Origin of the sequence: Achromobacter sp. Marseille-Q0513, assembly GCF_018195695.1 — a bacterium.
Taxonomy (GTDB): domain Bacteria; phylum Pseudomonadota; class Gammaproteobacteria; order Burkholderiales; family Burkholderiaceae_B; genus Achromobacter.
On record NZ_JAGTJY010000013.1, the window covers coordinates 1 to 55,119 of the forward strand.

Consider the following 55,119-nt stretch of genomic DNA (forward strand, 5'->3'; position numbering starts at 1 on the left):
ACCTAGTCCGGCGTGGCGCACCAGCGCGCGGCGGCTGGGTTCGTCCAGCGCGCCGTCCGAAGGCGCGCGCTGGTGCGCCACGCCGGAATAGGTGATGTCGCGCGGGTCGTTGCCGTCGGGCAGGATCCAGCCGATGCGCGCCGCCACCGTCGACAGGCGGCCTTCGGTCACGGCCGAATAGGCGCGGCACAGGCGCTCTCCCATCACCTTGGAGGTGCCGTAGGCCAGCGAATGCACGTCGCGCTGGCCGTCGAACCAGCGCGTGCCGGGCGCCGGCTCGGTTTGCGCGGTGAGCTTGCCAGGGCCCATGCGCGCGGCCAGCGGCTGGGCCTTGTAGCCGCCCATGGCATGGTTCGACGAGGAGAACACCAGCCGGCGCGCGCCATGCGTGGCCGCGGCCGTCAGCACGTTCAGCGTCATGTTGTAAGAGCCCAGCGCCTCTTCCCAGCTGGCGTCTGGCGTGGAATGCCGGGCGGCCAGGTGCAGCACGGCGTCGACGCCCTCGAAATGGCGGGTCCATGCGCCGTCGGGATCCTCGAGATCGGCGGCGACCAGCGTCAGGCGTTCGCGCAGCTCGGGCCCGAACGGGGTGTCGTCCGCGTGCAGGTCGATGCCGATCAGGTGTTCGCACCAGGCCTGGCGCGCCAGGATGGCCAGGGCCTTGCGGCCGACCTGGCCGGTGGCGCCGGTGACAATGATGCGGGCGGGAGGAAGGAATGCAGTCACGTTGAGGGTTTCCGGTTCAGGGCAGCAGGGGGCACAGGCAGACGGGCGAGCGCAGCGCGAAGGATGCGCCGGCGCGTTCGGGCATGCCCGTGATGGGGTCGATGCGCAATGCGCGGATGAGATGGTCGTCCTGCGAGGCGATCAGCAGGAAGGCGCCGTCGGGCGTGAAGGCGATGTCGCGCGGCGTGCGCCCGCCGGCGGGGAAGTGGCCCAGCGGCTCCAGCCAGGGCGCGTCGCGTCGCAGGCGGAAGGCGGCGATGCTGTCGTGGCCGCGGTTGGAGACCATCAGCAGCCTGCCGTTCGGGTGCAGCCGGAGCGCCGCGGCCCAACTGGCGCCGGTCCAGCCGGGCGGGAGCGTGCTGGCGTGCGCCAGTTCGCGGGGCGGGGTTCGCGCATCCTCGGCCTGCCCGTAGACGCTGAGCGTATTGGACAGCTCATTGACCGCGACGATCAGCGCGCCGGACAGGACCAGATGGCGCGGTCCCGAGCCGGGCCGCGCATGCAGCGTCCAGTCGGGCTCCGGCGCCAGGCCGTCGGCCAGGACGCGATGGCGGACGATCGCGTCCGTGCCCAGGTCGCACAGGTACACATGCGCGCCGGAGGCATCGGGCATCGCGAAGTGCGCGTGCGGGCCGTCCTGGCGGTCGGCGCGCGGCCCCGAGCCCTGGCGCCTGACGGCCTGCGGCTCGCCGGCGGGCAGGCCCTTGTCGTCCAGCGCGTAGCACAGCAGTTCGCCCGAGCTGTAGTTCGAGACGTACAGCTGGCGCGCCACCGGATTCACGCTGACGTGGCAGGGGTCGGCGCCGGGCGCGGCGGCGCGGCCGATGGGGCGCAGGCGCGCGCCGCCGTCCTCGATGGCGCAGATGTCCAGCGCCGCGTCGCGGCTGCGTTCGCTGACGCTGTAGAGCCGGTCGCCCCATGCGCACAGATATGAGGGATTGACCGGGCCGGCCAGGGCCTGGCGTTCGCGGAACGTGGCGGATTCGCCGTCGAATTCCAGCAGGTGTATGCCCAGGCCTCGTCCCTGCACATGGGGCAGGATCTCGGTATAGGTGCCTACCGCCAGCAGGCAGCTGCCCGGCGCGGAGGAGGGTTGGGATTTATGCACGTTCGGACCTCGTCGCTACGTCTATCCAGACCGCCAGCACCAGCACGGCGCCCTTGACGATCATTTGCCAGGAAGTATCCACGTTCATCTGCTGCATGCCGTTGTCCAGGCTGGCCATGACCAGCGCGCCGATCAGCGCGCCGTACACGGTGCCCGAGCCGCCGCGCATGGACGTGCCGCCGATGAAGCAGGCGGCGATGGCGTCCAGCTCGCCGCCCACGCCGGCCGACGGCGAGCCCGCCGCCGCGCGCGCCGTGGTGACGATGCCGGCGAAGGCGCACATCAGGCCCATCAGCATGAACACCATCAGTTTCACGCGCTTGACGTTCACGCCGGATAGCCGGCTGGCCTCGACGTTGCCGCCCACCGCGTAGACGGGGCGGCCGAACACCGTCTGGCTGGTGATCGGGGAGAATCCGCCACGCGGCGCCAACAGGATGAGCACCGGCAGCGGCCCGCCGTGGGCCTGGTTCAGCACCAGCACGAAGCCCGCCGCCGTGGCGGCGATCGCGCCGACCTTGAGTCCGTCGGCCCAGGCCGGCGCCAGCGCCAGCCCCAGCCTGCGGCGCTGGCGCCGGCGCGACAGGGCCAGGCCGCAGGCCAGCGCGATGATCAGCGCCACCATCAGCCAGGACAGCGCCGGCGGCACGAAGGCCTGGGCGATGGCGCCCAGGTCGTCGGGCACGGGGGCGATGGTGATGCTGTCCGTGCTCAGCTGCAGCAGCCCGCGATAGGCCAGCATGCCGCCCAGGCCGACGATGAAGGACGGCACGCGCAGCCGCGTCGTGAGGCAGCCGTTGACCAGGCCCAGCGCGGCGCCGGCGGCCAGCACGGCGGCCACCGCCAGCCAGGTGTTCCAGCCCAGGTTCACAGTCAGGATGGCGGCCAGGCCGCCCAGCAGGCCCAGCAGCGATCCCACCGACAGGTCGATCTCGCCGGCGATGATGACCAGCACCATGCCGCAGGCCAGCATGCCGGTGACGGACATCTGCAGGAACAGGTTGGAGATGCTGTTGGGGCGCAGGAAGGTGCCGCCGGTCTGGTGCCAGAAGAACAGCCAGATCAGCGCCAGGGCCAGCACCATCGCCAGCAGCTTGTGGCGGGCGAAGAGCTGGCGCAGGGGCTGGTGCGCGGCCTTGGGGCGGGGTTCGGAATAGGAAGAGGCGAGGGTCTGCTTCATGGCGTTCAGGCGGCGTGCCGTAGCGGTTCGGTGTTCAGGGCGGCGGCCAGCACGCGTTCCTGCGTCAGGCCCTGGATGGGGAATTCGGCGGCGACGCGGCCGGCGTTCATGACCAGAACGCGGTCGCTCATGCCCAGGATCTCGGGCAGCTCGGAGGACACCATGATGATGGCCACGCCACGGTCGGCCAGGTCGAAGATCATCTTGTAAATGTCGTACTTGGCGCCGATGTCCACGCCGCGCGTCGGCTCGTCCAGGATCAGCACCCTGGGGTTTTTCAGCGCCATCTTCGCCAGCACCACCTTCTGCTGGTTGCCGCCGGACAGGCTGGCCACTGGCAGGCCGGGGCTGGCGGTCTTGATGCGCAGGCGCGCGATCTCGCGCTCGACCGCGGCCAGTTCCGACTGCGCGTCGACGCGGGTCGCGCGCGCGTGGTCGGCCAGGGTGGCCAGCGTGATGTTCTCGGCCACGCTCATCTGCGGCACGATGCCATGGCGCTTGCGGTCCTCCGGCACCAGGCAGATGCCCTGCGCGATGGCGTCGGCCGGCGACCCGATGCGCACGGGGCGGCCCAGCACACACACCTGCGCCTCGCTGCGGCCGGCATAGGCGCCGTAGATCGCGGACACGAGTTCGGTGCGGCCCGCGCCCACCAGGCCGGCGATGCCCAGGATCTCGCCGGCGCGCACCTGCAGGCCGGCATCGTCCACCCGCTTGCGGCGCGGGTTGGTGACGTCCCAGCAGGTCACGCCGCGCGCTTCCAGCACTACCTCGCCGGGCTGGCGCTCGGTGCGGGGAAAGCGCGAGGTCAGCTCACGGCCCACCATCAGGCCGATGATGCCGTCCTCGTCCAGCGCCGCGGCCGGCCGGGTGGCGACATGCTCGCCGTCGCGGATCACGGTGATGGTGTCGCAGACCCGCTTGACCTCGTCGAGCTTGTGCGAGATGTAGATGCAGGCCACGCCGGCGCGCTTCAGGTCTTCGATGATCGCCAGCAGCACCTCGATCTCCTTGGCGCTGAGCGAGGACGTGGGCTCGTCGAAGATCAGCAGGCGCGCCTGCTTGGCCAGGGCGCGGGCGATCTCGAACAGCTGCTGGTGGCCGTTGCCGTAGTGCATCACCGGCGCGCCCACGTTGACGTCGTCCAGCTTGAGCTGCGCCAGCAGCTCGGCCGCGCGGCGGTGCATGGCGGGGTAGTCCATGCGCCCGCCGGGCAGCTTCAGCTCGTTGCCGAGGAAGATGTTCTCGGTCACGCTCAGCTGCTGCACCAGCATCAGCTCCTGGTGCAGGATGACGATGCCGGCGCGCTCGCTGTCGCGCGTGGAACGCGAGCGCAGCTCGCGGCCTTCCCAGAGGATCTGGCCTTCGTAGCTGCCGTGCGGATAGACGCCCGACAGTACCTTCATCAGCGTGGACTTGCCGGCGCCGTTCTCGCCGCACAGGCCCAGGCATTCGCCGGGACGCACGGCCAGGCTGACGCCGGACAGCGCGCGCACGCCCGAGAATTCCTTGACGATGCCGCGCATTTCAAACAGGGGCTGCTGTTCCATCACCCGTCTCCCGTCGCGGCTACTTGCCCGCGATCTGTTCCGCCGTATAGAACCCGTCCTTGACCAGGATGTCCAGGTTGTCGCGCGTCAGCAGCGTGGGCTTGAGCAGGATGCTGTTCACCTGGCCCTTGCCGTTGTCGAGCTTGGCGTTGAACGCAGGTTGCTTGCCCTGCACCAGCTCCACGGCCACCTGCGCGGCGGTGCTGGCGATGCTCTTGAGCGGTTTGTAGATGGTCATGGTCTGCGTGCCCGCCGCGACGCGGCGCACGCCGGCCAGGTCGGCGTCCTGGCCCGACACCGCGACCTTGCCGGCCAGCTTCTGGCTGGTCAGCGCCTGGATCGCGCCGCCGGCCGTGCCGTCGTTCGAGGCGACGATGGCCTGGATGTTGTTGTCGTTGGCGTTCAGCGCGTTCTCGATGATGGCCTGGGCCTTGGACGGATCCCATTCCGGCGTCCATTGCTCGCCCACGATCTTGATGTCGCCCTTGTCGGCCAGCGGCTTGAGCACGTTCATCTGTCCTTCGCGGAACAGGCGCGCGTTGTTGTCGGTGGAGGCGCCGCCCAGCAGGTAGTAATTGCCCTTGGGCACCACGTCGACCACGCCCTGCGCCTGCATCTCGCCGACCTTGACGTTGTCGAACGAGACATAGGCGTCCAGCGGCGCGCCCAGGATCAGGCGGTCGTAGGCGATGACCTTGATGCCGCTCTTGCGTGCCTTGGCGATCACGTTGCTCAGCACCTTGGAATTGAAGGGCACGATCACCAGCGCGTCCACGCCCTCGGCGATCAGGTTCTCCAGCTGCGCGATCTGGCGCGCCTCGTTGGCGTTGGCGGATTGCACGCTGACCTTGGCGCCCAGGGCGGTCGCGGCCTGCACGAAGTAGTCGCGGTCGCGCGTCCAGCGCTCGACGCGCAGGTCGTCGATGGAAAAGCCGATCACGGGCGCTTCCTTGCTGGCGTGGGCGGCGGCGCCGGCGGAAAGGGCGGCGGGCAGCGCCAGGGCGCAGGCCAGCAGGCGGCGGAAAGATAGGGTCATGTCTGTCTCCTCGTTGCGCTCAGAAGGTGATGCCGGTCTTCAGTCCGATGATGAAGGCGTCGTGGTTGCTGGACGTGCCGCCTGGATGCCGGATGTACTGCAGGTTGGGCCGCAGGTAGATCGACGGAACCGGCGACCAGCTGTAGTAGGCCTCGGCCACGTACTCATAGCCGTCGCCCACCGTGGTTCGCGTGTCCAGCCGCTGGTCCTGCTGCCTCACGTAGCGCGCGTAGCGGCCGTTGTTGTGGGTGGCGCCGATGGCCACGCCGACCACGTCGCGCGCCTGCCCGAAAGGCCCTTTGTACTGCAGGCCCAGCGCGAGCTGGTGATCCTGCGCCGCGGTGGCGCGATCGGCCTGCGAGAAGTTCAGGAACACCGAGGCGCCGCGCGCGCCGGCGGTGCCGCTGACCTGCTGCTCGAAGTTCAGGTAGAAGCCGTACTGGCCGTTGCGTTCGCGCGGCGCCAGCCCGGTGAGGCCGCGCGCGTCGCCGTTCACGTCCTGGTACAGGTCCTTGCCCTGCGAGGTGTTGTACCAGGCGCCGAACTTGTAGGAGCCGGGCAGTCCGTTCCAGGACGGCAGCACGCCGAATTCCAGCGGGATCAGGGCGCCGGTGGTGCCGCCGGGATTGTCCAGCGACAAGCCGTGGCGGCGGGCGTAGCCGTCATCCACGTATTTCGGGTTGACCTGGTAGACGCCGGCCTGCAGATAGGTCTGTTCCGACGTGCTGACCTTCAGGCGCGTGGCCCACTGGCTGGTCGGCCAGTTGACCCAGTAGCTGCCCACCAGGTTGCCGGGCTGCGAGCCGCAGAAGGTCAGGTTCTGGAAGTCGCAGGAGAAACTGGCGAAATCCTCGCCCACCGTCATGCGGCCGAATTTCCACTGCACCCGGTTGTCCAGGAAGGACTGGTTGAGCCAGAACTGCGTCATGTGCCAGGTCTGGCCGCGGCCGTAGACCTCCTGGATCAGCATGTTGTTGCCGATGCCGGCATCGGCGCCCAGGTTGCGGCCGTTGCGGTCGGTGATGGTCATCTGGAAGGTGCCGCCGCGCCAGCCCCAGAGCTTGTCCAGGTTCAGCGTGGCGCCGAAGACCCACTGGTCGGTGTAGCGGGTCAGCTTGTCCTTGCCGCCGCTGAAGTTGTGCGCGGCCTCGCCGGTATAGCCGAGGTTGAGGTCGATGCCGCGCTCGGACAGGCTGGTGCGCAGGCCGCCCCAGTCGCCGAACAGGTGCGGGCTGGTGGTGATGTCATAAGCCTGGGCCGCGCCGGCGCCGGTCAACAGGCCGGCCATGAGCAGCGGTCGCAGGAAGGGCAGGCGCATGAGTGAGCGATGCCGGAGGCGCGCGCCAGCGCCGTCCGCTGCCGGGGGGCAGGGAGGTGTTGCCATGACTTGTCTCCTGTCGCCGCGCGCCGCTGGTGGGCGGGTCGGCTTGTATGTCGTTGGCCGACGGCTTGTCGGCGAAGCTAGTTTCAGTGCAATTGACAGCGCTGTCAATTCACTTGGTACCTAGGGATTTCGCTAGGAGCCGGGCAGGGGGGGCATCGGCGCCGCGAGTTCTGGATGCGGGCGTATCGCAGGCGCGCCGTGGCTTGCGGGCAAGAAAAAAGCCCGCTTGCGCGGGCTTTTCCTGCGGATCGTCAGCGCCCTCGCGGGCGCCGGAATCAGGCCGGACGGGCTTGCTGCAGCGCCGCGATGCGGGCCGGGATCGGCGGGTGCGAGGCGAACATCGCGGCCAGGCCGCCCTTGCCGGTGATGCCCGAGGCCTCGAAGGACTTGGGCAGTTCGCCGGCTTCGATGCCGCCCAGGCGGGCCAGGGCGCGGATCATGGGTTCGCGGGCGCCCATCAGGTGGGCCGAGCCGGCATCGGCACGGTACTCGCGCTGGCGCGAGAACCAGGCGACGATGATCGACGCCAGGATGCCGAAAATGATCTCACAGACCAGCACGGTCACGTAGTAGCCGATGCCCATGCCGCGCTCGTTCTTGAGCACGACGCGGTCGATGAAGTAGCCGACCACGCGCGCCAGGAACACCACGAAGGTGTTGACCACGCCCTGGATCAGGGTCAGCGTGACCATGTCGCCGTTGGCGATGTGGGCCACTTCGTGGGCCAGCACGGCGGCGACTTCCTCTTCGGTCATGCTTTCCAGCAGGCCGGTGGACACGGCGACCAGCGAGTCGTTCTTGAAGGCGCCGGTGGCGAAGGCGTTCGGCGCGCCTTCGTAGATGGCGACTTCGGGACGGCCGATGCCGGCGCGGTCGGCCAATTGGTGCACGGTATCGAGCAGCCAGGCCTCGCGCTGGTTGCGCGGGGCGTTCGGATCCAGCACTTGCGCGCCGGTGCTCCACTTGGCCATGGGCTTGCTGATGAGCAGCGAGATGATCGCGCCGGTGAAGCCGACGACGACCGAGAACACCAGCAGCGCCTGCAGGTTCAGGCCCTGCGCGGTGATGTATCTGTCCACCCCGAGGATGCGCAGCGTGGCCGACAGGACCAGCATCACAGCCAGGTTGGTGATGACGAACAGGACGATGCGTTTCATGCTTTTTATGTTCCTCTGCGAGCAGGATAGTCCGGCTTGGACTGCAAGGCGGGCCGCCAGTTCCCCGACCGCCGGCGCCGCCTCCGGTGACGGGGAGTATAGTATCGCTTTCCCTCGTTTCCCTTCACTTTTTACCTAGCGCAGGTCCCCATGCAGGCACTCTGGATGTTGGTGGCGTCAGCCATGTTCGCCATCATGGGGTCGTTCGTGAAGCTCGGCACCGAGCACGGCGCGTCGCTGCCGCTGGTGGTGCTGTTCCGCGGCCTGCCCTCGGTCATCCTGCTGCTGATCTGGGCCCGCGCCGGACGCCAGTCCATCGTGCCCACCAGCTGGAAGCTGCACCTGTGGCGCAACCTGTCCGGCGTCACCTCGATGTGGCTGGGCTTCTATGCCATCGCCCACCTGCCGCTGGCCACCGCCACCAGCCTGAACTACACCGCGCCGCTGTTCATCGCCTGCTGGATGCTGGGCTGGGGCGGCGCGCAGCGCGACGCCGTGCGCATCACCGCCGTGGCGCTGGGCTTCCTGGGCGTGATCGCGGTGCTGCGCCCCAGCATCAACGACGACCAGTGGCTGGCCGCGCTGCTGGGACTGACGGCCGGCGCCATGTCGGCCATCGCCATGATGCAGATCCGCCAGCTCGGCCGCATCGGCGAACCCGAATGGCGCACGGTGCTGTTCTTTTCCGTGGCGGTCTGTCTGTCCAGCGCCGCCGGCCTGGGCTTCGACGGCTGGGGCCAGGCCGACTGGCCCGGCTATGCCGCGCTGGTGGGCGTGGGCGTGGCCGGCCTGTTCGGACAGCTGGCGATGACGCGGGCCTTCGGCCTGGGCTCGGCGCTGCTGACCGCCGCCCTGCAATACTCCACCATCATTTTCGCGGCCCTGCTGGGCATGGGCCTGTGGGGCGACCGTCTGGACGGCCTGGCCTGGGCCGGCATGGCGCTGATCATCTTCGCCGGACTGCTGTCGGTCTGGCGCACCATGCGCGATCCCAAGCCGGCCTGAGTCCCGGCCGTCCATCCGAATTCAGCTAGAGGAGTCCGACCGATGACGATGACCCTGATTTCCGCCGCCGAACTGGCCGAGCGCCTGAGCGGCGCCGACCTGCGCGTGTTCGACGTGCGCCACGACCTGATGAACCACGCCGCCGGCCGCCAGGCCTATGGGGCCGGCCATATCGCCGGCGCCCGCTACCTGGACCACGAGACCGAGCTGGCCGCCCCGCGCACGGGCAGGAACGGCCGCCACCCGCTGCCGTCGCGCGCGGAATTCGGCGCGCTGATGGCCGCCCACGGCGTCACGCCGCAAACCCTGGTGGTGGCGTATGACGCCAGCGGCGGCATGTACGCCGCCCATCTGTGGTGGATGCTGCGCTGGCTGGGCCATGAGCGCGTTGCGGTGCTCGACGGCGGCTGGCAGGCCTGGACCGCGGCCGGCCTGCCCGTTTCGACCGAGCCGGGCGCGGCGGTGCGAGCGGGCCAGCCCGTCGAGCCGGGCGCTGCGCTGGCCGCGACGGTGGACGCCGCCACGGTGCTGGCCAACATCGCCCAGACCGCCTTCACCGTGGTCGACGCGCGCGCCGCCAACCGCTATCGCGGCGAGGTCGAGCCCATGGATCCGGTGGCCGGCCACATCCCGGGCGCGCTGAACCGTCCCAACGGCGAGAACCTGCAGACCGATGGCCGCTTCAAGGCGCCGGAGCAGCTGCGCGCCGAGTTCACGGCGCTGCTGGCGGGCCGCGATCCGGCCGCCATCGTGCACCAGTGCGGCTCGGGCATCACCGCCTGCCACAACCTGCTGTCCATGGAAATCGCCGGCCTGTCCGGTTCCCGCCTGTATCCGGGGTCGTGGAGCGAGTGGTGCAGCGACGCGTCGCGTCCGGTGGCCACGGGCGCGGCCGCCTGAACACAGGGCGCCGGCCCTTGCCGGCCATGAAAGGGAAAAGCCAGGGCGATGCCCTGGCTTTTTTTTGTGGCGTCCGGCCGATCTTGGAAAGCGCCGACCCCAATCGGGGCGCAAGAGTGGCCCTAGTGGATCGCCGCCAGCTTCGCCCGCGTCGACACGCTCTCGGCGAGCTCCAGGTAGTGCTCCAGCGAGGGCGTGATCATCCCGGGCACCTTGGCCATGTCGTCCCAGCGCCTCAGCCGAATCGCATCCGGCGCGCCCGGCAGGCTGGCGAAATCCAGCGCCTGGCCCGCATCGAAGCTGCCCCCCTGCAACGCCAGGCTGCGCTTCGAGTCCTCCGAGAGCGACGCTTCATAGTGGGGTTCCAGATAGCAGAGGTAGCGCTTGGCCTCGACGTGCAGCCGGATCGGCTCCAGCACGCCCGGGCCGAACAGGCCGCGCAGGAAGGGCAGCACGAAATACTGGTGCTTGTCGTCCAGGCCGCGCAGCGTGGGCGTGCCGGGCCGGTCTGCGATCAGATGGCCCAGGTCGTGCAGCAGGCAGGCGGTGATCAGTTCGGGGCCGGCATGGTGGCGCTCGGCCAGCGCGGCGGTCTGCAGCGCGTGGCGCAGGTGGCTGACGGACTCGCCGTCGTAGGAGCGGTGTCCGCGTTCAAGGAACAGCTGCTCGATGTCTTGCAAGGTCAAGGCCATGGTTGTCTCCTGAGTGGCCGCAAGGGGGAAGCGCTCGGCGGCCGGGCTCAGCCGGCGGCAGGCGCCATCTCCAGAAAGCGCGCGATCAGCTGCACCGGTTGGCGCTCGCGCAGGCAGTACAGGTATTCGTGCATCACGATCTCGGCGCCCTCGATGTCGAGCGCGGCCAGGTCCGGATGGGAAGGGATTTCGCGCGAAGGGATCAGGCTGATCCCCAGGTCGCACAGGATGGCTTGCCGGATCGACTCACGGCTGCCGATCTCCAGCGTGCGGCGCACGCTGACGCCGGCCTGTTGCAGCGCTTGCTCGGTGAGCTGACGCGTCATCGAGCCGGGCTCGCGCAGCAGCAGCGCGTGTTCGGACAGGTCGGACAGCGACACGCGGCCGCGCCGCGCCAGCGGGTGGTCGCGATGCGTGACCACGCGGATGGGGTCGGCGGCGATCAGACGCCGATACAAATGCTTGTCATCCATCAGAAACGAGGATGTGGCAATCTCGATCTGATAGTCGTGCAGCGCCTGCAGCATGCTCTGCGAGTTGCCGATGACCAGCGTCAGGTCGATGCCCGGATAGCGCTGGTTGTATCGGCGCACCGTGTCCATGATGTAGAACGGCCCGGTGGCGCCGACCCGCAGGTTGCCTTCGCGCAGGTCGCTGGCGTCGCGCAGCCGGAAATCGATCTCGGTTTCCTGCTGCACCAGCTTCTCGACCATCGGCATCAGGCTGTGGCCGGCGTCCGACAGCCGCATGCCGCGCCCTTGCCGATGGAACAGCTCGACGCCGTAGCGCGATTCGAGCTGGCGCAGTTGGCCCGTCACCGTGGGCTGGCTGACGCCCAGCTGAGCGGCGGCCTTGGTGACGGTTCCGCAGCGGGCCACGGCATAGAAGGATTTGAGTTCGGCGACGAGCACGGTACAGGCGAGGGGGGAGTGACGCGGATTTCGCAGGATCGCCAGTACACCAAAATAATTTGATGTTTTTATTACTGCATTTGCGCGAAGTGTCATAAACGCACAATACGCCGCTCCCATACTGCCGCTGTTCCCATACCGGAGGCGTCATGCCCCAACACGACAGCGACTCTATTTCGGCGGCAGCGTCCCCGGAAACGCCGCCCTCGGCGCGCAGCGGCCAGCCCGGCGCGCGTGGCGGCTTCCTGACGGTACGCAACCTGGTCAAGCGCTTCGGCGCCCACACCGCATTGGCCGATGTGTCGCTGGATATCCGCGCCGGCGAGCTGGTCTGCCTGCTGGGCCCCTCGGGCTGCGGCAAGACCACGCTGCTGCGCGCCATCGCCGGGCTGGAGCGCCAGGACAGCGGCGTCATCACGCTGTCCGGCCGCGACATCTCCCATGCCGAGCCGCAGGAGCGCGACTACGGCATCCTGTTCCAGTCCTACGCCCTGTTTCCGAACCTGACCGTGGCGCAGAACGTCGCCTACGGACTGAGCGGCAAGCGCGCGCACCGCAAGCACGTGGCGGGCCGGGTCGAGGAAATGCTGACGCTGGTGGGCCTGGCCGGCGCCGCCAACAAATATCCGGGACAGATTTCCGGCGGCCAGCAGCAGCGGGTGGCCCTGGCGCGCGCGCTGGCGCCGTCGCCGTCCCTGCTGCTGCTGGACGAACCCATGTCGGCGCTGGACGCGCGGGTGCGCGAACACCTGCGCATCGAGCTGCGCGCGCTGCAAAAACGCCTGTCCATCACCACGCTGATGGTCACGCACGATCAGGAAGAGGCCATGGTCATGGCCGACCGCATCGCCGTCATGAACGGCGGCGTCATCGAACAGTTCGGCACGCCGCGCGAACTCTACCGCCAGCCCGGCTCGGCCTTCATCGCCGACTTCGTGGGCGAGGCCAACTGGCTGCCGTTCGAGCGCATCGACGCGCACCGCGCCCGCGTGGGCCGCCAGGAACTGGCCGTGGACGAGGCGCTGGACGCCGCGTCCGGCCGCCTGTTCGTGCGCCCCGAGGCCGTGCGCGTCAGCGCCGTGCGGCCGGAACAGCCCAACGCCATGCTGGCCGACGTGCTCGACGGCGTGTTCCTGGGCCGTGGCTACCGCCTGGCCTTGCGCCTGGAAGGCGTGCCCGGCGCCACCGTGCATTCCATCGTGTCCCCCGAAACCGGAGACGCCCTGCTGGGCCCTCACGCTGCCAGCCGCTGCTGGGTGGAGCTGCCGCGCCATGCGATTCGCGCCTACGCTTGACGCGGGTTCCGCGCCCGACGCCGACGCCGCGCCCGCCGCCGTGAGCCAGCCGCCCGTGACGCCCGTCGCCTCGTTTCCCGCGCTGGGCCGCCGCCCGCTGCCGCGCTGGGTCGGCTCAGCCGGCCTGGGCCTGGGGCAGGGCGCGCTGGTGCTGGGGCTGGCGCTGTTCCTGGCGCTGCCGCTGCTGGCCATCCTGATCAAGTCCGTGACCGACGGCGACGGCGCCTGGGTCGGGCTGTCCGTGATGACCGGCATCATCGCCGGCGACGGCTTTCTCGCCATGGTCGGGCGCAGCCTGGCCGTGGGCCTGGTCACCACGCTGCTGGTGGTGCCCGCCGCCTATGCCTTCGCCTACGGCCTGACGCGCACGCGCCTGCCCGGCAAGGGCCTCTTGCGCATCACGGCGCTGCTGCCGCTGCTGGCGCCGTCGCTGCTGCCCGGCATCGCGCTGGTGTACCTGCTGGGCAACCAGGGCCTGCTCAAGGGCCTGACCGGCGGCGCCACCATCTATGGCTTCTGGGGCATCGTGGTCGGCGAGGCTTTCTATACCTTCCCGCACGCGCTGATGATCCTCCTGACCGGCCTGGCCCTGGCCGACGGCCGGCTCTACGACGCCGCCCGCGCCATGGGCGCCGGACACTGGCGCACCTTCATGACCGTGACCCTGCCCGGCACGCGCTATGCCGTGTTCTCGGCCTGCTGCGTGGTGTTCACGCTGACCGTCACCGACTTCGGCGTGCCCAAGGTGGTGGGCGGCGATTACAACGTGCTGGCCATGGAGGCTTACAAGGCGGTGGTCGGCCAGCAGAACTTCTCCAAGGGCGCGGCCATCGGTCTGATGCTGCTGCTGCCCGCCGTGCTGACCTTCGTGCTGGACCGCCGCCTGCGCGCCCGCCAGGGCGCTCAGATGAGCGGCCGCGCCCAGCCCTACGCGGCGGGCCCGAACCGCCGGCGCGACGCGGCCTTCCTGGCGCTGGCCTGCGTCATGGCGGCGCTGATCCTGCTGATCGTGGGCGTGGCCGTGTGGGCCTCGTTCGTGAAGATGTGGCCGTACAACCTGTCCATGTCGCTGCGTTCCTACGACTTCGACAACATGGACGGCGGCGGCTGGCTGGCCTGGCGCAACAGCCTGGAGCTGGCGTTCTGCACGGCCCTGCTGGGCACGGCGGCGGTGTTCAGCGGCGCCTGGATGATGGAAAAGGTGCCGGCGCGCGGCGCCGCCGCCCGCGGCTTGCGCGGCCTGGCCGGCATGCTGGCGCTGATGCCCATGGCGGTGCCGGGGCTGGTGCTGGGCCTGGGCTACATCTTCTTCTTCAACAGCCCGTCCAATCCGCTGAACCTGCTGTACGGCACCATGCCGCTGCTGATCCTGTGCACCATCGTGCACTTCTACACCAGCGCCCACCTGACCGCGACCACGGCGCTCAACGCGCTGGATCCGGAGTTCGAGGCCGCCTCGGCCTCGCTCAAGGTGCCGCGCCTGACCACGTTCCTGCGCGTCACGCTGCCGATGTGCCTGCCCGCGGCGCTGGACGTGGCCCGCTACCTGTTCGTGTCCGCCATGACGACGGTGTCCGCCGTGGTGTTCCTGTACAGCCCCAAGACCGTGCTGGCCGCGGTGGCGGTGCTGAACATGGACGACGCCGGCTTCATCGGCCCGGCCGCCGCCATGTGCGCCGTGATCATGGCCAGTTCGGCGGTCGCCTCGCTGGTGCTGCACCTGGCCAGTCGCGCCATGCTGGCGCGCACCCAGGCCTGGCGCCGCCCGGCCTCCGCCTGACCGCAACGATTCAAGACAAGGATGACTACATGACTGCCAAAACCCTGCCTGTCCGCCTGGAGGCGGTGATCTTCGACTGGGCCGGCACGCTGGTCGACTTCGGCTCCTTCGCGCCCACCAAGGTGTTCGTCGATGCCTTCGCGCAGTTCGGCGTGGAGATGTCGCTGGAAGTGGCCCGCGGCCCCATGGGCATGGGCAAGTGGGACCACATCCGCACGCTGTGCGACCTGCCCGCCATCGCGTCCCAGTACGAGGCGCGCTTCGGCCGCCTGCCGACCGATGACGACGTCACCGCCATCTACGAACGCTTCCTGCCCATGCAGCTGGAAAAAGTGGCGCAGTACTCGGCCGCGATTCCCGGCGCCGCCGAACAGCTGCGCGCGCTGCGCCAGCGCGGCCTGAAGATCGGCTCTTGCTCGGGCTACCCGGCCAGCGTGATGCGCCGCGTGATCGAGCGCGCCGCCACCGAGGGGCTGGAACCCGAATGCATCGTCGCCAGCGACGAGGTGCCGCGCGCGCGCCCCGCGCCGGCCATGGCGCTGAAGAACGTGATCGAACTGGGCCTGTCCGACGTGGCCGCCTGCGTCAAGGTCGACGACACCGCCCCCGGCATCGAGGAAGGCCGCCGCGCCGGCATGTGGACGGTGGGCCTGCTGCTGTCCGGCAACGCCGCCGGCCTGACGCTGGAGGAATACCTGAGCCTGGACGAGGCCGGCCGCGATGCCGCCCGCGTCAAGGCCGACGCCGAGCTGTCCGGCGCCGCGCCGCATTACCTGATCGACACGGTGGCCGACCTGCCGGCCGTGATCTCCGACATCGAACGCCGGCTGGCGGCGGGCCAGCGTCCCTGAGCTGCACGCCACTATTTTTTCCCTGCGACGTTTTCGCACGACCTGCGCGGCGGCCATCCGGCCAGCCGCGTGACCTTCATCAGTCTTTTTTCCGCTCATCCACGGAGTACACACATGAATCGCTACAAGCTGCTTGCCCTGGCCGCCGCCCTGTCGGGCGTGATGGGCGCCGCCTCCGCCGAGACCACGCTGACGGTCTACACCGCGCTGGAAGCCGACCAGATCAAGGCCTACCAGGCCGCGTTCGAGAAGGCCAACCCCGACATCAAGATCCAATGGGTGCGCGATTCCACCGGCATCATCACCGCCAAGCTGCTGGCCGAGAAGAACAACCCCAAGGCCGACGCCATCTGGGGCCTGGCCGGCACCTCGCTGGGCCTGATGGACAAGGAAGGCATGCTGCAGCCCTACGCCCCCAAGGGCCTGGACCAGATCGCCGCCAACATGCGTGACGCCAAGGCCGAGCCCGCCTGGGTCGGCATGGACGGCTTCGCCGCCGCCATCTGCTTCAACACCGTCGAGGCCGAAAAGCAGAAGCTGCCCAAGCCCACGTCGTGGCAGGACCTGACCAAGCCCGTGTACGCCGGCAAGATCGTCATGCCGAACCCGGCCTCGTCGGGCACCGGCTTCCTGGACGTCAGCGCCTGGCTGCAGATCTTCGGCGAAGAGAAGGGCTGGGCCTACATGGACGCCCTGCACAAGAACATCGGCTCGTACACGCACTCGGGCTCCAAGCCTTGCAACCTGGCCGCCTCGGGCGAGTTCCCGATCGGCGTCTCGTTCGACTACCGCGCCGCCAAGCTGAAGGCCGACGGCGCGCCGGTCGAAGCCGTGTTCCCGTCGGAAGGCCTGGGCTGGGAAGTCGAAGCCACCGCCATCGTCAAGGGCACCAAGAACCTGGAAGCCGCCCGCAAGCTGGCCGACTTCTCCGCCAGCCGCGAGGCCAACGAGCTGTACAAGGCCAACTTCGCCGTGCTGGCCATCCCGTCGATCGCCACGTCCAACCCGAACCTGCCGGCCGACCTGACCAAGCGCATGATCAAGAACGACTTCACCTGGGCCGCCACCAACCGCGACCGCATCATCGCCGAGTGGACCCGCCGCTACGACGGCAAGTCCGAGCCGAAGAAGAAGTAAGCAGGCCGCTTTTTTATTCAATCTTGTCTTTCAACTTCCGATAGCGCGCGCCATCCCCGATGCTTGCAATAGGCATTGCCCGTGGGGCCGCACGGAGCCGGCTTTGCCGGTCCGTCGCGGCGCCCCCTGGGGGGAAGCGCGTAGCGCTTCGGGGGGGGACCCTCTCATGAATTTTGACGTAATCGTGGTGGGCGCGGGCATGCTCGGCATCGCGCACGCCTGGGCGGCCGCCAAGCGCGGCCTGTCGGTGGCCGTGATCGAGCGCAGCCGTCAGGCGCACGGCGCCACGATCCGCAATTTCGGCCAGGTCATCGTGACCGGCCAGGCGCCCGGCATGATGCTGTCGCATGCGCAGCAGGCGCGCGAACTGTGGCTGGACCTGGCCGCCAAGGCGGGCTTCCATGTGCGCGCCAACGGCGCGCTGGTGCTGGCGCGCAATACCGACGAAGCCGACGTGCTGCAGGAGTTCGCCGACACCCGCCTGCAACAGGAAGGCTATCGCGCCGAGCTGCTGTCGGGCCGCGAGGTCGCCGGCCTGTACGACGGCCGCCTGGCGCATCACTGCGCCGCGCTGCGTGGCCTGGATGACCTGCAGATCTATTCGCGCGAGGCGTTGCCCGCGATCACGCGCTATCTGGCGGAATCGCTGGGCGTGACCTTCATCACCGGCACGCTGGCGCGCGCGGTGGAGCAGGGCGTGGTGGCGACCACCGCCGGCGAGTTCCGTGGCAATCACGTGTTCGTCTGCCCCGGCCATGATTACCTGACGCTGCTGCCGGAACGCTTCGCGCCGCTGAACCTGGAGGTCACGCGCCTGCAGATGCTGCGCGCGGCCTTCGAGTCGGCTCCGTTCGCGCTGGACCGGCCGCTGTTGACGGGCCTGTCCTGCGTGCATTACGGCGCGTTCTCGGACCTGCCGTCCGCGCTGGCGCTGCGCGAGGTGATCCAGGCGCGCACGCCCATGCTGCTGGACAACGGCATCCACCTGCTGGTCAGCCCCACGCCCTATGGCGAACTGATCATCGGCGATTCGCACCAGTACGGCCAGGACGCGCCGCCGTTCAACGACGAGGCGGTCGACAACGCCATGCTGGATCTGGCCTCGCAGGCGCTGGGCGCGCGGCTGCGCGTGGTCGAGCGCTGGCAGGGCGTGTACGGCGCGCACGGCCCGGCGCCGTTCTCGGTCATGCCGGTGGACGACGCGACCACGGTCGCCGTGATGCATTCGGGCGTGGGCATGACGGTGGGCCTGGCGATCGGCGAGCGCACGGTCGCTGGCGTCACCGGACGCTGATGCCGGCTGCGGGCTGTAAAACGGGCTGCAATTCGGGCTGCAATTCGGGCTGAAAACCGGGCCGGAAAAGACAAGGGCCTCGCGGATATCCGCGAGGCCCTTGTGCGTGAGGCGGCTCGGAAGCAGGCTTGGGGGCGGGCTTCAGGGCTCTCCCATGGTGCGCCGGTACCATTCGTGGAAGTGCTGCATGCCGTCTTCCATGGGCGACTGGTACGGGCCGGTCTCGTTCACGCCGCGCAGCATCAGGGCCTTGCGGCCGGCGTCCATGCGTTCGGCGATCTCGTCGTCCTCGATCGCCGTTTCCATGTAGGCCGCGCGCTGCGCCTCGACGAACTCGCGCTCGAAGGCGGCGATTTCCTCGGGGTAGTAGAACTCGACCACGTTCACCGTTTCCTGCGGGCTCTTCGGGTACAGCGTGGACAGCACCAGCACGTGCGGGTACAGCTCGATCATGTGGGTCGGGAAATACGTGACCCAGACCGCGCCGAAATCGGGCGCGTCGCCCTCGCGGAACGACAGCAGCCGGTCATGCCACTGCTTGTAGACCTCGGAACCCGGCTGGGCCAGCGCGTTGTGCACGCCGACTTTCTGCAGGCTGTACCAGTCGTTGAATTCCCAGGTCAGGTCGTCGCAGGTGACGAAGCGGCCCAGGCCCGGATGGAACGGGCCGACGTGGTAGTCCTCCAGATAGACCTCGATGAAGGTCTTCCAGTTGTAGTTGCACTGGTGCACTTCCACGTGGTCCAGCACGTAGTCGCCGAAGTCGAACTCCGGCCGCGCGAACAGCGGCGCCATGTCCGAGGCGGGATCGCGCGGGCCTTCGAACAGCAGGCCGTGGCAGTCGCGCAGGCGGAACTTCTGCAGGTTCATGCAGGGCGTGGTGTCGAACTGCGGCGCGCCCAGCAGCTCGCCCTGGTTGTTGTAGGTCCAGCGGTGCAGGGGGCAGACGATGTTGCCCCCGGTGGCCTTCAGGCTGCCGTGCGTGTTGCAGTTGCCGGCCACGTTGCCGGTTTCTCCGCCAAGCATCAGCGCCTGACGGTGGCGGCAGACATTTGAGATGAGATCGACGCCTTGCTGGTTGCGAACCAGCACACGCCCTCCGTTTTCCTGGACCAAGGTACGCCAATCCCCCACTTCGGGCACCAGCTTCTGGTGGCCGACGTACTGCGAGGATTGCTTGAAAATGAGTTCTTGCTCGCGGGCAAAGAGGGCTTCGTCAAAATACGCGCTGACGGGTAGCTGGGTGCGAGCTGGCACGACATGTGCCATCCGACCGATGTCGGTCATGATTCCCTCCGCTCGGGTAAAAAAGCCAGGCGGGCTGAGCTTTGCCTGCAGCCCTGGCCGTATCCCACCTTGGGATCGCCCCGGGCCTCGCGGGTTCCCCTGAGGTTCCGGGGAAGCGGCGGATGCCGTCGTTGCTGCCGACGCTTACCGCCGATGTTTCCGCTATCAGGGTCCGCTATGTGCCCGTTCTGGCGCGAAGAAAAATCGGTGTCTGGCCGATCAAATAAGGCGTGAATTGTACCCCAACCCTTTTTCCCGCGCCCATGATGACAGGAGGGACTTGGCGGGGCGAGGCGGGGTTGCGCTTGACCTGGCGCAAACGGGCGCGTCCTGGGCGCCTGGCGGCGGGCGTCGATCCATTCGGCCTACGCCTTTCAGACCAGCCTGCGGGTCATGGGATGACGCCGCAACAGCCAGCTGCTCGCGGCCGACAGGGCGAACACGGTCGCCGTCAGCAAGGGCAGCGTCCAGGCCGTGCCGTGGCCGCCGCGCAGCAGGCCGGCGCGCTGCGCCAGGTCCAGGAACGCCGGATGGATCAGGTAAATGCCGAAGGTCAGCGGCGCCAGCCGCGCGAGCCGGGGCAGGCGCGGCGCGTCCACGATCAGCTGGAACGCGGCCAGCGACATGAACGGCACGGTCAGGCTGAAGTAGTCGTAGAAGTAGGTGTTGAGCGTCCGCGAACTCGACAGCAGGTACACGCCCAGGGCCGTGGCCGCCACGCTGGCAGCCAGCATCAGGCCGGGGCGGGGGATGCGCAGCTCGCCCGCGTGGATCATGCGTCCGGCGACGAAATAACCCAGGTAGGGCAGGAACCAGGTCAGGAAGAAGCCGGGCGGGGCGTCCAGCGCGCGGCGGTACAGCGCGTCCAGGATCGCCAGGCCGAGGATGCCCACGACCCACAGGGCGCGGGCCTGGCGCGAACTGCGCGCCGCCAGCGTGCGCACCAGCGGCGCGAACAGGTACAGGCCCACGATCATGTACAGGTACCACAGGTGATAGTAGGGTTCGCCCTGGGCCAGCTTGCGCGGCCAGAAGGACAGGTCCAGCCTGCCGTCGTCGAACCAGTCCAGCGCCGTGCGCCAGAGCAGGTAGAACAGCGTCCAGAACAGCAGCGGCGCGCAGATCCGCGTCATGCGGCGGCTGTAGAAGCGGCGCGCGTCCTGCGGCCGTTCCGGGTCCAGCAGCAGGGCGCCGCTGATCATCACGAACACCGGCACGCACCAGCGGGCCGCCGAGTCGTACAGGTTGGCCGCCAGCCAGGCGCCGCTGCCGTAGGCGGCCGGGTCGCTGACCACGGTCGCTGCGCCATGCAGCATCACCACGGCCACGGCGGCCAGCCAGCGGGCGGCATCCAGGCGGGCGTATCGATCGTCGGATTCGGGCATCGGGCTCCTTGCGCGGACCGGGAAATGCGTCCGCTCGCGGGGCCGCGGCGCGGGCCGCAGCCTGCCTACACCCTAGCAGCCGGCGGCGCGCGCGTGCTGTATCGAGGCGTTAGCCCGCGCGTCAGGGTGTTCCTATTGCAGAGCGACGCCGGCCTGCTTGATGAGCTGCGAGACGATGGGCTGCTCGTTGCGGATCTGGGCCTGCAGCTCGGCGGGCGTGCCCGAGCGCGGATCGATGCCCATGCCCAGCAGGCGCTGCTTGACGGCATCGTCGGCCAGCGCGTCCGCCAGCGCCTTGCGCAGCCGTTCCAGCACCGGCTCGGGCGTGCCGCGCGGCGCCACGAAGCTGAACCAGGCTGTCATGTCGAAGCCCTGGTAGCCCTGTTCGGCCAGCGTGGGCAGGGCAGGCTCGGTCGCCAGCCGCCCGGGGCTGGTGATGGCGAAGACCTTGACCTTGCCGGCCGTGGCCTGCGGCATGCCGGTGGCGACCATGTCGAAGAACAGGTCCACGTCGCCGCTGATCAGCGCGGGCAGCGCCTGGGTCGCGCCCTTGAACGGCACGTGCAGGATGTCGATGCCGGCGCGCTGCTTGAACAGCTCGCCGGCCAGGTGCGACGAGGTGCCGGGGCCGAAGGTGGCGAAGGTCAGCTTGCCCGGGTTCTGCTTGGCGTAGTCGACCAGGTCCCTGGTGCTGGCGAAGGGCCGCTTGGGGCTGGACAGCAGCACCAGCGGGCCGACGCCCACCATGCCGATCGGCGCGAAACCGTCCGGATCGTAGGGCAGTTCCTTGTACAGGTAGCGGTTGGTGACCAGCGTGGAGTTGGTCGCCATCAATATGGTGTAGCCGTCCGGCGCCTCGCGCGACACGAAGGCCGCGCCGATGGAGGTGCCAGCGCCGGCCTTGTTCTCGACGATCATGGGCTGGCCCAGGTCCTTGGCCATGCGTTCGGCCAGCACCCGGGTCAGTACATCGGTGGCGCCGCCCGCCGGGAACGGCGAGACCACCTTGATCGGACGAGACGGATAAGTGTCGGCCTGCGCGCTCAGCGCGGCCGCGCCGAGCAGGGCGGCGGCAAGCAGTTTGATGCCAGTGCGAATCATGTTTTCCCCATGAAGTCAGTCGGACGGATCCTGGCGGCGAGGCCGGGCCGGCGACCGGACGCGCCGTGGGCAGGGGCGTTGCGGATGGCTTGCCAGATCTCTCGCGCCGTACTAAATTTCGCTTACTGAATTTCGAATAACGGAATTATGTTTTGTCATTCGAAATAAACTATAAAAACGAAGCGCACGAAAATGCAATCCTTTTCTGACCGCAAGCGCATCCCCCATCCCGCGTCCAAGCCCGACGAGAAGCTCGCGCTCAGCCAGCCCGCGCGGCGCAAGCGCGCGGCCGCGACGGGCGAGGGCGGAGCCTCGCCGGACTTCATCACCGCGCTGGCGCGCGGGCTGGACGTGCTGCGCTGCTTCCGCCACGGCGTGAACGCGCTGGGCAACCTGGACCTGGCCCGCCTGACCGGCCTGCCCAAGCCCACCATCAGCCGCATCACCTACACGCTGACCGAGCTGGGCTATCTGCGCTATCACCCGGACACCGGCAAGTACTCTCCGGGCTATGGCGTGCTGGCGCTGGGCTATGGCCTGCTGGCCGGGCTCGAGGTGCGCGAACTGGCCAAGGCGTCGATGACCGAGCTGGCCCGCCAGACCGGCGGCGCCGTGGCGCTGGGCGCCTTCGACGGCGACGCCATGACCTACGTCGAGGCCGTCCACGGCTCGTCCGCGCTGTACCTGCGCCTGCCAGTCGGTTACCGCGCCAGCCTGGACAGCGCCATGGGGCGCGCCTACCTGGCCAGCCTGCCGGAAGACGAATGCGCGGCGCTCGCGGCGCGCATGGGCGAGGCCGCCCCCGACGATGCCGTCATCTGCCGCGCGCGCGCCGAGCTGCGCGAGACCGGCTGCTGTTTCGCCATCGGCGAGTGGCAGTCGGACATCAACGCGGTGGCGGTGCCGTTCGCCTCGCTCACGGGCGAGGGCGTGTTCGTGATGAGCTGCGGCGGTCCCGCCAGCCTGCTCAGCGAGGCCGAGCTGCGCGGGCGCGTCGCGCAATCGCTGGCCGATGCCGTGGAAGGGCTGGCCGGCGGCGCCTGAGGCGCGCGCGGCCGTCGTCGCGCGGGGCCGGCCGGCAAGCGCTGCGGCCGGCGGTGGGTATCTCGTACAATCCACGGATTGATCCACCCGATTGCGTTCCCGGAGGCCCTTTTGGCCAAACCTTCACAAGCCGATCCGCAGGTCGACGACCGCCCCTTGCCCCAGGATTTCGAAACGGCGCTGGCCGAGTTGGAGTCGCTGGTCGCGGCCATGGAAGACGGCTCGCTGCCGCTGGAGCAGTCGCTGGCGGCCTACCGCCGCGGCGTCGAGCTCACGCGCGTCTGCCAGGACCGCCTGGCGCAGGCCGAGCAGCAGGTGAAGGTGCTGGAGGGCGACTTGCTGCGCCCGCTGGATCCGGCGGCGCTGGACGACGAATAAGACTCGGATGAAGCAGACTCAACTCGCATTTCCGGAATGGCTGCAGGGCCGTGTCCGCCACGTCGAAGACGTCCTGGACGACCTGCTGCCCCCGGCCGACGCGCTGCCCGCGCGCCTGCACGAAGCCATGCGCTACGCCACGATGGGCGGCGGCAAGCGCGTGCGCGCGGCGATGGTCTATGCGGCCGGCCAGGCCTGCCCCGTCAGCGGCAGCGTGCTCGCCATCGAGGCCTCGCTGGACCGCGCGGCCGCGGCCGTGGAACTGATCCACGCCTATTCGCTGGTGCACGACGACCTGCCCTGCATGGACGACGATACGCTGCGCCGCGGCCGTCCCACCGCTCATGTGCAGTTCGACGAAGCCACCGCCATGCTGGCCGGCGACGCCCTGCAGCCGCTGGCGTTTGAATTGCTGGCGTCGATGCCGATCGCGCCCGCGCTGATCGTGCAGGCCACGCAGTCGCTGGCGCGCGCCGCCGGCAGCCAGGGCATGGCCGGCGGCCAGGCCATCGACCTGTTCAGCGTCGGCCGCGCGTTGTCGCGCGACGAACTGCAGACCATGCACAGCATGAAGACCGGCGCGATGCTGGCCTGCAGCGTGGCGCTGGGCGGCATCGTGGCCGGCGCCAGCTCGGCCTCGCGCCAGGCGCTGGACGTGTACGCGCAGGCCATGGGCCTGGCCTTCCAGGTGGTGGACGACATCCTGGACGTGACGGCGGACAGCGCCAGCCTGGGCAAGACGCCGGGCAAGGACGCCGCCGAGAACAAGCCCACCTACGTGTCCCTGCTGGGCCTGGACGAGGCGCGCGCCTTCGCCGAGGAGCTGCGCTCGACCGCGCTGGCGGCGCTGGAGCCGCTGGGCGACGCGGGCTTGCGCCTGGCCCAGCTGGCCGATTTCATCGTACTTCGGGATCGCTGATCCCTGACATGCCCGGCCTGGCTGCAGACCGGGGCAACGAACCGCAACAACAGCATGACGACAGGCATGACGACAGAACTTCTGGACAGCATCCAATCCCCGGCCGACCTCAGGCGCCTGGACCGCCGCGAGCTGAAACGGCTGGCCGAGGAGCTGCGCGGATTCGTGCTGGAATCGGTCTCCAAGACCGGCGGGCACCTGTCGTCCAACCTGGGCACGGTGGAACTGACGCTGGCCCTGCATCAGGTGTTCGACACGCCGCATGACCGCATCGTCTGGGACGTGGGCCACCAGTCCTACCCGCACAAGATCCTGACCGGCCGCCGCGCCGGCATGGCCAAGCTGCGCCAGCTGGGCGGCATCTCCGGCTTTCCCAAGCGCAGCGAATCGGAATTCGACGCCTTCGGCACTGCGCATTCGTCCACCTCGATCTCGGCCGCGCTGGGCATGGCGGTGGCCTCGCGCAACGCCGGCGTGCAGCGCCAGCACATCGCCGTGATCGGCGACGGCGCGATGTCCGCCGGCATGGCGTTCGAAGCCATGAACAACGCCGGCGTCACGCCCAACATCAACCTGCTGGTGATCCTGAACGACAACGACATGTCGATCTCGCCGCCGGTTGGGGCGCTGAACCGCTACCTGGCGCGCCTGATGTCGGGCCGCTTCTACGCCGCCGCCAAGAACGTCGGCCGCGCCGTGCTGCAGCACGTGCCGCCGGTGCTGGAACTGGCGCGCCGCTTCGAGGAACACGCCAAGGGCATGGTCACGCCGGCCACGCTGTTCGAGGAATTCGGCTTCAACTACGTGGGCCCGATCGACGGCCATGACCTGGACGCGCTGGTGCCCACGCTGCAGAACCTGAAGGCGCTGCAAGGCCTGCAGTTCCTGCACGTCGTCACCAAGAAAGGCCACGGCTACAAGCTGGCCGAGGCCGATCCGGTGCTGTATCACGGCCCGGGCAAGTTCGATCCGGCCGTCGGCATCCAGCAGGCCAAGGGTCCGGGCAAGCGCGGCTTCACCCAGGTCTTCGGCCAGTGGCTGTGCGACACGGCCGAGGCCGATTCGCGCCTGGTCGCGATCACGCCCGCCATGCGCGAGGGCAGCGGCCTGGTCGAGTTCGAGCAGCGTTTCCCGCAGCGCTATTTCGACGTGGGCATCGCCGAGCAGCACGCCGTGACCTTCGCCGCCGGCATCGCCTGCGAGGGCCAGAAGCCGGTGGTCGCCATCTATTCCACCTTCCTGCAGCGCGGCTACGACCAGCTGATCCACGACGTGGCGCTGCAGAACCTGGACGTCACCTTCGCGCTGGATCGCGCCGGCCTGGTGGGCGCCGACGGCGCCACCCACGCGGGCAACTACGACATCGCCTTCCTGCGCTGCATTCCCAACATGGTGGTGGCCACGCCGTCCGACGAGGCCGAGGCGCGGCTGCTGCTGTCCACCTGTTATCAGCATCCCGGCCCGGCCTCGGTGCGCTATCCGCGCGGCGCCGGCCGTGGCGCCGCCGAGGCGCCCGGACTGGAGACGGTCGAACTGGGCTGCGGCGTGGTGCGCCGCGAGGGCCGCAAGATCGCCATCCTGGGTTTCGGCACGCTGCTGCCGGCCGGGCAGGCCGCGGCCGAGGCGCTGGACGCCACGGTGGCCGACATGCGCTTCGTCAAGCCGATCGACCGCGAGCTGATCCTGGATCTGGCCAGCCGCCACGACGCCCTGGTCACGCTGGAAGAGGCCTGCATCATGGGCGGCGCCGGCAGCGCCGTGCTGGAAGTGCTGAGCGCGGCCGGCGTGCAGATCCCGGTGTTGCAGCTGGGCCTGCCCGACGAGTTCATCGACCACGGCGAACAATCCGCCTTGCTGGCCGGCGTCGGCCTGGACGCTTCCGGCATCGAGCAGTCGATCCGCACCCGGTTTTCCAGCCTGCTGGGCTGAGGCCGGCGAGGTTGTGCGGCCGGCTGGAACAGTCTGTTCCGGCCCCGCCAACCTATAAAGAGAAGGGTTTTCCCGGGCGCTTGCCGGTGTATGGGCGATAATGGCTCCCTTCCAAAAGACTCCTGGGCCGGGCACGGCAGCGCCGCCCCGCCTCCCAGACAGGTAAGCCGAAATGAATTCTCCGATTGATCCCGCCATCGTGATGCCCGATGTCCAGAGCTCCACGGACACGCGTCACATCCCGATCCAGCGCGTCGGCATCCGCGGCGTGCGCCACCCCATGCTGGTCGAAAGCGCCGACGGTTCGCCCCAGGGCACCGTGGCCAACTGGACCCTCACGGTCGCCCTGCCGCCCGAGGAGAAGGGCACCCACATGTCGCGCTTCGTGGCGCTGCTGGAAAAGTACCGCAGCACGCCCATGACGCCCAGGCTGTTCCGCCAGATGGCGGCCGACATGCTGCCGCTGCTGCACGCCGAACGCGGCGACATCACCGCGGCCTTCCCGTACTTCATCAACAAGTCCGCCCCCATCTCGGGCGTGCAGAGCCTGCTGGACTACGAAGTGCAGTGGATCGCGCGAGCCCAGGGCGACAGCGTTGAATTCGAACTGATCGTGCAGGTGCCGGTCACCAGCCTCTGTCCGTGCTCGAAGGCCATCTCCGAATACGGCGCGCACAACCAGCGCTCGCACGTCACGGTCTCGGCCATCCTGGGTTCGGACATCAGCATGGACGGCGTCATCCGCCTGATCGAGGACGAAGGCTCGTGCGAGCTGTGGGGCCTGCTCAAGCGTCCGGACGAGAAATACGTCACCGAACGCGCCTACGACAATCCCAAGTTCGTCGAGGACCTGGTGCGCGACGTGGCCGCCCGCCTGAACGCGCACCCCGGCATCGCCCGCTACCGCGTCGAGGCCGAGAACTTCGAATCCATCCACAACCACTCGGCCTACGCCGTGGTCGAAGGCTGATTCCTCCATGACGCATCCGGCGGCCTCCGACTGGCCGCTCATCGCAGGATTGCAGCAATGGGAAGCGCGGCTGGCCGGGAAACTGGCCGGCCGCGGCCGTTTTGGCCTCGCGCTCTACGAATTCTTCCGCTTCGGCGCGAAGCAGGCCTGGGCCTGCCTGTTCGGCGGCCTGATGTGCGCGCTGCTGCTGGGCACGCACTGGTGGTACCCCAAGGACGCGCTGCTGGCGCGTTACGACTTCCTGACGCTGGCCGCGCTGGGCATCCAGGCCGCGCTGTTGCTGTTGCGCATGGAGACCTGGGCCGAGGCCAAGGTGATCCTGATGTTCCATGTGGTCGGCACCGTCATGGAGATCTTCAAGACCTCGGCCGGCTCCTGGATCTATCCCGAGGCCAATCTGTTGCGCATCGGCGGCGTGCCGCTGTTCACCGGCTTCATGTACGCGGCGGTGGGCAGCTACCTGGCGCGGGTCTGGCGGTTGTTCGATTTCCGCTTCCGCGCCCATCCGCCGCTGGCGGCCACGCTGGCGCTGTCGGTGCTGATCTACGTGAATTTCTTCGCGCACCACTTCATCGCCGACTTCCGCCTGCTGCTGTTCGCGCTGACCGCGCTGCTGTTCGGCCGCGCCTGGGTCTATTTCCGCATCTGGCGCGAATACCGCCGCATGCCGCTGCTGTTGGGTTTCGTGCTGGTGGCGCTGTTTATCTGGTTCGCCGAGAACATCGGCACCTTCGCCAATGCCTGGCGCTATCCCAACCAGTCGGGCGGCTGGGAAATGGTGTCCATCGCCAAGCTGGGCTCCTGGTTCCTGCTGATGATCATCAGCTACGTGATGGTCAGCGTGGTGAACCGCCCCGAGGACATCTCGGCCGCCCCTGTTGCCGAAATGCCGCGCGAGGGCGGGGAATCGGGCGGATCTGGCGCGTCCCTTATTTCTTAAGGCCGCCTGGCTTGCGTCTGACAGGCCAATAGGCGATAATCGAGAGCTTTCTTGCTCGACCGCTCATGTTTTTTGAGCAGCGGGCTGCCCCTTGCAAGCTTGGCGTTTCACTTTCAGGCGCGTTGAAAAGCGTGCTGAATGGCGAGGCCAGGCGAGCAGGACATCCTCAAGGAGTTTTACTCATGCGTCACTACGAAGTGGTGTTTATCGTTCACCCCGACCAAAGCGAGCAAGTGCCCGCCATGGTCGAGCGTTACCAAGCGCTGGTCACGGGCCAAGGCGGCTCGATCCACCGCCTGGAAGACTGGGGCCGCCGTCAACTGGCCTACCCGATCCAGAAGCTCGTCAAGGCTCACTACGTCTGCCTGAACATCGAGTGCGGCCAAGCCACGCTGGATGAGCTGGAGCACTCGTTCCGCTACAACGACGCCGTGCTGCGCCACCTGGTCATCAAGACCAAGAAGGCCCAGACCACCCCCTCGATCATGATGAAGTCGGTCGAGCGCGAGGAAGCCCGCAAGGCGTCGGCTGAAGCCGCTGCCGCCCAGGCTGAGTAAGCAGGGCTAGCGCGACCGCACCCGCGCAAGTCCGACAGGCACCGGCAGGATGAATAGACTGGAACTCAGCGCCCGCGTTCTCGAATGCGAGCCTTTGCGCCACACTCCCGCTGGATTGCCCGCGCTGGAATTGCTGCTGGCGCACGAGTCCGAAGTGGTCGAGGCTGGCCTTCCGCGCCGCGTCGAACTCACGCTTCAGGCCGTTGCGCTGGGCGACCTGGCACTGATGCTCAAGGGCATCGCGCTGGGCACCGAACTGCAGGTAGTGGGCTTTCTGGCCCCGGCCCGCAAGGATTCGGTGAAGGTCAAGCTGCATTTGCAGCAGGCGCGCAAGACCGGCGGCAGTGCAGGGCACGATCCGCTGGTGGCATGACGGGACAGGAACGGGGCGCATAGCGCCTTCTGATAAACGGATAGGTTATGGGGCCGACGGCATGGCCAGGCCCCTCAAACATAGAGGTACACATCATGGCTTTCTTCGGAAAACGCAAGGAAAAACGCAAGTTCACGCAGCAGAACCCGCTGTTCAAGCGTCGCAAGTTCTGCCGCTTCACCGCCGCCGGCGTCGAAGAGATCGATTACAAGGATCTGGACACCCTGCGCGACTTCGTGCAAGAAAACGGCAAGATCATCCCGGCTCGTCTGACCGGCACCAAGGCTATCTACCAGCGCCAGCTGGACACCGCCATCAAGCGCGCGCGCTTCCTGGCCCTGTTGCCTTACACCGACAACCACAACTAATCCGGGGCACTGAAAATGCAAGTCATTCTGCTCGAAAAAGTCGTCAACCTGGGTAACCTGGGCGAAGTCGTGCGCGTGCGCGACGGCTATGCCCGCAACTTCCTGATCCCCCAGAAGAAGGCCCGTCGTGCCACCGACGCCGCCCTGAAGGAATTCGAAGCCCGCCGCGCTGAACTGGAAAAGCTGCAAGCCGAGAAGCTGGCCGCTGCCCAAGCCCTGGGCGAGCGCCTGAACGGCTACCAGCTGAAGATCGTCCAGAAGGCTGGCGTCGACGGCCGTCTGTTCGGTTCCGTGACCAACGCCGACATCGCCGAAGGCCTGAAGAAGGCTGACTTCGCGGTCGAGAAGATCCAGGTCCGCCTGCCCAATGGCCACCTCAAGGCCATCGGCGAGTATCCGGTCCAGATCGCTCTGCACGCCGACGTCGTGTCCGACGTGACCGTGCTGATCGAAGGCGACCTGTCCTGATTCCAGGACGGCTTCGCTGAAAAAAAGCCGGCCCGCGCGCCGGCTTTTTTTCTGTTCGCAATTTTGCCAAAGCGTGTAGCCTGTCGGGCTTCGCCCGCTCGCCGCATGCGCGCCCAGGCCTTTCTTCCCGCCGTTGCACTTCGAGGATCCATTGACACAGCCGCCCGTTCACCACAACGCGCCGCCCGGCCTGCGCGCCTGGCTAGACAGCGTGGACGCGTCGCGCGAGCCCTCGGTGCGGGAAGTGACCATAGACGGCGTGCGCTGTGTCATCAAGCGGCGCCGGCCCAGCCTGGGCGGCGGCCTGTCATATGCGCTGCGCTACACGCGCGCCCTGTTCCTGGGGCTGGGCTGCAAGCTGTTCCTGGGCGAATTTCCCCGCCCCGGCGTGGTGCTCCGGAACGGCCTCGAGCACGAGGCCGAGCGGCTGTCGGCGCTGCTGCAGGCTGGCTGCCGCGTGCCGGAAGTCTGGTGGCAGGAGCGCGGCCTGCTGGTGCTGGAGTACGTGGGCGAAGACCTGGCGGACCTGATCCGCAACGAGGATTCCACCACGCGCCTGTGGCTGGCCCGGGCCGCCGCGGCGGACCTGGCGGCCTTCCACGCGCGCGGGCTGTGGCACGGCGGCGCGCAGATCCGCAACATCACGCTGCGCGAGGGCGAGCTGTGGCGCATCGATTTCGAAGAGAACATCGGTTCGGCGCTGTCGCGTCCGCTGACCCAGGCTTATGATCTGTTCCAGATGCTGGCCTCGATCACGTCGCTGCGCACGCTGCCCGACGACGTGGGCCGGACGCTGGGTAAACTGGCGCTGGACGTCTATTTCGAGCATCACCCCGACGCCGAAGTCAAAAAATGCCTGGCGCGGCTGGCGCGCGTGCTGCGCGTCATCGCCGCGCCGCTGCGCCCGCTGCTGGGCCGGCTGCCGTCGCGCGACGTGCAGGGCTTTTTCCGCGTCGCGGATATCTTGCAGCCTTTACTTTTGAAGCCATGACCAATCCTGCCGATTCCCAGCTCGAATACCTGCGCGTTCCTCCCCATTCGATCGAGGCGGAGCAGTCGGTGCTGGGCGGCCTGTTGCTGGACAACAGCGCCTGGGACCGCATCGCCGACGTCCTGATCGAGGAAGACTTCTACCGCCACGACCACCGCCTTATCTGGCATCACATCGCTCGCCTGATCGGCCTGGCCCGTCCGGCCGACGTGATCACGGTGAACGAGTCGCTGGTCAGCGCCGGCAAGGCCGAGGACTCGGGTGGCCTGGCCTACCTGAACGCCCTGGCGCACAACACGCCGTCGGCCGCGAACATCCGCCGCTACGGCGAGATCGTGCGCGAGCGCGCCATGCTGCGCAAGCTGGTGTCGATCGCCGACGAGATCTCGTCGGCGGCCATGAACCCGCAGGGCAAGGAAGCGCGCCAGCTGCTGGACGAAGCCGAATCCAAGGTCTTCCAGATCGCGCAGGAAGGCGCGCGCGGCGCCGCCGGTTTCCAGGAAATCCAGCCGCTGCTGACGCAGGTGGTCGAGCGCATCGACGAGCTCTATCACCGCGAAGGCAGTTCCGACGTGACCGGCGTGCCCACGGGCTTCACCGACCTGGACAAGATGACGTCCGGCATGCAGGGCGGCGACCTGATCATCGTCGCGGGCCGTCCCTCGATGGGCAAGACCTCGTTCTCGATGAACATCGGCGAGCACGTCGCCATCGAGCAGGGCCTGCCCGTGGCCGTGTTCTCCATGGAAATGGGCGCAGTGCAGCTGGCCATGCGCATGCTGGGTTCGGTCGGCCTGCTGGACCAGCACCGCATGCGTACCGGCAAGCTGATCGCCGAGGACTGGCCGCGCGTGACCCACGCGGTGCAGCTGATGCAGGACGCACAGGTCTACATTGACGAATCGCCCGCGCTCAGCCCCATGGAAGTGCGCGCCCGCGCGCGACGCCTGGCGCGCCAGTGCGGCCAGCTCGGGCTGATCATCATCGACTACCTGCAGCTGATGTCGGGCAATGGCTCGGGCGAGAACCGGGCCACCGAAGTGTCGGAAATCAGCCGTTCGCTCAAGGGCCTGGCCAAGGAGCTGAACTGCCCGCTGATCGCGCTGTCGCAGCTGAACCGCAGCCTGGAACAACGCCCCAACAAGCGTCCCGTGATGAGCGACCTGCGTGAATCGGGCGCCATCGAACAGGATGCCGACGTGATCCTGTTCATCTACCGCGACGAGGTCTACAACCCCGATTCGCCGGATAAGGGCACGGCCGAGATCATCATCGGCAAGCAGCGTAACGGTCCCATCGGCACCGTGCGCCTGACCTTCCAGGGCTCCAGCACGCGCTTCCTGAACTTCTCCGGCGCGCAGCCGAAGGATATGTACTGAGCGCGTTGCGTCAGCGCCAGCTCGCCTGAACAAAAAACCACGCCGCAGCGTGGTTTTTTCATTCCAGGGACAGCGTGAAGATCAGGCCGAGGTTTCCGGCCGCTTGCCGTAGCGCGCGGCCAGCACGCCGCAGACCATCAGCTGGATCTGGTGGAACAGCATCAGCGGCAGCACGATGGCGCCCACCGCATGGCCCGCGAACAGCACCTGGGCCATCGGGATGCCGCTGGCCAGGCTCTTCTTGGAGCCGCAGAAGAGCAGGGTGATGCGGTCTTCGATATTGAAGCCCAGCGCCTTGCCGGCCAGCGCCGACAGGCCCAGCGCCAGCGCCAGGATCAGCGCGCAGGCCGCCACCAGCCCGGCCAGCGCCGGCAGCGGCGTGCTGCTCCACAGGCCTTCGTTGATGGCTTCGGAGAAGGCGGTGTACACCACCAGCAGGATCGAGCCCTGGTCCACGAACTTCAGCATGGCCTTGCGCCGGTGCACCCAGGCGCCGATCCAGCGGCGCGCGAACTGGCCCAGCACGAAGGGCAGCAGCAGTTGCAGCATGATCTTGATCACGGCGTCGAACGAGATCGGCGCGCTGCCGGCCTTGGCCACCACCGTGCCCACCAGCAGCGGCGTGAGGAAGATGCCCAGCAGGCTCGATGCCGACGCGCTGCACACGGCCGCCGGCACATTGCCGCGCGCCATCGACGTGAACGCGATCGCCGATTGCACCGTGGCGGGCAGGCAGCACAGGAACAGGATGCCCAGGTACAGCTCGGGCGTGACCAGCGGCTCCAGCACCGGCTTGAGCGCCAAGCCCAGCAGCGGAAACATCAGGAACGTGGCCGAGAAGATGGTCAGGTGCAGCTTCCAGTGCGTCAGCCCGGCGATGACGGCCTCGCGCGACAGGCGCGCGCCATGCAGGAAGAACAGCAGGCCGACCGCGATGTTGGTGATCCAGCCGAACACGGCCACGCCCTTGCCGTGCGCGGGCACGATGCTGGCGATGATGACGGTGCAGATCAGGTAGAGGGTGAAGCGGTCGGGCAGGAGGCGTGCGAGGCGTTGCATGGGGACGTGACGGGGGAAAAAGGCCGGCGGCCACAGGGGCCGCCGCGAGGTCCGTATTGTAGTCCCGCAAGGCGGGGCGTCGGCGGCGCCGGCCCCGCCGGTGTCCACGGGGCGAGGCGCCGGCGCGCCGCTACGGCGTCATGGCCAGGGCCAGGTCGAAGGCGGCGACCAGCGAGGCGTGGTCGGCCACGCCCTTGCCGGCGATGTCGAACGCCGTGCCATGGTCCACGCTGGTGCGCACGAAGGGCAGGCCCACCGTGACGTTGACGCCATGGTCCAGGCCCAGGTATTTCACGGGGATCAGGCCCTGGTCGTGGTATTGCGCCACCACGATGTCGAACTCGCCGCGCCGCGCGCGCATGAAGATGGTGTCGCCCGGCCAGGGGCCGCTGGCGTTGATGCCTTCGGCGCGGGCTTGGGCGATGGCCGGCTCGATGACCTCGATTTCCTCGCGGCCGAACTTGCCGCCTTCGCCCGCGTGCGGATTCAGGCCTGCGACCGCCACGCGCGGTTGCGCGATGCCCATCTGGCGACAGGCCCGGTCGGCCAGGCGCAGCGCGCTCAGCTCGGCCTGCGGCGTGATGCGCGCGATGACGTCGGCCAGCGCCACGTGGATGGTCACCAGCAGCACGCGCAGCTCGTCATTGGCCAGCATCATGGCGAAGTCCGTCGTGCCGGAACGTTCGGCCAGGATCTCGGTATGGCCGGGATAGTCGATGCCGGCCAGGTGCATGGAATGCTTGTTCAGCGGCGCGGTGACGATGGCGCGGATGGCGCCCGCCTGGGCGTCGTCGATGGCGGCGCAGACATAGCCGTAGGCGCCGCGTCCGGCCAGGGCGCTGAGTTGCCCCGGCGGCAGGTCGGCGGGCAGGGCGGGGCCGGGGCTGATGACCTCGATCAGGCCGGCGCGCAGGCTGGCCTGGCCGGGCGAAGTGATCTCGACCACGTCCAGGCGCGCGCCCAGCGCGGCCGCCGCGCGGCGCAGCGCGCCGGCGTCGCCGTACACCACATGCGGCGCGCGCAGGCCCTGCGCACAGGCTTTGACGACGATTTCAGGGCCGATGCCGGCGGCATCGCCCATGGTGATGCCCACGGGCAGCATGGTGTTCACGATATGCGTAGGGAAAGGCTTGCTTGGGCAAATGCTACACCCGGGAGCGCCGGCGGCTTACTTCTGCGGCTTCCCGTTGCCGTCGTCCTTGGGTTCGACGGCGGTGCATTCGAAGGTCACGGTGGCGCGCTTGGGCGTCAGGCCGGTGGCGCTGTTGGACGTGATCTTGGGCTTGACCAGCTTGCTGTTGATCGACTGGCAATACTCATCGGCGCGTTGCAGGGTCTGGTTCTTCAGCTCGACCCAGGTCAGCCACCGCGCGCCCGCGCTGTTGGTGACGCTGTAGGTGTGCTTGTCGACCTGCGTCACTTCGCCCATGCCCGCGCAGGCGGACAGCAGGACGAGCAGGGCGGCGGCGGGGGCGAGGCGTGCGAGCATGGGGATGGAATGTCCGGTTGGGAATGTTTCCCAGATTACAACACGGCGCGGGCCGCGCCGCGCGGCGTCCGGCGCGGCCAATGACCGCGTCGATGGCCTCAGGGCGCGGCCACGGCGCTGCGGCGGTCGACCTTGCGGCTCAGCACGATGGACGTCTGCGTCTGCTTGACGCCGTCGATCAGGCCGATGCGGTCCAGCAGCGCGTCGAGCTGTTCATGCGTTTCGCAGCGCAGGAAGATCAGATAGTCGTAGGGGCCGCTGACCGAGGATACTTCCTCGACCTCGGGCATGCGCTCCAGCTCGCGGATCACGGCGGCGGGCGTCTTGGGCAGCACGCTGATGAAGCAATAGGCGCGCACCGCGGCTTCTTCAAGCAGGCGGCCCAGCCGCACGCCGTATCCCGCGACCACATGCTCGCGTTCCAGCCGCGCGATGCGCGCCACCACGGTGGTGCGGGCCAGCCCGAGCTTGCGCGCGAGGATCGCGGCGGGTTCGCGCGCGTTGGCCTGCAGCAGGCTGAGCAGTTGCCGGTCTATGGCGTCGAGTCGTTCGTTCATGCGCGGAAACGTCGCTGGCGGCCGGCCGGTGCCGGGCGGAGTGACGAACTTACAGGGCGGGCCGGCGCGCGTCAATGCGCCCGGCGGGCATGCGATCCTGGCCGTCCGGAGAGGCCCAGGCGTGGCGGGGCGGCTTCGATGCGCCCGATTCAGCCATCCGATTCCGGCGGGATGCCGCCTTGGTAAATGCGGCCGCCGAATTCGAAGCGGGTGATGGTCTTGCGCGCGGCATCGAAGATGCGATCGCGCGCCGCCTCGTCGGCCTCGGGGCCGTCGGCCAGCGTGAAGCGGCACAGGTCGATGCCGCTGTCATAGTAGGCCCGGCGCACCAGGGCGCTGACGCCGGCCTCGTGGGCGAAGTGCGCGAACTCGCGCAGCTGCTCCATTTCATGGAAGGCGCCGGCGCCGCTGACCAGCAGCATGCCGAACTTGTGTTCCTCGGCGGTCTCGGGCGGCGCGGAATCGTTGCGCGCCGTCGCGCCAGCGGGCGCGGGGTCGTCGTAGTCGAAGCGCGCGCCGGCTTCGCGCATCGCCGCCAGCACGCGCTGCCATTGCGCTTCGTCCAGCACCTGGCGAGCCATCATGTAGAACAGCCGCTGGCGGCCCAGGGCGCGCGGCTCGAGGCCGCCGATGTAGCTGCTCCAGGGGGCGGCCGCGTCCAGTCCGGCCAGTTCGGCCATGCGCGCGTCGCCGAGGCCCAGCCTGTCCTGCAGGCGCCGCAGCGCCTGGGCATCCGGGGGAAGATAGTTCTGGATCGTCTTCATGCGCGCCTCCGAGCCTAGCGTGCTGTCCCGCAGGTACGCCCGCACGAAATCCACCCCTAGCCGCCATGGCGTCGTTGCAAATCCTCGCGATACCTACGGGTATCGCTGCGGTTTGCGCCTAGCCCTGACGTCTATGGATGAATTTCGTCATGCGGACGTACCTACGGGACAGCACACTAGCCGCGCGGCCGCTGCGGGCCCGGCCGCGCAGTCCATGCTAGCGCGGCATCGCGGCCTTGCCCAGGGGGCAGGCCCGCGCCGGGCGCCGTGCTAGGATTTGCGCCGACCCCAATACCGCCAGGAGCAAGCGCCATGGATATCCAGGAACAAATCGCCGTCATCGTCCACACCATTTCCCATCAGGGCGGACGTATCGACGCCTTGAACGCGACGCTGCTGTCGATGCTGCATCTGGCCAAGTCCTCGCCCGGCCTGCGCGAGGCCATCGAGGCGCAGCTGGAGCAGAACTATGCCAGCCTGCTGGCCCGTTCCGAGAACCCGCAGTACGTGGCTGGCTTCGAGAGCGTGCGCGACCAGATCGTGGCCGCGCTCAAGTGATGGCGCGGCGCGCCGGACCCACGGCCGCTGTCCATGGCCCGGCCGCAGCCATGCGGCATAGTTACCCACATCTTTTGTGGACAAGCCTTGGGATAGCGCGGGTACAGCCTGGAAAAATCCTTTGATTACAAGGGCTTGTTCGCGCTGCTCAAGAACGGCGTCGGCCGGGCGCCAGAAGGAGCCGCCATGCGGGCCCCAAGCCGGGTAATATGCGCCCCCATGCGGAATCAGTATCGATTGGAAACACCGGGCCGGGCGTCGTACGCCAGGATCTCGGAAGCGGCAAAGCTGGCGGCGTTCGACCCCGGCAAACTTTCACCCGAGGCGCGCCAGAGCTGGGAGCGCCTGGGACATGACTTCAAGGCCTGGCATGACTTCGACCAGCGCCACCCCGTCCTGCGCCGCCTGGCGCTGCTGCCCGTGATCGGCGGCTGGTATCGCAAGGCCCGCCGCCGCCATGTGCTGCGGGGCGGCGGCAGGCTGCTGGTGTGACGGGGCGCGCCTGAGTCGCCCTGGACGGTCACGGCAAGGCGCCTTCCGGCGCCTCAGCGGCGGCGTTTCGCCAGCCAGCGATGGACCAGCCACACCACCGCCGCCACCGCCAGCGCGGCCGCGAGCTTGGTTTCGACGCCATGCAGCCGCCCCAGCAGCGACTCGATGGTCTGCCCGAACAGGTAGCCCAGCAGGCTGAAACACACGGCCCAGATGGCCGCCGCCACGACGTTGAGCAGCAGGAAGCGCAGCGCCGGCACGTTCGACACGCCCAGCGCGATCGGCCCCACGGTGCGCAGCCCGTACAGGAAGCGCAGGCTGAGGATGAAGCCGTCAGGATGCCGGTCCACCGCCTCCAGCGCCTTGGCGAAGGCCGGCTTGGCGCGCAGCCGCAGCACCAGCCTGTGATCGCGCCAGCGCCGGCCCAGGTAGAACAGCGCCTGGTCGGCGATCAGCGAGCCGGCGAAGGCGCACAGCATCACGCCCGGCAGGCGCAGCAGGTGCTGGTGCGCCAGGAATCCGGCGAACACCACCACGCTCTCGCCCTCGAGCAGCGTGCCCCCCAGCACCGCCCACAGGCCGTAGCTGGCGATGAACTCGTGCAGCGCCGGGCTCATGGCGCGGGCCTCCCACGGCCGCGCGTCACGCCTGCCCCGCTTCGACGATGCGCGCCAGCGTCAGCAGGGCGCGGTCGATCTCGGGCGTGTGGCGCTGGCCGCAGCTGATGCGCAGGAAGTGTTCGTAGCGGCCGCTGTTGGAGAACATCGCTCCCGGCGCCACGCGTATGCCCTGGCGCAATGCTTCTTCGAACACGCGCATGCCGGAACGGCCGCCGGGCATCTCGACCCACAGCAGCATGCCGCCGCGCGGCATGCTCAGGCGCGTGCCAGGCGGAAAGTGGGAGGCGATGAGTTCGGCGCTGCGGTCGCGCTGCGTCTTCAGTTCGCGCCGCAGCCGGATCAGGTGCCGGTCATACGCGCGCGATCCCAGGTAGTCGGCCACGGCGATCTGCGCCAGCGGTTCGTTGGGGCGGCTTTGCGCGAACTTCAGCATGGCGATGCGCGCCTTCCAGCGCCCGCCCAGCAGCCAGCCCAGCCGCATGCCCGGCGCCAGCGTCTTGTGCATGGACGCGCAATAGATCACGTTGCCGGTGGGGTCCCAGGACTTGGCCGCGGGCAGCGGCGCGTCGTCGTCGGTCAGCGCGCCGTAGGTGTCGTCCTCGATCAGCGGCACCTGCTGGCGTTCGCACAGCGCCACCAGCCTGGCTTTTTCAGCGTCCGGCATCACGCAGCCCAGCGGGTTCTGGAAGTTCGGCACGACCACCACGGCGCGGATGTTGCCGTGGGTCTGGAAGGCCAGGTCCAGCGCCTCGATCGACAGGCCGTGCTGCGGGCTGGTGGGGATCTCCAGCGCGCGCATGCCCAGGCTTTCCAGGATCTGCAGCAGGCCGAAGTAGCAGGGCGATTCCACCGCGATGGTGTCGCCCGGCCGCGCCACCGCGCGCAGCGCCAGGTTCAGCGCCTCGATGCAGCCATGCGTGACGATGACATCGTCGGCGCTGGCGTTGATGCCGTTGGCCAGCGCGCGGCGGGCCAGCACCGCGCGCAGTTCGGGATGCCCCTGCGGCGGCACCGGGCTGACCAGCGTCTGCGGCGATTGCCGCAGCACACGGATCATCGCCTGTTTCAGTTCTTCCATGGGGTAGGCCTCGGGCACGGCCGCCGCCAGCGCGAAGTTGGCGCTGACCGGATGGGCCTCGCATTTGGCGATGAAGTCCGAGACGCGGTCATGGATGCCCACGTACTGGGCGGCGCCCAGCGCCTGCCGGATGTCCGGCTCGGCCACCGGCGGTATGCCGTTGCGCCGCGGCTTGAGCACGAAATAGCCGGAACGCGGCCGCGCCTCGATCAGGCCGTCGTCCTCCAGCAGGCGGCAGGCCTGCAGCGCCGTGGACAGGCTGACATGGTGGGTGCGGACCAGGGCGCGGACCGAAGGCATGCGCTGGTCCGGGGCGAGCACGCCGTTCTGGATGGCGCGCCGGTAATGATTGGCCAGGCGGAGATAGAGCGGTTGCGATTCCATGCGCCGATCATGCTCCCCGTGTGTGGATGGCGGCTAGGCACAGATGCGGCCAAAGTACACCATAACAGCAGGGAAATCGAGCTTCTGCATCGGTACAGAAAGCCGGAATGTGTGGCTGTTGCGCATAGCAGGGCCCGCGTAGCCTGTCAGCATCGACAGGAGATGATCATGAACCCCAATTCCCCGCCCGGGCCTCACACGACGCGCCTGGATCTGGCTGCCGGCGCCTCGCGGACATTCCTGCTGCGGGCCGGCGCCAACATCGTCTGCCTGAGCGGCAGCCTGCTCATCGACGCGCCGCGCCTGCCCGAAAACGGCGCGCCGTGCCCGCCGCTGCGCCTGAACGCGGGCGAGGCGCAGGGCGTGGGGCACGGCGGCGTGCTGCGCGTCACCGCCATCGGCGCCGCCCCGCTGGTCTGCCTGAATCCGCCGGGCTGGACGGCCCGGCTGGGGCACTTGCTGCGGGGTGGGCTGGCGCTGCTGGCGGGCGTCGCGGCGCGTCAAAAAAACGGGGGCGGAGTCGATGCGCTGCACAACATTTCAAAATGATGTATGATTCACACATCAGACGCGGGGTGGAGCAGTCTGGCAGCTCGTCGGGCTCATAACCCGAAGGTCGTAGGTTCAAATCCTGCCCCCGCAACCAGTTTCAGCAGCGTCGCCATCTGATGGTGACGCGATAAAAAGCCCCGAATGCGCAAGCGTCGGGGCTTTTTGCTATCCGGTCTCTTCGCAAGACGCCGGCCGGCACGCGCGCATCGGGAGCGGGACGGCTTCCAGGGCGTGCATGCCTGTCAGGCTGTCAGCCGTTTCTCGAACCAGTGATGGGCGTAGGGCTCGTCGCTGAAGGCAGCGACTTCCACATAGCCGGCCTGCCGGTAGAGCCGGATCGCCTCGCTCAGCGCCCGGTTGGTTTCCAGGCGCACGCTGCGCGCGCCGTGCTGGCGCGCCTGGGTTTCGGCCTGGGCGATCAGGCGCCGCCCCAGGCCCAGTCCTCGGGCGGACGGGCTGACCCACATCCTCTTGAGCTCGCAAGGCGCTGGACCATGGAACTTGAGCGCCACGCATCCCACCGGCTCGCCATGCAGCCGGGCCATGATCAAGGCGCCTTGCGGATGCCTGAGCTCGCGGGCATCGGCCGGCAGGCTGTTGTCCGGATCGAAACCGGCATCGAAGCGGGCGTTCAGCTCGGCAAAATACTGCATGAAACACCCGCGCGCGTCATCGCTGTCCGGATCCTCGACGGCGAAGCTCACCAGCGATGCCTGCAGCAGGCGCTCGACTTCGGCCATTGCCTCGACCAGCCGCTGGCGTTGCCCGTCGCTCAGTGGTTCCAGCACGCGGCAGGCGACCGAGTCCGACAGCTTCTCCAGTTCGTTTCTTTCGTCCAGGCCGGCTGGGGTCAGTCTGGCCCGGCGCACCCGGCGGTCGTCCGGGCGCGCTTCAACCAGGACGAGTCCCTGCCGTTCGAGCGAGACCAGGGTGCGGCTGAGGTAGCCGGAATCCAGGTTCAAGCGCGCCCGCAGCGTGCGCAGATCGGCGCCCTCGGCGCCGATTTCCCATAGCAGCCGGGATTCGCCCATCGGCCGGCCGCGTCCCAGGAAGCGGTCGTCGATCGCGCCGATGCCTGCGGCGACGACGCGGTTGAAGCTGCGGACCTGCTGGATGTCGGATGGGTTCATATCTCTGACTTTAGTCAGAGATATCGGTACCGTCAATGCCCGCGCGGCTCGCCCGTCATTCCGAGTACTCGCCGTCGGCGACGCGATTCATGTGCAGGGCGGGCGCGGCCATGAAATCCTGGAATGTGGCGATATCGCCGTACTCCTCGTGTTCGATATCCCAGTAGCCGATGCGTCGGGTCTTGGGATTCCAGACCAGCACGGTGTCGGAATAATCGCCGGACGAGCGGCTCAGGCGCAGCACCTTCTTGCGGCCGGCCTTCATCGGCACCGTGTCCGTCAGCGCGAAGAACTCCACGAAACCGAAATCGCAGTCGGGCAGTTCGATGCGTCGCTGCGCGCCTTGCAGGAAGTCGAGCAGGTCCGGCGCCAGCTTGTAGGGCTTGAGTTCATGCAGCCGGTTGGCCAGGCTGTGCAATTCCGGGGGTTCCAGCGACTTGAAATACGCCGCCAGCGCCGCGTCGTCCTGTTCGACCGCGACGGTATAGGGGCGGTCGCCGTCGCGATTGGTCAGCGAGACGTCCGCGCCATGCTCCACCAGCAGGCGGCACAGGTTCAGGTCGCGATTGCGGGCGGCCACCAGCAGGGGCGTCGCGCTGTCCGAGAACACCTGGTCGCGGGCGTGGAAATTGATGTCCACGCCATGCGCGAGAAAGAAATCCACCGCCTGCCGGTTGCGACTGAATACCGCCGAGCGGAAGGCTTCCCCGCCATGTCTGGCGGCGGTGTGCCCAAGCGCCTCGATGACGGGCAGGTGCTTGAGCTTCCTGCCATACAGCGCCTGCTGGTAGGCGTCGCCGCCGACCTTGCGCCGGGCATGGATGTCGGCGCCATGGGCCGCCAGATGCCGCATCAGGTCCGGCGTGCCGTAGCGGGCGGCCAGCGCAAAGGCGGGCGCGTCCGCGCGGTTCAGATCGGCGCCGCGCTCGACCAGCCAGTGCACGGACGTGGCGGCATTGGCGGCCAGCGCCAGCAAGAGCGGCGGCTCCTGGGTGTGCGGGCCCAGCACGATGGCGGCCTCGATATCGCAGCCTTCGGCCAAGGCGCGGTCCAGCGCGGCGACGTCGCCTGCCAGCAGCGCCGCCACGAACGGCGGCAGGGCCTCGAAATTGCCGATGTCGGCGATCTTCACCATCAGATGGAACTCCAGCCACGGACGGACCCTGGCTCCGGATTGCGTGAGGCGCATGATGCGCGCGGGCCATCCTAGCATGCGTGCCAGGCCGTACCGCGCCGCGGCGTGCCGGGCAACTTCGCCCATATCCATGTGCAGCATGGTCTTGACTTCAAGTCGACTTGAAGCGCCAGACTGGCGCCATTCCGCTGCCCGGGGCAAAGCGCGCCCGGGCCGGGAGGAATCGAAGGAGAAGCGCATGAGCGTGTGGGACGAGATGTACGCCGACGAGGCCTACGTATATGGAACCGAGCCGAACGCCTTCCTGGCGCAATATGCGGCGCTGCTGGCCGGGCCGGTGCTGAGCGTGGCCGAGGGGGAAGGGCGCAACGCCGTCTATCTGGCCACGCAGGGCCTGGATGTGCTGGGCGTGGACCAATCCGAAACCGGTCTGGCGAAGGCACGCCGGTTGGCGGCGGCCAGGGGCGTGCGGATCCGCACGGAGGCCGCCGATCTGGCCGCCTATGCGCCACCGCCAGCCACGTTTGGCTCGCTGGTATCGATATACGCGCACATGCCCAGCCAGATACGCAAGCGCTTGCACCACGCGGCCGAGTCCGCGTTGAGGCCGGGCGGCATCGTCCTGCTCGAGGCCTATCGCCATGAACAACTGGGACGAGGCACGGGCGGGCCGGACGATCCGGACATGTTCATGGCGCTTGCCGATCTGGAACGCGAGTTTCCCCATTGCGACATCCTGCTGTCGCGCGAAATCGAGCGCGACGTGACCGAGGGCGTGTTTCACACCGGCATGGCCTGCGTCGTACAGCTCATTGCCCGCAAGCGCTCCGAGGGCTGAGGCGAAGCGGCGGCGGGTCCCCGGCGGCCCGACCATGACGTTTGCGTCCGGTTGTTTCCCTGTCGGACTGCCCCGCCGCTTGCGCCAGGTCAAGCGCAAGCGTGGTCCGGAGTTTCCCCGATACCTTGCGGGCGCACGACAGGGCGGTGCTGAGCTACCATGGTTCCAGCCTGCGGCTTGGCCGCGAACAAGGAGGGTGCATGGGTACAGCAAAATACGATCATCCCGGTTATGTCGCCGACACGGGCGATGCAGGCAAGTATCACGTGGGCATCTGGTGCCCGCACGGCTATCCTGCCCATATCCATATCGGCAGGCCGGCCGATGGCGGCGATCCCCTGGCGCTGCTGCGCCTGCGCATACCGGACGGCGTGTTCCAGTCGCTGGCGGACGATCCCGAGACGCTGTGCCGTCGGGCGCTGGGGCAGGCGCTGGGCGCGGGCCTGCTGCGCACCGTGTCGGTGGACGGCGACTACCAGGAGATCCGCTTCGAACTCGACGCCGAGCCCTGGGGCGGCCCCATGCTGGCGGCGCGGGCCTGATGAGTTGCCCACAGCGGCTGTGGAAAAGCCTTGGGATAGCCGCTGTGCATGTGTAAATAGTGACGCAATAACAAGGGCTTGGCGCCGGCGCTCAATAAGTGTCCGATCCGGCGCCCGGCCCCCGTTCACCACCCCCATGCGACAATCGCAGCCGCCGCGCCGCCCGCGGCGCTTTTTTTTGTTTTTCCCACGCCATGATTCCGCCACGTTGCTCCGCATTTCCGTGCCTGTTCCGCCATGACCGCTCGCGGGCGTCCGTCGCTCGCGACGGACGCGCGGGGAAGGGACGATGAGCGCGGTGAAGGGCGACGCCAGGCCCTGGCGCGTGGCCGTGATCGGCGGTGGTCCCGCCGGCCTGATGGCGGCCGAGGGCCTGGCCGCCCGGGGATACAGCGTGGATGTGTATGACGCCATGCCGTCGGTCGGCCGGAAGTTCCTGATGGCGGGCCGGGGTGGATTGAACCTGACGCACAGCGAGCCGGCCGGGCCGTTCCTGGCCCGTTACGGCGATCGCGCCGCGCAGGTCGCGCCATGGCTGGCACGGATGGATGCCGCCGCCTTGCGCGACTGGGCGCAGGGCCTGGGCGTGCGCACCTTCGTCGGCACGTCGGGTCGCGTGTTCCCCGAGGAAATGAAGGCCGCGCCGCTGCTGCGCGCCTGGCTGGCGCGTCTGCGCGCGGCCGGCCTGCGCTTTCACATGCGGCATCGCTGGCTGGGCTGGCCCGAGGATGCGGCGGGCGGCGCCGCGGATCTGCGTTTCGATACGCCCGAGGGCGAGCGCCGCGCCTCGGCCGATGCCGTCGTGCTGGCCCTGGGCGGCGGCAGTTGGGCCCGCCTCGGTTCGGACGGCGCCTGGGCGCCGGGCCTGCGCGCGCGCGGCGTCGCCGTGGCGCCGTTGCGGCCGGCCAATTGCGGTTTCGACGTGGAATGGTCGGAACATTTCCGCGAGCGCTACGCGGGGCAGCCGGTCAAGCCGGTGTCCATGCGCTGCGGCGACGACGCGAAGGCCCGGCAGGGCGAATTCGTGGTCACAAGCAGCGGCATCGAGGGCAGCCTGGTCTATGCGCTGTCGGCGGCGTTGCGCGATCGCCTGCAGGCCGATGGCAGCGCGACCGCGGTGCTGGATCTGCTGCCCGATTGGCCGCAGGAAAAAGTGATGGCGGCGGTGACGCATCCGCGCGGCTCGCGTTCGCTGTCCAGCCATCTGCAGAGCCGGTTGGGCCTGACCGGCGTGAAGGCGGGCTTGCTGCGCGAATGCGCCGGTGAACAGGCGCTGCGCGATCCCGCCCTGCTGGGCGTGCGCATCAAGGCGCTGCCGGTGCCGTTGCAGCGCGCGCGTCCGATCGACGAGGCGATCAGCACGGCGGGGGGCGTGAGCTTCGACGCGCTGACGCCGGGCCTGATGCTGCGCGCCATGCCCGGCGTGTTCTGCGTTGGCGAAATGCTGGATTGGGAAGCGCCCACCGGCGGCTATCTGCTGACCGCCTGCATGGCGGGCGGGCTGGCGGTGGCGGAAGGCGTGGCGGCCTACCTGGACGCGCCACGCGGGGATTGATGCTTCAGGAGCTGGTGAGGATGGATGGGCTCGCCGGCGCGGCGCGCGGGGCCAGGTCGCTGACCACCTGGCCGACCACGGGCGGCGCGCCGTCCTGGGCCAGGATGCCAATGACCCGGGTAACCGAGCCGGCTTCCACGCGGGAACCCTGGCCCGGATCCTGAACCAGCTGCCAGATCACCGCGTCCGCGGCGTCGATGTCGGTCAGGCTGGCGTTGGATTCGTCCAGGCAGCCACGGGTGAATGCGGACCAGTCGGCCGCGCTGCAAGGCAGCCCGTGCGCCGTGGCCAGGCGCGCCAGCGCCAGCGGCGCGTCGCGCTGGCTCGCGGCCTGCTGGGCGGCGGCGCCCAGCGACACGTCCAGCGACAGCTGGCGCAGAAATTCCACGACGTTATCCGTATTCATCTTGCGGTCTCCCTCTCAAGCCGTTCAGGTTGGCGGGCGCGGTGGTGTCAGCCGGGCTTGCCGCCCAGCATCGACACCAGCGATTGCTTCAGGCGCGGCGAAAAAATGGGCACGGTGTGGGACACGCCGCTGCGGTCCACGCCTTCTTTCAGTTCGACGGACTGACCCTGGAACACTTCCGGCGCGCGGGCGACGTCGTTGTAGCGCGCGAGCAGCGCGTCCACATGGGACTGGGCGTCCGCCAGCGTGCTGCACGAAGCCAGTTTGCCGGCCGTGTGTTCTTGCAGGATGCGATGCAGGTCGTCAATGAAAAGGGCCAGCGCCGCCGGACCCCGGCAGCCGGGCTGTTCCCAGCCCCAGCTTTTCGGGGCCGTAGCGCCGGCCGTCGATGCGTATGTCTTGGTCATTCGTGCATCCTAATGCATTGCCGTGAAATGCGCGACAAGGGCAAGCGAGCGCCGGCCGGGGGCGCTGCGGCCGGCGGCGGCGAGCCCGCTTTCGCGGGTGGATGGCCGATGCTCAAGACGCGGGCTTTGCGGTATGCTGGGCTCGGTTTTCAAGCCATGAAAGGAGAACTCCATGAAGAACAAAGTCTTTCTCGTCATGCTGCTTTCGATCGCCGCGCTTTCGGCGGGCTGCAATACCGTCGCGGGCGCGGGCAAGGATATACAGCGCGGCGGAGAAAAGATCGAGGACGCCGCCAAGAAGTAGGCAGCCTCGCCAGCGTCTGTTCGCGCGGCGCAGGGCCGCGTCCGGGATGCCCAGGCATGCCGGACGCGGCTTTTTTTATCGCCGGGCCGCTGCTGGAGGGCGCGTCGCCTTGATGGCCGCAAGCGGGCGTCGCGCGTTTGTGCCCGGCCGGTCACGAATGCGGGGCTGGCATAATCGCGGGAATCCGAAAGTCTGAAAACGGGAACGATGATGCGCAAGTCTGTATGGATGGTGGGCGCGATGCTGGCGGCGTCGCTGGGCGGGTGCGCGAGCACCGGTGTGTACGAGGCCGATACCGCGCTGCACGAAACCTTCATCGTCGACACGAATTCGCAGGCCGCGTTCCGACGCGCGGGCGAATACGTGCGCGCCTGCCACGTGAATGTCGCCCATCCCTACAACGTCGCCTATGCCTGGAAGCCCAAGCTGGGCGAGAAGGGCGCGCCCGACGAGGTGCAGGTCTACAAGGTGGGCGAGCAGGCCAAGGTGCTGGAACTGATCACGTCCGAAGCCGAAAGCCCGAGCAAGGCCAAGGTGACGATCACCGTGGTGGGCGAGGGCCGCTGGGACAAGGCCGAGATCGCCGCCGCCCGCGCCTCGATCGAGAGCGCCACGCCGGCCTGCCGCCAGGGCGGCTGATCATGGAGCCGCGCTCGGGGCAGGGGCGGGCAGGCGCGATGGCGTTCGCGCTGTTCGCCGGCGCGTTCCGCCTGCTGGCCTGGATCAACGGCGGCGCGGCGCTGGTGCTGGTGTTCTTCATGTTGGGCGTGATCGGCTCGGACGTGGCCGCGCCCGATCTGCAGGCGCCGCTGGCGCTGTACCTGGCGGGTTTCCTGGGCGCCTGCGGCGGCCTGCTGTTTGGCTGGCTGGCGCAGGCCAGCCTGTTGCGGCAGGGCGACACCCTGCGGCCCGGCCGACGGCACTGGCCGGCCCAGGCGCTGGCCGTGCTTTTCTATGTGGCGAGCGCGCTGTGCTTCTGCGCCGCCTGCTGGCTGGCCGCCGGTTCCGCCGCCACGGCCGATGCCTCGGTGACGACGGGCTACACCGGCGTCTAGGGAAAATCGCGGGTAAACCCGTGTGCGCAAAAGTGTTGGACATGCACTTGCGTTGAGAATAATATGCGCAGTGCGTATATAAATCCTCTTCCTCGGGGCCTGTCATGACCATCTCCCAGCAAGCTTTCCTGCGCGACGCCATGCGACGCCTGAACCTGACGCGCGACGTCTTCGCCACCCGCATCGGCGTCAAGCGCCGGGCGCTGGACACCTGGCTGCTGCCCGAGGGCTCGCAGGAATTCCGCGCCATGCCGGAAGTGGTGCAGCGCTTCGTCAGCGAAATCGTGCAGAACGGGGTTTTGCTGGAAAAATATACGCAAAGCGTACAAGACGGCCCGCTGCGTGACCGCATCGCCATCGAAGGCAAGCATCAGCTGGTATCGGTGGACCAGTTCACGCGCGAATCGGTGGAAGACCTGTTCCGCGTGGCCGACATGATGCAGCCCATCGCGCGCCGCCAGAAGATCTCGCGCGTGCTCGAGGGCGCGGTGCTGGGCAACCTGTTCTTCGAGGCCAGCACCCGTACCCGCGTCAGCTTCGGCTCGGCCTTCTGCCGCCTGGGCGGCTCGGTCTGCGACACCACCGGCTTTACGTTCTCGTCCATGGCCAAGGGCGAATCCATCTACGACACCAGCCGCGTCATGAGCGGCTATGTCGACGCGATGGTGATCCGTCATCCGGACCAGGGCTCGGTGGCCGAATTCGCGCGCGCCACCAATATTCCGGTGGTCAACGGCGGCGACGGTCCTGGCGAACACCCGAGCCAGGCGCTGCTGGACCTGTACACGATCCTGACCGAGTTCTCGCGCCTGGGCAAGCTGCTGGACGGCGCGCACATCGCCATGGTCGGCGACCTGAAGTATGGCCGCACCGTGCACTCGCTGATCAAGCTGCTGGCGCTGTACAAGGGCGTGAAGTTCTCGCTGGTGTCGCCGCGCGGCCTGGAGATGCCTTCCTACATCATCGAACAGGCCAGCCGCAACGGCAACGTCATCGAGCAGAAGAGCTCGCTGGGCGAGGGCCTGGCGGGCGCCGACGTGATCTACGCCACGCGCGTGCAGAAAGAGCGCTTCGCCAACGAAGAGAACGAAGGCTACACGCCCGACTTCCAGATCAACCGCGCCATCATCGATGAATACTGCGGTCCGGACACCATCGTGATGCACCCGCTGCCGCGCGACAGCCGTCCCGGCGCCAACGACCTGAGCGTGGACCTGAACCACGATCCGCGCCTGGCGATCTTCCGCCAGACCGACAACGGCATCCCCATCCGCATGGCGATCTTCGCGGTGCTGCTGGGCGTGGAAGGGCTGGTGCAGCACTCGATGCGCGACGTGACGTGGCAGCATCCCACCCACATCGGCCCCGACGACTCGGCCTTCCACGGCCTGGACTGATCCTCGCCGTTCCGATTTTCCCCACGCGGCGGCCGCGCTTGCGGCCCGCCCCGGGCGATTTGAAGCATAATCCGCGCTGGTTTTGCCGTCGGGATGTCCTGGCGGCGAGTTTGTGTCGCGCGCCGCTGCCGGGCGCGCTTCGGGGCTAGCGGCCCTGATCCGGTCGGATGGTCCCCTATGTCTTCGAGCAGCAGCGCAATCCCCGTCACTCCCGCCGTTGCCGGCCAGGCCTGCTATCTGAGCGCATCGAATGCGCAGGCCTGGCAGGCGGTCTACCAGTCCGTGGACGCCTACACCCGAGGGCAGGTCGCCGCCGTGGTGTCCGATAGCGCCACCGCGCTGGTCGACGCCTTCTATTCCACGCTGTTGTCCGACGCCGAGGCGGGGCCGCGCCTGTCGCACGAGATCGTCTCGACCCGCCTGAGCAGCGCCATGAAGGGCTGGCTCAAGGGCCTGCTCTGCGTGCGCGACCAGGGCGACATCGCGGCGCTGATGGCGGCGCAGAAAAAGGTCGGCGAGGTCCATGCGCGCGTGCACATCCCCATCCATCTGGTGATGGCCGGCGCGCGCATCCTGAAGAACGAGATTGCGCTGCGCCTGCGCGCCAGCGACCTGGACGGCATGGCCGCGTCGGTGGCCACGCAGTACGTCTGTAATCTGTTCGACCTGGCGATCGAGCAGATGAGCCGCGCCTTCATGCGCGACGTCAACCGTGGCGCGCGCAACGACGAGGCCTACCGCTTGTTCGCGCTGGGGCAGAACATCTCCACCGAGCGCGAGCGGCAGCGCGCCGCGCTGCTCGAATGGAGCCAGGCCGTGCTGATCGGCCTGCACTACCGCGCCCCCGAGCAGGTGCTGCCGCGCCTGGCGGCCTCGGAGTTCGGCCTGTGGCTGCACCACAAAGGCGGCGTGCTGTTCGAAAGCGCGCCCGCGCTGCGGCAGATCATGGAAGCGGTGGCGCGGCTGGACGACGTGGTGCTGCCCGGCCTGATGCGCAGCGCCGAGGGGCAGGGCGCCATGCCGGACCTGGTGCGCGAGCTGCAGGAACTGGTGGCGCGCATCAAGCACCTGCTCAACGGCCTGTTCGACATGGTGGCGGAAATCGAGAGCGGCAGCGATCCGCTCACCAATGTGTTGAACCGGCGCTTCCTGCCCTCGGTCATCGGCCGCGAGATCGCCATCGCCACGCGCCAGCATTCCGCGTTCTCCGTGCTGCTGCTGGACATCGACCACTTCAAGTCCATCAACGATCAGTATGGGCACAGCGGCGGCGACCAGGTGCTGCGCCAGTTCGCCGAAGTCGTGCACCAGGCCTGTCGTTCCAGCGACTTCGTGTTCCGCTATGGCGGCGAGGAATTCCTGGTGGTGCTGGTGGACACGGGGCCGGAGGCCGCGATGCTGGTCGCGCAGAAGCTGGGCGCGGAAATCCGCCGCCACGCCTTCTCGGTGTCGGAGGCCGCCAATCTGAAGATCACGGCCAGCATCGGCGTGGCCTCGTTCGACGGTCATCCCGACTACGCCTACCTGATCGAGCGGGCCGACAAGGCGCTGTACCGCGCCAAGCAGGCCGGACGCGACCAGGCCGTCCCGGCCTGAGCGGCGGGGGGGGGGCCGCGCCCCCCGGGCCGCCGTGTGCCCGGACCTTGGCGACCATGCGCTTCCCGCGCGCGCCGGATTTCGGATAGCACGATGCAAAACCCCCGGAAGGCTGGATCGGAATCCAGCTTCCCGGGGGTTTTGGCATTCAGGCTTCGGCCATCCCGGGGCTGCGCGGGCAGCCCCGGGATGCGGCGTTCAGACGCGCTTCTCGCCGCCCAGCGCCTCGACCAGCTCGGCCATCAGCTTGGCCAGCTCGCCCGTCATCAGCATCATGTCGGAGTCGAACTTCTCGTCGTCGTTGGCGGCGATGGCTTCGTTGCCTTCCTTGAGCACGTCCAGCGGCGCGACGCGCTTGACGTCCAGGTTCTCGGTCAGCACGAAGGAGATGCGGTCGGCCCAGGTCATGGCCAGGCGCGTGCACTGCTTGCCGGACTGGATGTGGCGGCGCACGTCGTCGGCGTCGATGGAGTGCTTGACGTATCGGATCGCCGCGCCGCTTTCGCCGGACGAGCGCAGCTCGGTGTCCTGGTCGATGGTGAAGTTGGACGGCGCTTCGTCCTCGGCCAGCCAGCCGGTCATGGCCGAGGCGGGCGATTGGGCCACGTACAGGTTTTCCAGCGGGAACGGGTCGATGCACTTGGCCAGCAGCCCGATCACTTCATCGGCCTTGGCCGAGGCTGCGGCGTCGATGACCAGCCAGTGGTTCTGCGGGTCGATCCAGACGCGGGTGTCGCGGTACACGCTGAAGGCGCGCGGCAGCAGCTCGTCGGTGACGCGCTCCTTGATTTCCTTCATCTGCTTGCGGCCCGGCTTGTAGCCTTGCTGCTCTTCGATTTCCTGGGCGCGCGCCTTGGCGACCTGGTTGACCACGGTGCCGGGCAGCAGCTTCTTCTCGGCGCGCAGCGTCAGCAGGATCTGCCCGCCCCCCACGTGCGCCAGTCCGCCGTTCTCGCGCGGCGGCACCCAGCCCAGGCTCTGCATTTCGAGGTTGTTGGCGCCGGCGCTGCCGCTGGCCTGATAGGCATGCCGCGCGAGCGTTTCTTCCAGCTGCTCGCCCACGAGCGTCCACGGCGAGGAAAGGCGGTAGATCTTAAGGTTCTTGAACCACATGTGCGTCGGCCAAAAGGGTTGATTCTATACGACCCGGCCCACCCGGATCGACCTTGCGCTGCGCGCGCGCGACGCGACACGATCTGTCACTGACAGCCCGTGGCGCATGCGGTAACGTCCGCCGCAACGCTCATCGACACAAGGAGAACAGCATGAAATTGTCGACAATCATTGGCGCAGTGCTGATCGTGCTGGGCGTGGCCGCGCTGGCGTACAAGGGCTTCAACTACAAGTCCGAAGAGACCGTGCTGCAGATCGGCTCGGTCAAGGCCACCGCGGAAACCGAGAAGTCCGTGGCCATCCCGTCGTGGGCGGGCATCGCCGCCATCGTGGTCGGCGTGCTGGTGGTTGGCGTGGGCATGCGCCGCTGATACGACGCCTAGGCATTTCCCGAAGGCCCGCGCTTGCGCGGGCCTGTTCGCGCGCGCAAAAAAAAAGCGGCCCGGCGCTATGCAGGCCGGGCCGGTACGGGAGCACGCAATGCCGCGTCATAAAAGGCTCGCGGGGAACGCGACATTGGTGTCAGAGGAGCAGCCCTGCAAATCGTCTGGCAGGGGGATCAATCGCCAGGTGATTTGGCGCAAGGCCGTAATCTGAGGCGCCAGTCTAAGGGCAGGGGTCTGACAGCGTCCTGAATCGAACAGCGAGCGCGCGGAACACAGAATTCCATGTGCGGCATGGCGAAGCGACATGTCTCGCGACGCGCCTGCCGGCGCGGGTTCGCCGCGTGTGGGCTGGCCTTGCCGGTTCGACGCGGACAGGGCAAAAAAAAAGCTCCCGAGGGAGCTTTGTGAAAGGCCGGGCAGGCGCAGCAGTCCCGCCCGGCGGGGGATGGATGGTTTAGTCGTTGATGTCGTTGTCCTTGGTCTCGCGCACGAACAGCGTGCCGATGACCAACGTCATCACGGCGATGATGATCGGGTACCACAGGCCGTCGTAGATGTTGCCGGTGGCGGCCACCACTGCGAAGGCGACCGGGGGCAGGAAGCCGCCGAACCAGCCGTTGCCGATGTGGTACGGCAGGCTCATCGAGGTGTAGCGGATGCGGGTCGGGAACATTTCCACCAGCATGGCCGCGATCGGGCCGTACACCATGGTCACGTAGATCACCAGGATGGTCAGCAGCAGCACGACCATGACGTTGTTGCTCTGGGCCGGATCCGCCTTGGCGGGATAGCCGTGCGTGCGGATCGCGGTGGTCAGGGCCTTGTCCAGCTCGGCGGCCTTGGCCTTGAACTCGGCAGGCGCCAGCGTCTTGCCGTCGAACGAGGCGAACTCGTCGCTGCCGATCTTGACCTTGGCGACCGAACCGGCGGGCGCCGCTTCGTTCTTGTAGTTCACCGAGTTGCGGGCCATGAAGGACTTGACCACGTCGCAGGAGCTGGTGAACGAGGCCGTGCCCACGGGGTTGAACTGGAACGAGCAGGTCGCCGGATCCGCGATCACCGTGACCGGGGCCGAGGCCTGGGCCTTTTCCAGCGCCGGGTTGGCGAAGTGGGTGAGGCCCTGGAAGATCGGGAAGTAGGTCAGCGCGGCGATCAGGCAGCCCGCCATGATGATGGGCTTGCGGCCGATCTTGTCCGACAGCGCGCCGAACACGACGAAGAACGGGGTGCCGATCAGCAGCGCCACGGCGATCATGATGTTGGCGGTGTTGGCGTCGACCTTCAGCGTCTGCGTCAGGAAGAACAGCGCGTAGAACTGGCCCGTGTACCAGACCACGGCCTGGCCGGCGGTCAGGCCCAGCAGCGCCAGCAGCACGACCTTCAGGTTCTTCCACTGGCCGAACGATTCGGCGATCGGCGCCTTCGAGCCCTTGCCTTCTTCCTTCATGCGCTGGAAGGTCGGCGATTCATGGAGCTGCATCCGGATCCACACCGAGATGCCCAGCAGCACCACCGAGATCAGGAACGGAATGCGCCAGCCCCAGGCCTTGAAGTCGTCTTCGCCCATGAACGTGCGGATGCCCAGGATCACCAGCAGCGACAGGAACAGGCCGAGCGTGGCGGTGGTCTGGATCCACGACGTGTAGAAGCCGCGGCGGCCATGCGGCGCGTGCTCGGCCACGTAGGTGGCTGCGCCGCCGTATTCGCCGCCCAGCGCCAGGCCTTGCAGCAGGCGCAGCACGATCAGGATCGCGGGAGCGGCCAGGCCGATGCTGGCGTAGCTGGGCAGCACGCCCACCAGGAAGGTGGACAGGCCCATGATCACGATGGTGACCAGGAACGTGTACTTGCGGCCGACCAGGTCGCCCAGGCGGCCGAACACCAGCGCGCCGAACGGACGCACGGCGAAGCCCGCCGCGAACGCCAGCAGGGCGAAGATGAAGCCCGCGGTGGGGTTCACGCCGGAGAAGAAGTGTTGCGCGATGATGGCCGCGAGCGAGCCATACAGATAGAAGTCATACCATTCGAAAACCGTGCCCAGCGAGGACGCAAAGATGACGCGGCGTTCATCCTTGGTCATCGGGCGCGGATCCGCGGAGGGACCGCGGCCTGCCACAGTGGTTGTGCTCATGATGTCTCCTCGTTTTTGTCGCCGGCGGTTTTTTTCGCCGTGCCTGACCCTCCGCCGGCGAGGCCGACATCGAGCTATACGCAAGGTAGGGAATGAGACTGACTCGGTTCTGACGTAACCCTTACCTGAGGCTTAAATTTGCAACAAAAAGAAACTGCTTCATAGGGAGGCTAGGGATAGCACTTAGGAACCAATGGCGTGGGCGTCGCGCTGTTTTGGGCTCGCGGCAAGCCGCCGCGGCCATTGGAACGAGATTTTTGTGGGGGTGTGTCCGCGGGGCGGCGCGCTAGGCGTCGGCGGACGGGTCTGGTTCCGCGTACAGCGGGAAGGCGACGCGGATGCGGGTGCCCGGCAGGTCGGAATAGGGGCTCGGATGGTCGCTGATGACGACCGTGGCCTGGTGGGTCTGCGCGATCTCGCGCACGATCGCCAGGCCCAGTCCGCTGCCGTCGGACAGCGTGCCCAGCACGCGGTAGAAGCGGTCGAAGACGCGCTCGCGTTCTTCCGGCGCGATGCCGGGGCCCGAGTCCTCGACCTCCAGCACGCCTTGCTCGCCCTGGCTCTGCACCCGCACCGTGATATGGCCGCCGCGCGGCGTGTAGCGCAGCGCGTTGTCCACCAGGTTGTTCAGCAGCTCGGCCAGCAGCAGCGGGTTGCCGTTGATCTCGACCGGCGTCTCGGCGCCCTCGAAACCCAGGTCGGTGCTGAGCGACAGCGCGTGCGGCACCCAGTGCATGGCCTGCTCGTAGGCGATGGCGTTCAGGTCGGTGCGGGCCAGGCCGATGGCGGCGGGGTTCTCGGCGCGCGCCAGCAGCAGCAGCTGGTTCACCAGGCGGGTGGCGCGCTCCGATCCGGTGACCAGCTGGCGCAGGCTGGATTGCATTTCCTCGGGGCTGGCGTCGCGCAGCGCCAGCTCGGCCTGCGTGCGCAGCCCGGCCAGCGGCGTCTTCAGCTGGTGCGCGGCGTCGGCCACGAAGCGGCGCTGCGCCTGCACGTTGGAAGACAGCCGGTCCAGCAGGTCGTTCATGGCCGCCAGCAGCGGCGCGATCTCGGACGGCGCGGCACGCTCGTCGATCGGCGACAGGTCGTCGGGCCGGCGCGCGCGCAACCGCTGCTGCAGCGCGTTCAGCGGCGCCACGCCGCGCGACAGCCCGAACCACACCAGCAGCACCGCCACCGGCAGCACCACGAACTGCGGAATGATCACGCCCTTGATGATGTCGTTGGCGAGCTGGGTGCGCTTTTCCACCGTCTCGGCCACGATCAGCAGCGCCGGTTGCGTGCCGGGCAGGTTCAGGTCGACCCAGGTGTAGGCCATCCGCACGCCGAAGCCGCGCAGCGTGTCGTCCTCGTACAGCACCTGGCCGGGGCTGGGCTGGCCCACGCTGGCCGGCAGCGGCAGGGCGCGGTCGCCGCCCAGGTACTCGCCGCGGCTGCCCAGCGCCAGCCAGAACACGCTGTCGGTCTCGTCGGCGC

General features: G+C 68.3%; 57 protein-coding genes and 1 tRNA gene (1 of these 58 only partly in view). 32 read left to right on the forward strand and 26 right to left on the reverse strand.

Features of this window, described 5'->3' with window-relative positions; all coding sequences use genetic code 11:
- The 7 genes from KDH83_RS04930 to htpX all read right to left on the reverse strand — a co-directional run.
- Positions 1–726: NAD(P)-dependent oxidoreductase (locus tag KDH83_RS04930; protein WP_212313198.1), on the reverse strand; the 726-nt coding region annotated here is incomplete at its 3' end.
- A gap of 16 nt (positions 727–742) precedes the next feature.
- A complete protein-coding gene (locus tag KDH83_RS04935) occupies positions 743–1,834 on the reverse strand; it encodes a lactonase family protein (RefSeq protein ID WP_212313200.1) in 1,092 nt (363 codons plus the stop codon).
- Positions 1,827–3,014, reverse strand: a complete 1,188-nt coding sequence (locus KDH83_RS04940; protein ID WP_212313202.1) for a sugar ABC transporter permease — start codon at positions 3,012–3,014, stop codon at positions 1,827–1,829. The genes KDH83_RS04935 and KDH83_RS04940 overlap by 8 nt, the downstream gene beginning before the upstream one ends.
- A gap of 5 nt (positions 3,015–3,019) precedes the next feature.
- Entirely contained in the window at positions 3,020–4,564 is a 1,545-nt protein-coding gene (locus KDH83_RS04945) for a xylose ABC transporter ATP-binding protein (protein ID WP_212313204.1), read from the reverse strand.
- 19 nt (positions 4,565–4,583) lie between these two features.
- Positions 4,584–5,600, reverse strand: coding sequence for a D-xylose ABC transporter substrate-binding protein (gene xylF / locus KDH83_RS04950; protein ID WP_212313206.1), 1,017 nt, complete (start codon positions 5,598–5,600; stop codon positions 4,584–4,586).
- Positions 5,601–5,619: 19 nt separating this feature from the next.
- Positions 5,620–6,918, reverse strand: coding sequence for a carbohydrate porin (locus tag KDH83_RS04955; RefSeq protein ID WP_249204858.1), 1,299 nt, complete (start codon positions 6,916–6,918; stop codon positions 5,620–5,622).
- Positions 6,919–7,259: 341 nt separating this feature from the next.
- Complete coding sequence (htpX, locus tag KDH83_RS04960) at positions 7,260–8,141, reverse strand: protease HtpX (RefSeq protein ID WP_212313211.1); 882 nt, start codon at positions 8,139–8,141, stop codon at positions 7,260–7,262.
- A gap of 150 nt (positions 8,142–8,291) precedes the next feature.
- Between htpX and KDH83_RS04965 the strand changes: the two genes are divergently transcribed.
- Together KDH83_RS04965 and KDH83_RS04970 are read left to right on the forward strand one after the other, a co-directional pair.
- Entirely contained in the window at positions 8,292–9,146 is an 855-nt protein-coding gene (locus KDH83_RS04965; protein ID WP_212313213.1) for a DMT family transporter, read from the forward strand.
- 42 nt (positions 9,147–9,188) lie between these two features.
- A complete protein-coding gene (locus KDH83_RS04970) occupies positions 9,189–10,046 on the forward strand; it encodes a sulfurtransferase (protein WP_212313214.1) in 858 nt (285 codons plus the stop codon).
- Positions 10,047–10,168: 122 nt separating this feature from the next.
- Here KDH83_RS04970 and KDH83_RS04975 read toward each other — a convergent pair whose 3' ends face one another.
- Positions 10,169–10,738, reverse strand: a complete 570-nt coding sequence (locus tag KDH83_RS04975) for a phosphonate degradation HD-domain oxygenase (RefSeq protein WP_212313215.1) — start codon at positions 10,736–10,738, stop codon at positions 10,169–10,171.
- A gap of 47 nt (positions 10,739–10,785) precedes the next feature.
- Positions 10,786–11,649, reverse strand: coding sequence for a LysR family transcriptional regulator (locus KDH83_RS04980; protein WP_212313216.1), 864 nt, complete (start codon positions 11,647–11,649; stop codon positions 10,786–10,788).
- A gap of 149 nt (positions 11,650–11,798) precedes the next feature.
- On the opposite strand from KDH83_RS04980, the gene KDH83_RS04985 reads away from it, so the two are divergent.
- The 5 genes from KDH83_RS04985 (at position 11,799) to KDH83_RS05005 (ending at position 18,006) form a co-directional block, all read left to right on the forward strand.
- Positions 11,799–12,944 (forward strand): putative 2-aminoethylphosphonate ABC transporter ATP-binding protein, encoded by a 1,146-nt coding sequence (locus KDH83_RS04985; protein WP_233772781.1) that lies wholly within the window; start codon positions 11,799–11,801, stop codon positions 12,942–12,944.
- Positions 12,922–14,724, forward strand: coding sequence for a putative 2-aminoethylphosphonate ABC transporter permease subunit (locus KDH83_RS04990; protein WP_212313217.1), 1,803 nt, complete (start codon positions 12,922–12,924; stop codon positions 14,722–14,724). The genes KDH83_RS04985 and KDH83_RS04990 overlap by 23 nt, the downstream gene beginning before the upstream one ends.
- Positions 14,725–14,753: 29 nt before the next feature.
- Positions 14,754–15,575 carry a phosphonoacetaldehyde hydrolase gene (phnX, locus tag KDH83_RS04995; protein ID WP_212313218.1) on the forward strand — a complete coding sequence of 274 codons (822 nt, stop codon included), beginning with the start codon at positions 14,754–14,756 and terminating at the stop codon, positions 15,573–15,575.
- A 114-nt stretch (positions 15,576–15,689) separates the two neighbouring features.
- Entirely contained in the window at positions 15,690–16,712 is a 1,023-nt protein-coding gene (locus KDH83_RS05000) for a putative 2-aminoethylphosphonate ABC transporter substrate-binding protein (RefSeq protein WP_212313220.1), read from the forward strand.
- 166 nt (positions 16,713–16,878) lie between these two features.
- Positions 16,879–18,006: a TIGR03364 family FAD-dependent oxidoreductase gene (locus KDH83_RS05005; protein WP_212313222.1), complete on the forward strand. Its 1,128-nt coding sequence runs from the start codon at positions 16,879–16,881 to the stop codon at positions 18,004–18,006.
- Between the two features lie 141 nt (positions 18,007–18,147).
- Here KDH83_RS05005 and KDH83_RS05010 read toward each other — a convergent pair whose 3' ends face one another.
- The 3 genes from KDH83_RS05010 to KDH83_RS05020 all read right to left on the reverse strand — a co-directional run bounded on the left by KDH83_RS05010 (position 18,148) and on the right by KDH83_RS05020 (position 21,779).
- A complete protein-coding gene (locus KDH83_RS05010; RefSeq protein WP_103273425.1) occupies positions 18,148–19,293 on the reverse strand; it encodes an aromatic ring-hydroxylating dioxygenase subunit alpha in 1,146 nt (381 codons plus the stop codon).
- Between the two features lie 374 nt (positions 19,294–19,667).
- The gene (locus KDH83_RS05015) at positions 19,668–20,678 is read right to left on the reverse strand and encodes an acyltransferase family protein (RefSeq protein ID WP_212313224.1); all 1,011 of its coding nucleotides are present in this window, start codon (positions 20,676–20,678) and stop codon (positions 19,668–19,670) included.
- A 132-nt stretch (positions 20,679–20,810) separates the two neighbouring features.
- Positions 20,811–21,779, reverse strand: coding sequence for a tripartite tricarboxylate transporter substrate binding protein (locus KDH83_RS05020; RefSeq protein WP_212313225.1), 969 nt, complete (start codon positions 21,777–21,779; stop codon positions 20,811–20,813).
- Positions 21,780–21,971: 192 nt separating this feature from the next.
- Here KDH83_RS05020 and KDH83_RS05025 point away from each other — a divergent pair, with 192 nt between their 5' ends.
- The 12 genes from KDH83_RS05025 to KDH83_RS05080 all read left to right on the forward strand — a co-directional run bounded on the left by KDH83_RS05025 (position 21,972) and on the right by KDH83_RS05080 (position 32,095).
- Positions 21,972–22,823, forward strand: coding sequence for an IclR family transcriptional regulator (locus KDH83_RS05025; protein ID WP_212313226.1), 852 nt, complete (start codon positions 21,972–21,974; stop codon positions 22,821–22,823).
- A gap of 111 nt (positions 22,824–22,934) precedes the next feature.
- Positions 22,935–23,201, forward strand: coding sequence for an exodeoxyribonuclease VII small subunit (locus tag KDH83_RS05030; RefSeq protein WP_103273429.1), 267 nt, complete (start codon positions 22,935–22,937; stop codon positions 23,199–23,201).
- Between the two features lie 7 nt (positions 23,202–23,208).
- Positions 23,209–24,120 (forward strand): polyprenyl synthetase family protein, encoded by a 912-nt coding sequence (locus KDH83_RS05035; protein WP_212313227.1) that lies wholly within the window; start codon positions 23,209–23,211, stop codon positions 24,118–24,120.
- 66 nt (positions 24,121–24,186) lie between these two features.
- Positions 24,187–26,049 carry a 1-deoxy-D-xylulose-5-phosphate synthase gene (gene dxs / locus KDH83_RS05040; protein ID WP_212313228.1) on the forward strand — a complete coding sequence of 621 codons (1,863 nt, stop codon included), beginning with the start codon at positions 24,187–24,189 and terminating at the stop codon, positions 26,047–26,049.
- Positions 26,050–26,221: 172 nt separating this feature from the next.
- Positions 26,222–27,019: a GTP cyclohydrolase FolE2 gene (gene folE2, locus KDH83_RS05045; protein ID WP_212313229.1), complete on the forward strand. Its 798-nt coding sequence runs from the start codon at positions 26,222–26,224 to the stop codon at positions 27,017–27,019.
- Positions 27,020–27,026: 7 nt separating this feature from the next.
- Entirely contained in the window at positions 27,027–27,959 is a 933-nt protein-coding gene (locus KDH83_RS05050; protein WP_212313231.1) for a DUF817 domain-containing protein, read from the forward strand.
- Positions 27,960–28,141: 182 nt separating this feature from the next.
- Positions 28,142–28,516 (forward strand): 30S ribosomal protein S6, encoded by a 375-nt coding sequence (rpsF, locus tag KDH83_RS05055; protein ID WP_063952835.1) that lies wholly within the window; start codon positions 28,142–28,144, stop codon positions 28,514–28,516.
- A 49-nt stretch (positions 28,517–28,565) separates the two neighbouring features.
- Positions 28,566–28,889 (forward strand): primosomal replication protein N, encoded by a 324-nt coding sequence (gene priB / locus KDH83_RS05060; RefSeq protein ID WP_212313233.1) that lies wholly within the window; start codon positions 28,566–28,568, stop codon positions 28,887–28,889.
- Positions 28,890–28,984: 95 nt separating this feature from the next.
- Entirely contained in the window at positions 28,985–29,257 is a 273-nt protein-coding gene (gene rpsR, locus KDH83_RS05065) for a 30S ribosomal protein S18 (protein WP_006218308.1), read from the forward strand.
- 15 nt (positions 29,258–29,272) lie between these two features.
- Entirely contained in the window at positions 29,273–29,725 is a 453-nt protein-coding gene (gene rplI / locus KDH83_RS05070; protein ID WP_212313235.1) for a 50S ribosomal protein L9, read from the forward strand.
- A 151-nt stretch (positions 29,726–29,876) separates the two neighbouring features.
- Positions 29,877–30,716, forward strand: coding sequence for an RIO1 family regulatory kinase/ATPase (locus tag KDH83_RS05075; RefSeq protein WP_212313237.1), 840 nt, complete (start codon positions 29,877–29,879; stop codon positions 30,714–30,716).
- Complete coding sequence (locus tag KDH83_RS05080; RefSeq protein WP_212313239.1) at positions 30,713–32,095, forward strand: replicative DNA helicase; 1,383 nt, start codon at positions 30,713–30,715, stop codon at positions 32,093–32,095. Before KDH83_RS05075 ends, KDH83_RS05080 begins: the two co-directional genes overlap by 4 nt.
- Positions 32,096–32,176: 81 nt before the next feature.
- Here the strand turns inward: KDH83_RS05080 and KDH83_RS05085 are convergent, their stop codons facing one another.
- The 5 genes from KDH83_RS05085 to KDH83_RS05105 all read right to left on the reverse strand — a co-directional run bounded on the left by KDH83_RS05085 (position 32,177) and on the right by KDH83_RS05105 (position 35,964).
- Positions 32,177–33,154, reverse strand: a complete 978-nt coding sequence (locus KDH83_RS05085) for a bile acid:sodium symporter family protein (RefSeq protein WP_212313241.1) — start codon at positions 33,152–33,154, stop codon at positions 32,177–32,179.
- A gap of 130 nt (positions 33,155–33,284) precedes the next feature.
- Entirely contained in the window at positions 33,285–34,265 is a 981-nt protein-coding gene (gene pdxA, locus KDH83_RS05090) for a 4-hydroxythreonine-4-phosphate dehydrogenase PdxA (protein ID WP_212313243.1), read from the reverse strand.
- 57 nt (positions 34,266–34,322) lie between these two features.
- Positions 34,323–34,643 (reverse strand): hypothetical protein, encoded by a 321-nt coding sequence (locus KDH83_RS05095; protein WP_212313246.1) that lies wholly within the window; start codon positions 34,641–34,643, stop codon positions 34,323–34,325.
- Between the two features lie 98 nt (positions 34,644–34,741).
- On the reverse strand, positions 34,742–35,200 hold the full coding sequence (locus tag KDH83_RS05100) for an Lrp/AsnC family transcriptional regulator (RefSeq protein WP_103273441.1): 459 nt from the start codon (positions 35,198–35,200) through the stop codon (positions 34,742–34,744).
- Between the two features lie 149 nt (positions 35,201–35,349).
- The gene (locus KDH83_RS05105; protein WP_212313248.1) at positions 35,350–35,964 is read right to left on the reverse strand and encodes a hypothetical protein; all 615 of its coding nucleotides are present in this window, start codon (positions 35,962–35,964) and stop codon (positions 35,350–35,352) included.
- Positions 35,965–36,276: 312 nt separating this feature from the next.
- Here KDH83_RS05105 and KDH83_RS05110 point away from each other — a divergent pair, with 312 nt between their 5' ends.
- Together KDH83_RS05110 and KDH83_RS05115 are read left to right on the forward strand one after the other, a co-directional pair.
- Positions 36,277–36,522: a hypothetical protein gene (locus KDH83_RS05110; protein WP_212313250.1), complete on the forward strand. Its 246-nt coding sequence runs from the start codon at positions 36,277–36,279 to the stop codon at positions 36,520–36,522.
- A 135-nt stretch (positions 36,523–36,657) separates the two neighbouring features.
- The gene (locus KDH83_RS05115) at positions 36,658–37,014 is read left to right on the forward strand and encodes a hypothetical protein (protein WP_249204859.1); all 357 of its coding nucleotides are present in this window, start codon (positions 36,658–36,660) and stop codon (positions 37,012–37,014) included.
- Positions 37,015–37,067: 53 nt separating this feature from the next.
- Here the strand turns inward: KDH83_RS05115 and KDH83_RS05120 are convergent, their stop codons facing one another.
- Positions 37,068–37,631 (reverse strand): DedA family protein, encoded by a 564-nt coding sequence (locus tag KDH83_RS05120; RefSeq protein WP_212313252.1) that lies wholly within the window; start codon positions 37,629–37,631, stop codon positions 37,068–37,070.
- A 25-nt stretch (positions 37,632–37,656) separates the two neighbouring features.
- Positions 37,657–39,096: a PLP-dependent aminotransferase family protein gene (locus KDH83_RS05125; protein ID WP_212313254.1), complete on the reverse strand. Its 1,440-nt coding sequence runs from the start codon at positions 39,094–39,096 to the stop codon at positions 37,657–37,659.
- A 168-nt stretch (positions 39,097–39,264) separates the two neighbouring features.
- Here KDH83_RS05125 and KDH83_RS05130 point away from each other — a divergent pair, with 168 nt between their 5' ends.
- Together KDH83_RS05130 and KDH83_RS05135 are read left to right on the forward strand one after the other, a co-directional pair.
- Positions 39,265–39,645, forward strand: a complete 381-nt coding sequence (locus tag KDH83_RS05130; RefSeq protein WP_212313256.1) for a hypothetical protein — start codon at positions 39,265–39,267, stop codon at positions 39,643–39,645.
- 20 nt (positions 39,646–39,665) lie between these two features.
- A tRNA-Met gene (locus KDH83_RS05135) sits at positions 39,666–39,742 on the forward strand.
- A gap of 148 nt (positions 39,743–39,890) precedes the next feature.
- Here the strand turns inward: KDH83_RS05135 and KDH83_RS05140 are convergent.
- On the reverse strand, positions 39,891–40,778 hold the full coding sequence (locus KDH83_RS05140) for a helix-turn-helix domain-containing GNAT family N-acetyltransferase (RefSeq protein ID WP_212313258.1): 888 nt from the start codon (positions 40,776–40,778) through the stop codon (positions 39,891–39,893).
- A gap of 55 nt (positions 40,779–40,833) precedes the next feature.
- Positions 40,834–41,967: an ankyrin repeat domain-containing protein gene (locus KDH83_RS05145; protein WP_212313260.1), complete on the reverse strand. Its 1,134-nt coding sequence runs from the start codon at positions 41,965–41,967 to the stop codon at positions 40,834–40,836.
- A gap of 184 nt (positions 41,968–42,151) precedes the next feature.
- Between KDH83_RS05145 and KDH83_RS05150 the strand changes: the two genes are divergently transcribed.
- From KDH83_RS05150 to KDH83_RS05160, 3 genes are all read left to right on the forward strand, one after another.
- Positions 42,152–42,751 carry a class I SAM-dependent methyltransferase gene (locus KDH83_RS05150; protein WP_249204860.1) on the forward strand — a complete coding sequence of 200 codons (600 nt, stop codon included), beginning with the start codon at positions 42,152–42,154 and terminating at the stop codon, positions 42,749–42,751.
- 200 nt (positions 42,752–42,951) lie between these two features.
- Positions 42,952–43,293 (forward strand): hypothetical protein, encoded by a 342-nt coding sequence (locus tag KDH83_RS05155; protein ID WP_212313262.1) that lies wholly within the window; start codon positions 42,952–42,954, stop codon positions 43,291–43,293.
- 289 nt (positions 43,294–43,582) lie between these two features.
- A complete protein-coding gene (locus KDH83_RS05160) occupies positions 43,583–44,848 on the forward strand; it encodes a TIGR03862 family flavoprotein (RefSeq protein ID WP_212313263.1) in 1,266 nt (421 codons plus the stop codon).
- Positions 44,849–44,852: 4 nt separating this feature from the next.
- Here KDH83_RS05160 and KDH83_RS05165 read toward each other — a convergent pair whose 3' ends face one another.
- Positions 44,853–45,254 carry a hypothetical protein gene (locus tag KDH83_RS05165; protein WP_212313264.1) on the reverse strand — a complete coding sequence of 134 codons (402 nt, stop codon included), beginning with the start codon at positions 45,252–45,254 and terminating at the stop codon, positions 44,853–44,855.
- 47 nt (positions 45,255–45,301) lie between these two features.
- Complete coding sequence (locus tag KDH83_RS05170) at positions 45,302–45,661, reverse strand: hypothetical protein (RefSeq protein ID WP_212313265.1); 360 nt, start codon at positions 45,659–45,661, stop codon at positions 45,302–45,304.
- A 172-nt stretch (positions 45,662–45,833) separates the two neighbouring features.
- Here KDH83_RS05170 and KDH83_RS05175 point away from each other — a divergent pair, with 172 nt between their 5' ends.
- The 5 genes from KDH83_RS05175 to KDH83_RS05195 all read left to right on the forward strand — a co-directional run bounded on the left by KDH83_RS05175 (position 45,834) and on the right by KDH83_RS05195 (position 50,013).
- The gene (locus tag KDH83_RS05175; RefSeq protein WP_103273452.1) at positions 45,834–45,965 is read left to right on the forward strand and encodes an entericidin A/B family lipoprotein; all 132 of its coding nucleotides are present in this window, start codon (positions 45,834–45,836) and stop codon (positions 45,963–45,965) included.
- Positions 45,966–46,175: 210 nt separating this feature from the next.
- The gene (locus KDH83_RS05180; RefSeq protein ID WP_212313266.1) at positions 46,176–46,604 is read left to right on the forward strand and encodes a BPTD_2524 family lipoprotein; all 429 of its coding nucleotides are present in this window, start codon (positions 46,176–46,178) and stop codon (positions 46,602–46,604) included.
- Between the two features lie 2 nt (positions 46,605–46,606).
- Positions 46,607–47,020 (forward strand): hypothetical protein, encoded by a 414-nt coding sequence (locus tag KDH83_RS05185; RefSeq protein WP_212313267.1) that lies wholly within the window; start codon positions 46,607–46,609, stop codon positions 47,018–47,020.
- A 104-nt stretch (positions 47,021–47,124) separates the two neighbouring features.
- On the forward strand, positions 47,125–48,417 hold the full coding sequence (locus tag KDH83_RS05190; protein ID WP_212313268.1) for an aspartate carbamoyltransferase: 1,293 nt from the start codon (positions 47,125–47,127) through the stop codon (positions 48,415–48,417).
- A gap of 177 nt (positions 48,418–48,594) precedes the next feature.
- A complete protein-coding gene (locus KDH83_RS05195; RefSeq protein ID WP_212313269.1) occupies positions 48,595–50,013 on the forward strand; it encodes a diguanylate cyclase in 1,419 nt (472 codons plus the stop codon).
- A 198-nt stretch (positions 50,014–50,211) separates the two neighbouring features.
- Here the strand turns inward: KDH83_RS05195 and KDH83_RS05200 are convergent, their stop codons facing one another.
- Positions 50,212–51,126 carry a recombination-associated protein RdgC gene (locus tag KDH83_RS05200; RefSeq protein WP_212313270.1) on the reverse strand — a complete coding sequence of 305 codons (915 nt, stop codon included), beginning with the start codon at positions 51,124–51,126 and terminating at the stop codon, positions 50,212–50,214.
- 152 nt (positions 51,127–51,278) lie between these two features.
- Between KDH83_RS05200 and KDH83_RS05205 the strand changes: the two genes are divergently transcribed.
- The gene (locus KDH83_RS05205) at positions 51,279–51,497 is read left to right on the forward strand and encodes a hypothetical protein (RefSeq protein ID WP_212313271.1); all 219 of its coding nucleotides are present in this window, start codon (positions 51,279–51,281) and stop codon (positions 51,495–51,497) included.
- A gap of 469 nt (positions 51,498–51,966) precedes the next feature.
- On the opposite strand, the gene KDH83_RS05210 is transcribed toward KDH83_RS05205, so the two are convergent.
- Together KDH83_RS05210 and KDH83_RS05215 are read right to left on the reverse strand one after the other, a co-directional pair.
- Positions 51,967–53,643: an MFS transporter gene (locus KDH83_RS05210; protein WP_212313272.1), complete on the reverse strand. Its 1,677-nt coding sequence runs from the start codon at positions 53,641–53,643 to the stop codon at positions 51,967–51,969.
- 286 nt (positions 53,644–53,929) lie between these two features.
- Positions 53,930–55,119: the 3' portion of a sensor histidine kinase gene (locus tag KDH83_RS05215; protein WP_212313287.1), read on the reverse strand. 187 nt of this gene lie beyond the right edge of the window; only the last 1,190 of its 1,377 coding nucleotides appear in the window; its start codon lies off the right edge, out of view; the stop codon is at positions 53,930–53,932.

Coding starts and splice junctions, on each gene's coding strand:
- KDH83_RS04940 (WP_212313202.1), bottom strand. CDS start 3,014: ATGAAGCAGACCCTCGCCTCTTCCTATTCCGAACCCCGCCCCAAGGCC.
- KDH83_RS04945 (WP_212313204.1), bottom strand. CDS start 4,564: ATGGAACAGCAGCCCCTGTTTGAAATGCGCGGCATCGTCAAGGAATTC.
- xylF (WP_212313206.1), bottom strand. CDS start 5,600: ATGACCCTATCTTTCCGCCGCCTGCTGGCCTGCGCCCTGGCGCTGCCC.
- KDH83_RS04955 (WP_249204858.1), bottom strand. CDS start 6,918: ATGCGCCTGCCCTTCCTGCGACCGCTGCTCATGGCCGGCCTGTTGACC.
- htpX (WP_212313211.1), bottom strand. CDS start 8,141: ATGAAACGCATCGTCCTGTTCGTCATCACCAACCTGGCTGTGATGCTG.
- KDH83_RS04965 (WP_212313213.1), top strand. CDS start 8,292: ATGCAGGCACTCTGGATGTTGGTGGCGTCAGCCATGTTCGCCATCATG.
- KDH83_RS04970 (WP_212313214.1), top strand. CDS start 9,189: ATGACGATGACCCTGATTTCCGCCGCCGAACTGGCCGAGCGCCTGAGC.
- KDH83_RS04975 (WP_212313215.1), bottom strand. CDS start 10,738: ATGGCCTTGACCTTGCAAGACATCGAGCAGCTGTTCCTTGAACGCGGA.
- KDH83_RS04985 (WP_233772781.1), top strand. CDS start 11,799: ATGCCCCAACACGACAGCGACTCTATTTCGGCGGCAGCGTCCCCGGAA.
- KDH83_RS04990 (WP_212313217.1), top strand. CDS start 12,922: ATGCGATTCGCGCCTACGCTTGACGCGGGTTCCGCGCCCGACGCCGAC.
- phnX (WP_212313218.1), top strand. CDS start 14,754: ATGACTGCCAAAACCCTGCCTGTCCGCCTGGAGGCGGTGATCTTCGAC.
- KDH83_RS05000 (WP_212313220.1), top strand. CDS start 15,690: ATGAATCGCTACAAGCTGCTTGCCCTGGCCGCCGCCCTGTCGGGCGTG.
- KDH83_RS05005 (WP_212313222.1), top strand. CDS start 16,879: ATGAATTTTGACGTAATCGTGGTGGGCGCGGGCATGCTCGGCATCGCG.
- KDH83_RS05010 (WP_103273425.1), bottom strand. CDS start 19,293: ATGACCGACATCGGTCGGATGGCACATGTCGTGCCAGCTCGCACCCAG.
- KDH83_RS05015 (WP_212313224.1), bottom strand. CDS start 20,678: ATGCCCGAATCCGACGATCGATACGCCCGCCTGGATGCCGCCCGCTGG.
- KDH83_RS05020 (WP_212313225.1), bottom strand. CDS start 21,779: ATGATTCGCACTGGCATCAAACTGCTTGCCGCCGCCCTGCTCGGCGCG.
- KDH83_RS05025 (WP_212313226.1), top strand. CDS start 21,972: ATGCAATCCTTTTCTGACCGCAAGCGCATCCCCCATCCCGCGTCCAAG.
- KDH83_RS05035 (WP_212313227.1), top strand. CDS start 23,209: ATGAAGCAGACTCAACTCGCATTTCCGGAATGGCTGCAGGGCCGTGTC.
- dxs (WP_212313228.1), top strand. CDS start 24,187: ATGACGACAGAACTTCTGGACAGCATCCAATCCCCGGCCGACCTCAGG.
- folE2 (WP_212313229.1), top strand. CDS start 26,222: ATGAATTCTCCGATTGATCCCGCCATCGTGATGCCCGATGTCCAGAGC.
- KDH83_RS05050 (WP_212313231.1), top strand. CDS start 27,027: ATGACGCATCCGGCGGCCTCCGACTGGCCGCTCATCGCAGGATTGCAG.
- rpsF (WP_063952835.1), top strand. CDS start 28,142: ATGCGTCACTACGAAGTGGTGTTTATCGTTCACCCCGACCAAAGCGAG.
- priB (WP_212313233.1), top strand. CDS start 28,566: ATGAATAGACTGGAACTCAGCGCCCGCGTTCTCGAATGCGAGCCTTTG.
- rpsR (WP_006218308.1), top strand. CDS start 28,985: ATGGCTTTCTTCGGAAAACGCAAGGAAAAACGCAAGTTCACGCAGCAG.
- rplI (WP_212313235.1), top strand. CDS start 29,273: ATGCAAGTCATTCTGCTCGAAAAAGTCGTCAACCTGGGTAACCTGGGC.
- KDH83_RS05080 (WP_212313239.1), top strand. CDS start 30,713: ATGACCAATCCTGCCGATTCCCAGCTCGAATACCTGCGCGTTCCTCCC.
- KDH83_RS05085 (WP_212313241.1), bottom strand. CDS start 33,154: ATGCAACGCCTCGCACGCCTCCTGCCCGACCGCTTCACCCTCTACCTG.
- KDH83_RS05095 (WP_212313246.1), bottom strand. CDS start 34,643: ATGCTCGCACGCCTCGCCCCCGCCGCCGCCCTGCTCGTCCTGCTGTCC.
- KDH83_RS05100 (WP_103273441.1), bottom strand. CDS start 35,200: ATGAACGAACGACTCGACGCCATAGACCGGCAACTGCTCAGCCTGCTG.
- KDH83_RS05105 (WP_212313248.1), bottom strand. CDS start 35,964: ATGAAGACGATCCAGAACTATCTTCCCCCGGATGCCCAGGCGCTGCGG.
- KDH83_RS05110 (WP_212313250.1), top strand. CDS start 36,277: ATGGATATCCAGGAACAAATCGCCGTCATCGTCCACACCATTTCCCAT.
- KDH83_RS05120 (WP_212313252.1), bottom strand. CDS start 37,631: ATGAGCCCGGCGCTGCACGAGTTCATCGCCAGCTACGGCCTGTGGGCG.
- KDH83_RS05125 (WP_212313254.1), bottom strand. CDS start 39,096: ATGGAATCGCAACCGCTCTATCTCCGCCTGGCCAATCATTACCGGCGC.
- KDH83_RS05130 (WP_212313256.1), top strand. CDS start 39,265: ATGAACCCCAATTCCCCGCCCGGGCCTCACACGACGCGCCTGGATCTG.
- KDH83_RS05140 (WP_212313258.1), bottom strand. CDS start 40,778: ATGAACCCATCCGACATCCAGCAGGTCCGCAGCTTCAACCGCGTCGTC.
- KDH83_RS05145 (WP_212313260.1), bottom strand. CDS start 41,967: ATGCGCCTCACGCAATCCGGAGCCAGGGTCCGTCCGTGGCTGGAGTTC.
- KDH83_RS05150 (WP_249204860.1), top strand. CDS start 42,152: ATGAGCGTGTGGGACGAGATGTACGCCGACGAGGCCTACGTATATGGA.
- KDH83_RS05155 (WP_212313262.1), top strand. CDS start 42,952: ATGGGTACAGCAAAATACGATCATCCCGGTTATGTCGCCGACACGGGC.
- KDH83_RS05160 (WP_212313263.1), top strand. CDS start 43,583: ATGAGCGCGGTGAAGGGCGACGCCAGGCCCTGGCGCGTGGCCGTGATC.
- KDH83_RS05165 (WP_212313264.1), bottom strand. CDS start 45,254: ATGAATACGGATAACGTCGTGGAATTTCTGCGCCAGCTGTCGCTGGAC.
- KDH83_RS05170 (WP_212313265.1), bottom strand. CDS start 45,661: ATGACCAAGACATACGCATCGACGGCCGGCGCTACGGCCCCGAAAAGC.
- KDH83_RS05175 (WP_103273452.1), top strand. CDS start 45,834: ATGAAGAACAAAGTCTTTCTCGTCATGCTGCTTTCGATCGCCGCGCTT.
- KDH83_RS05180 (WP_212313266.1), top strand. CDS start 46,176: ATGCGCAAGTCTGTATGGATGGTGGGCGCGATGCTGGCGGCGTCGCTG.
- KDH83_RS05185 (WP_212313267.1), top strand. CDS start 46,607: ATGGAGCCGCGCTCGGGGCAGGGGCGGGCAGGCGCGATGGCGTTCGCG.
- KDH83_RS05190 (WP_212313268.1), top strand. CDS start 47,125: ATGACCATCTCCCAGCAAGCTTTCCTGCGCGACGCCATGCGACGCCTG.
- KDH83_RS05195 (WP_212313269.1), top strand. CDS start 48,595: ATGTCTTCGAGCAGCAGCGCAATCCCCGTCACTCCCGCCGTTGCCGGC.
- KDH83_RS05200 (WP_212313270.1), bottom strand. CDS start 51,126: ATGTGGTTCAAGAACCTTAAGATCTACCGCCTTTCCTCGCCGTGGACG.
- KDH83_RS05205 (WP_212313271.1), top strand. CDS start 51,279: ATGAAATTGTCGACAATCATTGGCGCAGTGCTGATCGTGCTGGGCGTG.
- KDH83_RS05210 (WP_212313272.1), bottom strand. CDS start 53,643: ATGAGCACAACCACTGTGGCAGGCCGCGGTCCCTCCGCGGATCCGCGC.